Annotated in this window: 36 protein-coding genes and 1 riboswitch (1 of these 37 running past the window's edge); of the genes, 25 read left to right on the top strand and 11 right to left on the bottom strand. The window is 60.5% G+C overall.

The genetic code is table 11. From position 1 onward, the window contains the following. The 11 genes from J2T55_RS08760 to purF form a co-directional block, all read left to right on the top strand. Nucleotides 1-165, top strand: partial view of a FimV/HubP family polar landmark protein gene (locus J2T55_RS08760; RefSeq protein WP_259055704.1) — the 3' portion only. 3,690 nt of this gene lie to the left of the window's left edge; only the last 165 of its 3,855 coding nucleotides appear in the window; the start codon falls outside the window, past its left edge; it ends in the stop codon at nt 163-165. Between the two features lie 108 nt (nt 166-273). Then, nucleotides 274-1,056, top strand: a complete 783-nt coding sequence (gene truA, locus J2T55_RS08765; RefSeq protein WP_259055706.1) for a tRNA pseudouridine(38-40) synthase TruA — start codon at nt 274-276, stop codon at nt 1,054-1,056. A 50-nt stretch (nt 1,057-1,106) separates the two neighbouring features. Further along, entirely contained in the window at nt 1,107-1,745 is a 639-nt protein-coding gene (locus tag J2T55_RS08770; RefSeq protein ID WP_259055708.1) for a phosphoribosylanthranilate isomerase, read from the top strand. After that, on the top strand, nt 1,735-2,964 hold the full coding sequence (trpB, locus tag J2T55_RS08775) for a tryptophan synthase subunit beta (protein ID WP_259055710.1): 1,230 nt from the start codon (nt 1,735-1,737) through the stop codon (nt 2,962-2,964). The genes J2T55_RS08770 and trpB overlap by 11 nt, the downstream gene beginning before the upstream one ends. A gap of 13 nt (nt 2,965-2,977) precedes the next feature. After that, nucleotides 2,978-3,184 (top strand): hypothetical protein, encoded by a 207-nt coding sequence (locus J2T55_RS08780; protein ID WP_259055711.1) that lies wholly within the window; start codon nt 2,978-2,980, stop codon nt 3,182-3,184. Between the two features lie 119 nt (nt 3,185-3,303). Next, complete coding sequence (gene trpA / locus J2T55_RS08785; RefSeq protein WP_259055713.1) at nt 3,304-4,110, top strand: tryptophan synthase subunit alpha; 807 nt, start codon at nt 3,304-3,306, stop codon at nt 4,108-4,110. A gap of 39 nt (nt 4,111-4,149) precedes the next feature. Then, nucleotides 4,150-5,013, top strand: coding sequence for an acetyl-CoA carboxylase, carboxyltransferase subunit beta (gene accD / locus J2T55_RS08790; RefSeq protein ID WP_259055715.1), 864 nt, complete (start codon nt 4,150-4,152; stop codon nt 5,011-5,013). 28 nt (nt 5,014-5,041) lie between these two features. After that, the gene (gene folC / locus J2T55_RS08795; protein WP_259055717.1) at nt 5,042-6,349 is read left to right on the top strand and encodes a bifunctional tetrahydrofolate synthase/dihydrofolate synthase; all 1,308 of its coding nucleotides are present in this window, start codon (nt 5,042-5,044) and stop codon (nt 6,347-6,349) included. 2 nt (nt 6,350-6,351) lie between these two features. Then, the gene (locus J2T55_RS08800; RefSeq protein WP_259055718.1) at nt 6,352-7,047 is read left to right on the top strand and encodes an SPOR domain-containing protein; all 696 of its coding nucleotides are present in this window, start codon (nt 6,352-6,354) and stop codon (nt 7,045-7,047) included. 28 nt (nt 7,048-7,075) lie between these two features. Beyond that, nucleotides 7,076-7,609 carry a CvpA family protein gene (locus J2T55_RS08805; protein WP_259055719.1) on the top strand — a complete coding sequence of 178 codons (534 nt, stop codon included), beginning with the start codon at nt 7,076-7,078 and terminating at the stop codon, nt 7,607-7,609. Nucleotides 7,610-7,621: 12 nt separating this feature from the next. Further along, a complete protein-coding gene (purF, locus tag J2T55_RS08810) occupies nt 7,622-9,133 on the top strand; it encodes an amidophosphoribosyltransferase (RefSeq protein WP_259055721.1) in 1,512 nt (503 codons plus the stop codon). A gap of 46 nt (nt 9,134-9,179) precedes the next feature. Here purF and J2T55_RS08815 read toward each other — a convergent pair whose 3' ends face one another. Further along, the gene (locus J2T55_RS08815; RefSeq protein ID WP_259055722.1) at nt 9,180-9,917 is read right to left on the bottom strand and encodes a DUF4197 domain-containing protein; all 738 of its coding nucleotides are present in this window, start codon (nt 9,915-9,917) and stop codon (nt 9,180-9,182) included. A gap of 163 nt (nt 9,918-10,080) precedes the next feature. Then, nucleotides 10,081-10,377 (bottom strand): hypothetical protein, encoded by a 297-nt coding sequence (locus tag J2T55_RS08820; RefSeq protein WP_259055723.1) that lies wholly within the window; start codon nt 10,375-10,377, stop codon nt 10,081-10,083. A gap of 215 nt (nt 10,378-10,592) precedes the next feature. Further along, nucleotides 10,593-10,670, top strand: a riboswitch (SAM riboswitch). Between the two features lie 135 nt (nt 10,671-10,805). Between J2T55_RS08820 and J2T55_RS08825 the strand changes: the two genes are divergently transcribed. The 7 genes from J2T55_RS08825 (at nt 10,806) to J2T55_RS08855 (ending at nt 20,463) form a co-directional block, all read left to right on the top strand. Beyond that, nucleotides 10,806-11,990 carry an O-succinylhomoserine sulfhydrylase gene (locus tag J2T55_RS08825; RefSeq protein WP_259055724.1) on the top strand — a complete coding sequence of 395 codons (1,185 nt, stop codon included), beginning with the start codon at nt 10,806-10,808 and terminating at the stop codon, nt 11,988-11,990. Between the two features lie 213 nt (nt 11,991-12,203). Beyond that, nucleotides 12,204-13,385, top strand: a complete 1,182-nt coding sequence (locus tag J2T55_RS08830; protein WP_259055725.1) for an aminotransferase class V-fold PLP-dependent enzyme — start codon at nt 12,204-12,206, stop codon at nt 13,383-13,385. 83 nt (nt 13,386-13,468) lie between these two features. Further along, nucleotides 13,469-14,413, top strand: coding sequence for an HpcH/HpaI aldolase/citrate lyase family protein (locus J2T55_RS08835; protein WP_259055726.1), 945 nt, complete (start codon nt 13,469-13,471; stop codon nt 14,411-14,413). Nucleotides 14,414-14,496: 83 nt separating this feature from the next. Then, nucleotides 14,497-15,672, top strand: a complete 1,176-nt coding sequence (locus tag J2T55_RS08840) for a malate--CoA ligase subunit beta (protein ID WP_259055727.1) — start codon at nt 14,497-14,499, stop codon at nt 15,670-15,672. Between the two features lie 18 nt (nt 15,673-15,690). Then, nucleotides 15,691-16,578 (top strand): succinate--CoA ligase subunit alpha, encoded by an 888-nt coding sequence (sucD, locus tag J2T55_RS08845; protein ID WP_259055729.1) that lies wholly within the window; start codon nt 15,691-15,693, stop codon nt 16,576-16,578. Between the two features lie 139 nt (nt 16,579-16,717). Further along, on the top strand, nt 16,718-17,689 hold the full coding sequence (locus J2T55_RS08850) for a 2-hydroxyacid dehydrogenase (protein ID WP_259055730.1): 972 nt from the start codon (nt 16,718-16,720) through the stop codon (nt 17,687-17,689). Next, nucleotides 17,686-20,463 (top strand): phosphoenolpyruvate carboxylase, encoded by a 2,778-nt coding sequence (locus J2T55_RS08855; protein WP_259055731.1) that lies wholly within the window; start codon nt 17,686-17,688, stop codon nt 20,461-20,463. Before J2T55_RS08850 ends, J2T55_RS08855 begins: the two co-directional genes overlap by 4 nt. Nucleotides 20,464-20,719: 256 nt before the next feature. Here the strand turns inward: J2T55_RS08855 and J2T55_RS08860 are convergent, their stop codons facing one another. Next, the gene (locus J2T55_RS08860) at nt 20,720-22,390 is read right to left on the bottom strand and encodes a formate--tetrahydrofolate ligase (protein WP_259055732.1); all 1,671 of its coding nucleotides are present in this window, start codon (nt 22,388-22,390) and stop codon (nt 20,720-20,722) included. Nucleotides 22,391-22,648: 258 nt separating this feature from the next. After that, nucleotides 22,649-23,524, bottom strand: a complete 876-nt coding sequence (locus J2T55_RS08865) for a DMT family transporter (RefSeq protein WP_259055733.1) — start codon at nt 23,522-23,524, stop codon at nt 22,649-22,651. 256 nt (nt 23,525-23,780) lie between these two features. Here J2T55_RS08865 and J2T55_RS08870 point away from each other — a divergent pair, with 256 nt between their 5' ends. The 7 genes from J2T55_RS08870 (at nt 23,781) to J2T55_RS08900 (ending at nt 30,290) form a co-directional block, all read left to right on the top strand. Continuing rightward, nucleotides 23,781-25,439 (top strand): CTP synthase, encoded by a 1,659-nt coding sequence (locus tag J2T55_RS08870; RefSeq protein ID WP_259055734.1) that lies wholly within the window; start codon nt 23,781-23,783, stop codon nt 25,437-25,439. Next, nucleotides 25,426-26,247 carry a 3-deoxy-8-phosphooctulonate synthase gene (gene kdsA, locus J2T55_RS08875; RefSeq protein ID WP_259055736.1) on the top strand — a complete coding sequence of 274 codons (822 nt, stop codon included), beginning with the start codon at nt 25,426-25,428 and terminating at the stop codon, nt 26,245-26,247. The genes J2T55_RS08870 and kdsA overlap by 14 nt, the downstream gene beginning before the upstream one ends. Nucleotides 26,248-26,300: 53 nt before the next feature. Beyond that, nucleotides 26,301-27,590, top strand: coding sequence for a phosphopyruvate hydratase (gene eno, locus J2T55_RS08880; RefSeq protein ID WP_259055737.1), 1,290 nt, complete (start codon nt 26,301-26,303; stop codon nt 27,588-27,590). 58 nt (nt 27,591-27,648) lie between these two features. Further along, a complete protein-coding gene (gene ftsB, locus J2T55_RS08885) occupies nt 27,649-27,948 on the top strand; it encodes a cell division protein FtsB (protein WP_259055738.1) in 300 nt (99 codons plus the stop codon). A gap of 4 nt (nt 27,949-27,952) precedes the next feature. Next, complete coding sequence (ispD, locus tag J2T55_RS08890; protein WP_259055739.1) at nt 27,953-28,705, top strand: 2-C-methyl-D-erythritol 4-phosphate cytidylyltransferase; 753 nt, start codon at nt 27,953-27,955, stop codon at nt 28,703-28,705. A gap of 4 nt (nt 28,706-28,709) precedes the next feature. Further along, nucleotides 28,710-29,177 carry a 2-C-methyl-D-erythritol 2,4-cyclodiphosphate synthase gene (gene ispF / locus J2T55_RS08895; RefSeq protein WP_259055740.1) on the top strand — a complete coding sequence of 156 codons (468 nt, stop codon included), beginning with the start codon at nt 28,710-28,712 and terminating at the stop codon, nt 29,175-29,177. A gap of 213 nt (nt 29,178-29,390) precedes the next feature. Then, on the top strand, nt 29,391-30,290 hold the full coding sequence (locus tag J2T55_RS08900) for a crotonase/enoyl-CoA hydratase family protein (RefSeq protein WP_259055741.1): 900 nt from the start codon (nt 29,391-29,393) through the stop codon (nt 30,288-30,290). An 8-nt stretch (nt 30,291-30,298) separates the two neighbouring features. Here J2T55_RS08900 and J2T55_RS08905 read toward each other — a convergent pair whose 3' ends face one another. The 7 genes from J2T55_RS08905 to J2T55_RS08935 all read right to left on the bottom strand — a co-directional run bounded on the left by J2T55_RS08905 (nt 30,299) and on the right by J2T55_RS08935 (nt 40,481). Continuing rightward, complete coding sequence (locus J2T55_RS08905; protein ID WP_259055742.1) at nt 30,299-32,797, bottom strand: response regulator; 2,499 nt, start codon at nt 32,795-32,797, stop codon at nt 30,299-30,301. 18 nt (nt 32,798-32,815) lie between these two features. After that, nucleotides 32,816-33,931 carry a response regulator gene (locus J2T55_RS08910; protein ID WP_259055743.1) on the bottom strand — a complete coding sequence of 372 codons (1,116 nt, stop codon included), beginning with the start codon at nt 33,929-33,931 and terminating at the stop codon, nt 32,816-32,818. Nucleotides 33,932-34,126: 195 nt separating this feature from the next. Continuing rightward, complete coding sequence (locus J2T55_RS08915) at nt 34,127-34,675, bottom strand: Smr/MutS family protein (protein WP_259055744.1); 549 nt, start codon at nt 34,673-34,675, stop codon at nt 34,127-34,129. A 60-nt stretch (nt 34,676-34,735) separates the two neighbouring features. Then, nucleotides 34,736-38,608: a phosphoribosylformylglycinamidine synthase gene (gene purL / locus J2T55_RS08920; RefSeq protein WP_259055748.1), complete on the bottom strand. Its 3,873-nt coding sequence runs from the start codon at nt 38,606-38,608 to the stop codon at nt 34,736-34,738. A 38-nt stretch (nt 38,609-38,646) separates the two neighbouring features. After that, entirely contained in the window at nt 38,647-39,444 is a 798-nt protein-coding gene (locus J2T55_RS08925; protein WP_259055745.1) for a secretin N-terminal domain-containing protein, read from the bottom strand. A gap of 29 nt (nt 39,445-39,473) precedes the next feature. Then, nucleotides 39,474-39,986, bottom strand: coding sequence for a DUF7931 domain-containing protein (locus tag J2T55_RS08930; protein ID WP_259055746.1), 513 nt, complete (start codon nt 39,984-39,986; stop codon nt 39,474-39,476). A 66-nt stretch (nt 39,987-40,052) separates the two neighbouring features. Next, nucleotides 40,053-40,481 carry a GNAT family N-acetyltransferase gene (locus J2T55_RS08935; protein WP_259055747.1) on the bottom strand — a complete coding sequence of 143 codons (429 nt, stop codon included), beginning with the start codon at nt 40,479-40,481 and terminating at the stop codon, nt 40,053-40,055. Between the last annotated feature and the right edge of the window lie 278 nt (nt 40,482-40,759).

The following is a 40,759-nucleotide window of genomic DNA, read 5'->3' on the forward strand; positions in this document are numbered from 1 at the left end:
GACGAGCAGAGTCTTGAAGACGAACTGACCACCAAACTGGACCTGGCCAAGGCCTACGTCGAACTTGGTGATGCCGACAGCGCCCGCAGCATTCTCGAGGAAGTGATGCAGGATGGTAATGACAACCAGAAGCGTCAGGCCGGAGATCTGCTGCAGCAATTGTAAGACCGGCTGTTCGGGCCGGTGATGTATCCCGCCATTCGAGGTTATTGTGAACCGCTTTCGAACCGGCTGCCGACTTTGGGTCGGCAGCGGTCGATCTGAGTTACGGCCATGCGTATCGCGCTCGGTGTCGAATACTGTGGCAGCCGTTTCAACGGCTGGCAGCGCCTGCGTCGCGGCCGCAGCGTGCAGGCCTGCGTGGAACACGCGATTTCCCGGGTCGCCAATCATGAGGTCACGGTGGGTTGCGCCGGCCGCACCGACAGCGGGGTGCACGCGCGCTACCAGGTCGTGCACTTCGACAGCACCGCCGAGCGCGAGCCGCGCGGCTGGGTGATGGGCTGCAACGTGCACCTGCCGGAGGATGTCGCGGTGCTCTGGGCGCAGCCTGTCGAGGATCGATTTCATGCCCGCTTTTCGGCCATCGGCCGGACTTACCGCTACTACATTCTCAATCGCACGGCACGGCCGGGTGTGTTCGCGGGCCTGTTGACCTGGGAGTGCCGGCCACTGGACGCCGGTCGTATGCACACGGCTGCGCAGGCACTGGTCGGCAGCCATGATTTCAGCGGCTACCGGGCGCTGGGCTGCCAGTCGAAATCGGCGGTGCGCGACCTGCGCCGTATCGAGGTCAGCCGCCAGGGTGAACTTGTCACGATCGAGGTCGAGGCGAACGCTTTCCTGCATCACATGGTGCGCAATATCGCCGGCGTGCTGATAAGCGTCGGCAACGGTAAGGCGCGGCCGGAATGGGTCGGTGAGATCCTCGCCGGTCGTGATCGTACCCAGGGTGGCGTTACCGCACCGGCCGCCGGCCTGTACCTGGTCGCCATCGATTACCCGGACTGGGTCAGTCTGCCGCCGCCACGACGGGCGGCCGCGCCGTGGGACTGAACCGGGTACGGTGTTAATATCGCCCCTCGATTGTCGCAGGCCAGAACAGCATGAACCCGAGTGGCGCCCGTACGCGCGTTAAAATCTGCGGTATTACCCGGCCCGAGGACGCTGTCGCTGCCGCGGCCGCCGGCGCCGATGCCATCGGCCTGGTGTTCTATCCAGCCAGCCCGCGGGCGGTGAGCATTGAACAGGCGGCCGCGATCTGCGCGGCATTGCCGCCGTTCGTCAGTCGCGTGGCGTTGTTCGCGAACGCGGCGTCGGCGGAAATCCGTACGGTCCTGGAACAGTTGCCCATCGATCTGCTGCAGTTTCATGGTGAGGAAACGGCGGCCGAGTGCGACCGTTACGGTCACGCCTACATCAAGGTCGCCCGGGTACAGCCAGGCTTTGATCTGGATCTGTTCAACTGCCGTTACCCGGGTGCCTGTGGCATACTGGCAGATACATACCAGAGTGGCGTGCAGGGCGGCACCGGCGCCACATTTGACTGGTCGCTGTTACCGCAGCAACGGCGCAAGCCGTTGATTCTGGCCGGTGGCCTGAATGCGGCCAATGTCGCCGCCGCCATTCGCCAGGTCAGGCCCTATGGCGTCGATGTCAGCGGTGGCGTCGAAGCCGACAAGGGCATCAAGGATGCCGCCCGCATTACCGAATTCATTCATGAGGTAGACAACGTTGAGCGCTAACCCGACAGCAGTCGCCAATACCGGCGCCCCGGTCTTACCGGACGCGCTCGGCCATTTCGGCATCTATGGCGGCCGGTTCGTGTCCGAAACCCTGATGGGGCCGCTGGAGGAATTGCAGCAGGCCTACGAACGGTATCTCAAGGATCCGGATTTCCACGCCGAGCTCGATTACGAACTCAAGCATTTCGTCGGCCGGCCATCGCCGCTGTATCACGCCAAGCGCTGGTCGGAGAAACTCGGTGGCGCGCAGATCTATCTCAAGCGCGAGGATCTGAACCATACCGGTGCGCACAAGGTGAACAACACGGTCGGCCAGGCGCTGCTGGCCTATCGCATGGGCAAGAAGCGTGTCATCGCCGAGACCGGTGCCGGCCAGCACGGTGTCGCCAGCGCCACGATTGCCGCGCGCTACGGCATGGAATGCGTGGTTTACATGGGATCGGAAGACGTCAAGCGCCAGTCGATCAACGTCTATCGCATGCGCCTGCTCGGCGCCGAGGTGGTGCCGGTCGAGGCCGGCTCGAAAACGCTGAAGGATGCGCTCAACGAGGCCATGCGCGACTGGGTCACGAACGTCGACACGACTTTCTACATCATCGGCACGGTTGCCGGGCCGCATCCGTATCCGGCTATGGTGCGCGACTTCCAGGCGGTGATCGGCCGCGAAACGCGCGAGCAGAGTCTCGAACAGTTCGGTCGCCTGCCGGATGTTCTGGTCGCCTGTGTCGGCGGCGGTTCGAATGCGATCGGCATGTTCCATCCGTTCCTGCAGGATGAGGGGGTGCGGATAATCGGTGTCGAGGCCGGCGGCGAAGGCGTGGCCAGCGGCCATCATGCGGCGCCGCTGGCGGCCGGCCGGCCAGGCGTGTTGCACGGCAACCGCACCTACCTGATGGAAGACGAAAACGGCCAGATCATCGATACCCATTCGATCTCCGCCGGGCTCGACTATCCCGGCGTCGGTCCGGAACATGCCTGGCTCAAGGACAGCGGTCGCGCCGAGTATGTCACCGCCGACGACGACGAAGCGCTGGCGGCTTTTCATACATTGACCCGTACCGAGGGCATCATGCCGGCGCTGGAAACGGCGCACGCGCTGGCCCACGCCGCCAAGCTGGCGCCGACCATGGACCGCGACCAGGTCATCGTCGTCAACCTGTCGGGGCGCGGAGACAAGGACATCCATACGGTCGCCGCGCGTGAGGGTATCCGCTTCTGAAGCGGCCCGTATCATGAATAATCGCGAAACATTCCTGTCGCTGATTTTCGACAACGAACTCGAGCGCGTCGAGGTTGCGGAGATGCTGTGCGTTGACCGCGACCAGGTTGATCGCTGGCTGGCGGCGGTGGGATCCCGCAACCATGAAGACATTCCCGATATGGCCGTGGAGCTGCTGCGCCTCAAACTCAAGCTGGCCGGGGCGTCGTCCGGCGACTGAGCGACTGTGACACGGCGTTACGGGCGGCCGCCGCGGCGTGGTAAAATCCCTGTTCAGACCCGAGACCCAAGCCTGTCCCGACGCATTGTCCCGACGAACCGTTCTGGAAGATTCTATACATGAGCCGGATTCAAACCCGCTTCGCACAACTGCACGCCGATAACCGGCGGGCGCTGATCCCGTTCATCACGGCCGGTGATCCGAACCCGGAGGTGACCGTGGCGCTGATGCACGCGCTGGTCGCCGGCGGCGCCGACGTCATCGAACTGGGCGTGCCGTTTTCCGACCCGATGGCGGACGGCCCGGTGATTCAACGCGCCAGCGAGCGCGCGCTGAAACACGGCGTCACGCTGGGTAATGTTCTCGACATGGTGGCGGAGTTTCGCCGTGACAACAGCGAGACGCCGGTGATCCTGATGGGCTACCTGAACCCGATCGAGGTGATGGGTTACGAGCGTTTTGCCATGGCTGGCCGCAGCGCCGGTGTCGATGGCGCCCTGATCGTCGATATGCCGCCGGAGGAGGCCGGCGATTTCGCCGAGTTGCTGCGCGCGCATGACATGGACCAGGTGTTTCTGCTGGCGCCGACCACCAGCGATGTTCGCATCAAGCGCATCTGCTCGACTGCCAGCGGTTTCATTTACTATGTCTCGCTCAAGGGCGTGACCGGCAGCGACCAGCTGGACCTCGAGGATGTCGCCGCGCATGTGGCGCAGATACGCGCCTGCACGCAATTGCCGGTGGGCGTCGGGTTTGGTATCAAGGACGCGGACATGGCCGCCCGGGTGGCCGCGTTCAGCGACGCCGTGGTTGTCGGCAGCGCGCTGGTCGAGCGCATCGCCGCCTGCGGCGATGAACCGGAGCGTATGACCGCCACGGCGAGCGCGTTCATGCAGGATCTGCGCACGGCCATGGACGCCGCCTGACGGCAGGGCACTAAGGATTTTAATGCATCTGGAGAAGCCATGAGCTGGATCAAGAAACTGCTGCCCTCGCGCATCAAGACCAACGGGACGAGCCGGCGTAGCGTGCCGGAAGGCCTGTGGACCAAATGCGTGACCTGCAATGCCGTGCTGTATCGCGCCGAGCTGGAACGCAACCTGGAAGTCTGTCCGAAGTGCTCGCAGCATATGCGCATCAATGCGCGCGCACGGCTGGACGCGTTTCTCGATGCTGAACCGCGTAGCGAGATCGGTGCGAACGTACACCCGGTGGATCGCCTGCGTTTCCGCGATCAGAAGAAGTACCGCGATCGCCTGGCGCAGAGCCAGCGCACCACCGGCGAGGACGATGCCCTGGTCGCCATGGCCGGCCAGCTCAAAGGCGTGGCGTTGACCGCGGTGGCGTTCGAATTCAACTTCATGGGCGGTTCCATGGGATCGGTGGTTGGCGAGCGCTTTGTGCGCGCGGCTGAGTACAGCGTCGACCAGGAGATTCCACTGGTCTGTTTCAGTGCCAGTGGCGGCGCGCGCATGCAGGAAGCGATCATTTCGCTGATGCAGATGGCCAAGACCAGCGCCGCGATTGCCAACCTGAACCGGCGCGGCATTCCGTTCATCTCGGTGCTGACCGACCCGACCATGGGCGGCGTCTCGGCAAGCCTTGCCAGCCTCGGGGATGTCATTATTGCCGAACCCAATGCCCTAATCGGTTTTGCCGGTCCGCGCGTTATCGAGCAGACGGTGCGTGAAACGTTGCCGGAAGGTTTCCAGCGCAGTGAGTTCCTGCTCGAGCATGGCGCTATCGACATGATCATGGACCGCCGTGAAATGCGCGATCGTATTGCCTCCATGCTCGCGATCATGGGTCACCGGCGGTTGGCGGGTTAACCGGGCCTTTACCAGGGAGGCAGCCAGAATGTCAGCCGGAGTTTCCGCCAGTGCCAGCAGCAGCCTGCGCTTCAATACGCTGGATGAATGGCTGAAGTGGCAGGAGTCGTTGCATGCCACCGAGATTGAACTTGGTCTGGAACGCTGCCGCCAGGTGGCCGACCGGCTCGGTCTGCTGAAACCGCCGTACACGGTGGTCAGTGTTGCCGGTACCAATGGCAAGGGATCCAGCGTCGGCATGCTCGACAGCATTCTGCGCAAGTCCGGCTATCGGGTCGGCTGTTACACGTCGCCGCACCTGATCCGCTATAACGAACGCATTCACATCGACGGCGAGGAAGCCAGCGATACCGCATTATGCCGTGCGTTTGAACGCATCAATGACGCGCGCGGCGATATTTCCCTGACCTACTTCGAATTCGGCACGCTGGCGGCGCTGGAGCTGTGCCGGGAAGCCGGGGTCGACATCGCCGTACTGGAAGTCGGTCTGGGCGGGCGGCTTGATGCGGTGAACGTGCTCGATGCCGACTGCGCACTGGTTACCGCCATCGATCTCGATCACCAGAATTACCTCGGCGATACGCGCGAATTGATCGCCGTCGAGAAGGCCGGTATCTATCGCCCGGGTCGTCCGGCGGTGTGTTCCGACCCGCAGCCGCCCACCACCCTGCATGATTACGCCCACCGGATCGGTGCGCAACTGTCGGTTTACGGTCAGGACTTTTACTGCGAACGCCATGACGACAATTGGGACTGGCATAGCGGTGTCGACAGCTGGATCGGACTGCCTTACCCGGATCCGTTCAACAGTTGCCAGATACAGAACGCGACGGGTGTGCTCATGGTCCTGCATCACCTGCGCGCACGTTTCCCGGTACAGCCCGAGGCCGTGCGCCAGGGTCTGGTCGGGTTCCGTCTGAATGGCCGTTTCCAGGTTCTGCCGGGTGAATTTCAGTACGTGCTCGATGTCGCCCATAATGCCCACGCGGCACGCATGCTGCTGGATAACCTCAGGCAGCTGCCCTGTACTGGCCGGACCCATGTAATTATCGGTATGCTTAGAGACAAGGATCGCAGCGGTGTCTTCAAGGTGCTTAACGAGGTTGCTGACAGTTGGCATACGATCAGTCTGACCAACAGCCGCGGCACCGCTGCCGAGGTTCTGACACGGGAACTGGAGAGCCTGGACACCGGCAAGCCGATCAGCAGCCACGATGACATGGCGGCGGCACTGGCGGCGGTACGCGCACAGGCGGCAGCCGCTGATCGCGTGTTGATAACCGGTTCCTTCCTGACCGTCGGTGCGGCTTTGCGGTTACTGGAGGCAAAAGGTTGAGTATGGATCGGGGACTCAAGGAACGACTGGTAGGCGCCGCGGTACTGGTGGCGTTGGCCGTGATTTTCATCCCCATGCTGCTGGACGATGCACCACCCGGGCCGGGGCCGATCAGTGAAAGCAATATTCCGCCGCAGCCGGAAGAAACCGGTGAGCTGGAGTCGCGCATCAAGCCGCTCGAGTCTGAGGCGGTAACCGTCGAACCGCCGCCGCCGCAGGCCGAAGACATTGTCACCGAACCGGCCGGGCCGACCACGGATGCCGAGCCGGAACCGTCCGTCCCCTTGCCGGACGATGAATCCGACGCTGAAGCAGCGGCCGCTGAACCGGCAGACGAACCGGCCGGGGAAACGCCGGCCAGCGAACCTGAATCCGATTCCGGTGCCGATGCCGTGTCAGCCGAAGAATCTGCAGACAGCGACGGCCCGTCGCAATCGGCCGGGCAGGCGAGTGCCGACAGGCCGGAGGGCTGGGTGGTCCAGCTGGGCAGTTTCTCGCGCCAGAGCAACGCCGAGCAGCTGAACGAGAAGCTGAAAAAGGCCGGCTATGACGCGTTTGTTGAGCCGGTCCGACAGTCCGGCCAGCAGGTTTATCGCGTCCGTGTCGGCCCCGAGGTGCAGCGCAGCGAGGCGGAAAAAGTACGCGATGCAATCAGCGATGAATTCGATCTCAAGGGCATTGTTGTCAGTTACCCCTAACCTGGCGCCGTTGGCGGGTTTGCGCTAGATGGTGCCGCACTGGGCGGATATCGTCATCCTCGCCGTGATCGGCGTGTCGGCGCTGGTCAGCGTATTCCGCGGCTTCCTCCGCGAAGTGCTGTCGCTGCTGGCCTGGGTACTGGCATTCTGGATGGCGTTGACGTTTACGCCGCTGGTCGCGCCGTGGTTCGAGGGTCTGGTGGAGGTACCGTCGATCCGCTTTATTCTCGCTTTTGCCGCACTGTTCGTCATGACCCTGTTGGGCGTGTCACTGATCGGTTACTTAATTGTTAAACTCATGGGCAAGACCGGGTTGACCGGCACCGATCGCATGCTCGGCCTGCTGTTCGGTATTGCCCGTGGCGGGGTGATTGTCCTTCTGCTGGTTCTGCTGGCCGGCCTGACCCGGGTGCCGCAGGATCCCTGGTGGCAGCAGGCCCGCCTGCTGGCGCATTTCCAGCAGGCCGCGATCTGGACCCGGGGCCATTTACCGGCGTCGGTGGCCGAACATATCAGTTATGATCGCCCTTCTGCGGATCAGACCGCTGCGGGCAAACTCTAAAGGTATGACCTAATGTGTGGAATCATCGGCATCGTGGGCAAGGGCCCGGTTAATCAGCTCATCTATGATGGCCTGACGATGCTGCAGCATCGCGGCCAGGATGCCGCCGGCATGGTGACCTGGGAGGATGGTCGCCTGCATCTGCGCAAGAATAACGGCATGGTGCGCGATGTCTTTCACACCCGGCACATGCTGCAGCTGCGCGGCAACGTCGGTATCGGTCACGTCCGCTATCCGACCGCGGGCTGCTCCTCGGCCGCCGAGGCGCAGCCGTTCTACGTCAATTCCCCCTACGGCATCTGCCTGGCGCACAATGGCAACCTCACCAACAGCGAGACCCTGAAGCGCGATCTGTTTATCGAAGACTTGCGCCACCTGAATACCGAGTCGGATTCCGAAGTGTTGCTGAACGTGTTCGCGCACGAGCTGCAGCAGATGCGCAAGCTGCGACTCGAGGTCGATGACATTTTCAATGCCGTCAGCGGTTTGCATCGGCGCTGCCGCGGCGGTTATGCCGCTATTGCCATAATCAATGGTTCCGGCATTCTCGCGTTCCGCGATCCGCATGGCATCCGCCCGGTAGTATTTGGTCAGCGCCAGACTGAGCAGGGTACCGAGTACATGATCGCCTCGGAAAGCGTGGCTCTGGACGTGCTCGGTTTCCAGCTGATTCGCGATCTGGAACCCGGTGAAGCGGTGTTCATCAGCATGGACGGCGAACTGCATACCCGGCAGTGTGCCGACAACCCGCGTTACGCGCCGTGCATTTTTGAGCATGTCTACCTGGCGCGTCCGGATTCGATCATCGACGGCATTTCCGTTTACAAGGCGCGATTGCGCATGGGCGAGAAGCTTGCCCGCCGCATTCTGCGCGAACGGCCGAATCACGACATTGACGTCGTCATTCCGATACCCGATACCAGCCGTACTGCGGCGTTGCCGCTGGCCTATGAGCTGGGTGTCAAGTATCGCGAGGGCTTCGTCAAGAATCGCTATATCCCGCGCACCTTCATCATGCCCGGCCAGGCGGTACGCAAGAAATCCGTACGCCAGAAACTCAATGCCATCGAGCTTGAGTTCAAGGACAAGAACGTATTGCTGGTAGATGATTCCATCGTGCGCGGTACTACCTCGCGGGAAATCGTGCAAATGGCACGCGAGGCCGGGGCGAAGAACGTTTACGTTGCTTCGGCGGCGCCGCCGGTGCGTTACCCGAACGTCTACGGCATCGACATGCCGGCGGCGGATGAATTCATCGCCCACGGCCGCAGCGTCGACGAGATCTGCAAGGAAATCGGTGCCGACTGGCTGGTTTACCAGGACATGGATGATCTGATCCAGGCGGCCAGCAAGGGCAACCCGATAATCGAGGCGTTTGATACGTCCTGTTTTACCGGCGAGTACGTCACCGGTGATGTCAGTCAGGATTATCTCGACCAGATATCCTGTGCCCGCAGCGATGATGCCAAAAACCAGCGCGAAGCTGGTGAGGATAACCTGCGCGATCTGACCAACAGCGCCTGAGAGTTATCAGGCAGGCTGTCTTGCTGGATTCGCTTGTCGGGATAGCTCAGCGCGCAAAGACCTTCTGTAACAGCTCGGTCGTGCGCTTGGCCGGATTGGCACGGATGGCAGCCTCTTCCACCGCCAGGTAGTCGAAGATGGCACCAATCGCGTGATCGACGACATGTTGTGACAGGTTTGCCTTGATGTCCGGCACGAACGGCAGCTGCTGATAGTCGTTCATGACTTGATCGTAGGTCTGTATCGCACCGACTTCGGCCAGGCTGTTGTTGATCATCGGGGTAAACTCGCGCTCCAGGGGCGTCGACATTTGCTCCTGAAAATAGCGGGTAGCGGCGTCTTCCGGACCGTTGTAAATAGCACGGGCGTCGTCCAGCGTCATGTTCCGGATGGCGTCGACGAACATGGTCCGCGCCTTGGGCGCGGCCGCCTCGGCAGCGCGGTTCATGCGCAGTTCCAGATCATCGATCTGCTCGGCCAGGCCGACCCGCGCCAGTGCGTCGCGGACCTGTTTCAGGTTGTCAGGCAGCGGGATGTGCGCTTTCGGGTCTTCATAGTAGCCATTCGTCTGGCCCAGCTGACTGACGACATTGTCGCTGCCGACCCGCAGGGCTTCACGCAGGCCCGCGGCGATATCGGCATTGCTGAGTGCGCCGGTCGTGGCCGCGTCATCACTGCCGAAGCCCTCTAGCATTTGTTTGCCCTTGTCCCACCAGTTGCCATCGGCTTGTGCGATCATGGGGGTCAGCATGAACAGCAACAGCCACGTTAAGGTTCGGGTCATGGTATGGCTCCAGCCAGGATTGGATACCCATACTAGCGGGCCAGGCGGCTAAAAAAAAACGGGGTATCCACTGGATACCCCGTTCAGGCTTGCCCTCACTATGGCAGTCGAGGTGACCGCTGCTGCCATACCCCCTTTTCTTATTATTGTTTGTGGCTGTAATTCAGTTGACCAGCGCGTCTCCGACCGGTCGGGTGCGAGAACCACGAACCATGCTGAGCATGGAAATGGCCTCATGCAGGCTGCTTTCAAACAGCCGCACAGTCGCCGGATCGGCCTCGAGATCGCCCTGGAGTTGACGGCACAGGCAGGCGGGATCGAGTTCGCCGTAGTGTTCCTTGAACGTGGCAACATACAGCGCCAGCAGACGCAGGCTGTCCGCCAGTGCTTCGCGATCGCTGCCATCCAGCAGTCGCTGTAACTGGCTTTCGGCGGTCTGGATGTGCTTCAGTTCGGTCATGCGTTATCTCTGTTGTGACGCCTGCAGGAATACAGAGCAAGGCTTATGCCACTATTTTTTTATTTTTAAAAACAGCGTGTTGGGATTTTTGCCGTGGTTCGGGCCGGGCGCGCGGTCGCCAGAATGTCGGCAAATGACGACAAAAACCGGCCGGCCGCCGCTGGCCGGAGTGGTGAGTTGACTTGCGCGTGCGCTTTCACTAATCTGGCTGAACAATCAGAACAAGCGCCGATTTGATAATCAGCTTGCGGGCGCTCAAAAAATACTGCTAAAGAGGTCGACCTGCTTTAGCGATAGCTGACGCGGGTTTTTTTATGCCCTCCTTTCGTCGCTGTAACCACGAATGGCGAAAACCGCTATCAGTTATCCGTATCAGGCGGCTCTGAAACGGCGCGAGCTGCAACCGATTACGTACAGGAAAGGCCGTTATGTCAGATTTTGATGAGTTTTCTCCGACCACCCGGGCGGTACGCGCCGGGCAGATACGCAGTCCTGAGGCGGAACACAGTGAATTGATCTACGCCACCTCGAGCTTTGTGTTCGACAGTGCCGCCGAGGCGGCGGCGCGTTTTGCCGGTGAATCGCCCGGTAATATCTATTCGCGTTTCACCAACCCGACCGTACGCATGTTCGAACAGCGTCTCGCGGCAATGGAAGGCGGCGAGCGCTGTGTCGGCACTTCGTCTGGTATGAGCGCCATCCTGAGCACCTGCATGGGGCTGCTGGAGGCTGGCGATCATATTGTTTCCTCGCGCGCGATCTTCGGTACCACCGTTAACCTGTTCAACAAGATCCTGAGCAAGTTCGGTCTCGCGACCAGCTTCGTGCCGTTGACCGACTACGACGCCTGGGAGGCGGCCATCCGGCCCGAGACGAAAATGCTGTTCCTGGAAACGCCGTCGAATCCGCTGACCGAAATCGCCGATATCGAACGCCTGGCCGACATTGCCCATCGGCATGACTGTCTGCTCGTGGTCGACAACTGTTTCTGTACGCCGATCCTGCAGCAACCATTCAAGTATGGTGCCGACATCGTGATCCATTCCGCGACCAAGTATCTCGACGGTCAGGGTCGTTGTGTCGGTGGTGCTGTCATCGGACCGCAGGAGATGATGGAAGAACACGTGTTCGGCTTTCTGCGCACGGCCGGGCCGACTATGAGTCCGTTCAACGCCTGGGTTTTTCTGAAAGGCCTGGAAACGCTGGGCGTACGCATGCGCGCGCATTCGGACAGCGCCAATCAACTGGCGCACTGGCTGGCCGAACAATCCGGCGTTGAAAAAGTGTATTACCCGGGGCTGAAATCCCACGCCCAGCATGATCTGGCCAGCCGCCAGCAGAGCGGTTTCGGTGGTATCGTCAGTTTCGAGGTCAGCGGCGGTCGCGAGCGGGCCTGGCAGCTGATCGACAGGCTGCGGTTGTTCTCGATCACCGCCAATCTCGGTGATACCAAGAGCACGGTGACGCACCCGGCCACGACCACGCACTCCCGACTGAGCGACGCTGAACGCGCCGCGGCCGGTATCGGCGATGGCCTCGTGCGGCTGTCGGCGGGGCTTGAGGATGTCGGTGATCTGCAGGCGGATCTCGCCGCGGCACTGGCTGCGCGTTGATTTTGTGCACCTGCAGCAGTGCCCGGCTCAGGTTTTTCCATTTCCAAGGCTTGTGCTAGCATGACGCGTTCTCGCGCCGGGGACTAGGGATGCGGACGCCGGTATGGGTGCGGAAGAACGCAAGAACATCACTGAATTTTTATTTTTTTACCATTAAATCAATTAATTGGCCGATAGAGGCTGTAGACAATAAGGCAACGAAGGAGAGTCACGATGCCCGGACGTAATTTCCTGTTCATCCCCGGTCCGTCCAATGTGCCGGAACGAATCATGAACGCCATGCATGTTTCCCAGGAGGACATGCGTGCCACCGATTTCCCCGAATTCACCCTGCCACTGTTCGAGGACCTGAAAAAGGTCTTCAAGACCGAGACCGGTCGCGTGTTCGTGTTTCCGGCATCCGGTACCGGCGGCTGGGAAGCCGCGATCAGCAATACGCTGTCGCCCGGCGACAAGGTGCTGATGTCCGGTTTCGGCCACTTCAGCAACCTCTGGATCGACATGTGCCAGCGCCATGGTCTCGACGTGCAGGCGCTCGATGTCGAGTGGGGCAAGGGTGTGCCGGCAGAACAGTATGCCGAGATCCTCAAGGCCGACAAGAATCATGAAATCAAGGGTGTGTTTGCCACCCAGAACGAAACCGCCACCGGCGTGGCCAGTGACATCAAGGCGGTGCGCAAGGCGCTGGACGACGCTAATCATCCGGCGCTGTTGTATGTCGACGGTGTCAGCTCGATCGCCAGCATGGATTTCCGCATGGACGAGTGGGGCGTCGACCTAGCCGTCAGCGGATCGCAGAAAGGCTTCATGCTGCCCACCGGGCTCGGCATCGTCGCCGCCAGCCAGAAGGCGCTGGACAAGATGTCGTCGGCCAAGCTGCCACGCACCTTCTTCTCGTTCGAGGACATGATGAAGGTCAACGACAACGGCTTCTTCCCGTACACGCCGCCGACCACGCTGCTGCGCGGTCTGCGCGAGTCGCTGAACATGCTGTTCGAGGAAGGTCTGGACAACGTCTTCGCGCGCCACAAGCGTATGGGTACTGCCGTGCGCAAGGCGGTAGAGGCCTGGGGCCTGCAGCTGGTGGCCCAGGGACCGGAGTGGTATTCCGACACGGTCACCGCAATTTACGTGCCGGAAGGCAATGACGGCAACGAAATGGCCCGTCACGCCTATCGCCATTACAACCTGTCGCTCAGTGTGAGTGTCGGCAAGATCGCCGGTCAGGCCTTCCGTATTGGCCATTTGGGTGATATGAATGAACTCATGCTGCTGACGCCGATTACCGGCGCCGAGATGGCCATGAAGGATATGGGTTATGACATCGAACTGGGCAGTGGTGTCGCTGCCGCCCAGGAGTATCTGCGCAGTACCAAAAAGCAGATCAAGAACTAAGTCATGACCCCGAAAAATAACGATATCGTGGGCGCCGGTTTCGGTGCCCGCGCTTATGCCCGAACTTTGAAGAAGGAGGCTGCATGAGCTTCACGCAATATGAGCCGGCAAGACAACGGCTGCAACGCAGTGAACTCGCCGTGCCTGGTACCAATACCGGTATGTTCGAGAAGGCCCTGAAGTGCGACGCTGACTATGTGTTCCTCGACTGTGAGGACGCGGTCGCGCCGGACGACAAGGCACAGGCGCGCAAGAACATTATCGAGGCCCTGAACGACCTGGACTGGAAGGGCCACAACAAGACTGTATCGGTGCGTATCAATGGACTTGATACACATTACATGTACCGCGACGTCGTCGATATCTGCGAACAGGCCGGTAACAAGCTCGATACCATTATGATTCCGAAGGTGGGTACCGCGGCCGACGTCTATACCGTCGACTGCATGGTCACCCAGATCGAGCAAGCCAAGAAACTGGATCACAAAATTGGCCTGGAGGCCCTGATCGAGACCACGCTCGGTATGGCGAATGTCGAATCGATTGCTCAGTCGAGCAAGCGTTTCGAGGCGCTGCACTTCGGCGTGGCCGACTACGCCGCCAGCTGCCGCGCGCGCACTGTGGTGATCGGCGGTCTGAACCCGGATTACCCGGGCGATCAGTGGCATGCTGGACTGCATCGCATGCTGGTTGCCTGCCGGGCATTCGGCCTGCGCGCCATTGACGGGCCGTTCGGCGACTTCAATGATCCGGATGGTTACAAGGACGCGGCGCGCCGCGCCGCGGCCATGGGCTATGAAGGCAAGTGGGCGATCCATCCGAGCCAGATCGAGCTGGCCAATGAGATCATGTCGCCACCGGACAAGGTGGTCGAGGATGCTCGCGCGACGCTGGAAGCGCTGGAAGAAGCTGCCAAGGCTGGCAAGGGGGCCGCGTCACTGAACGGTCGTCTGATCGATGCCGCTTCGGCGCGCATGGCCGAGAACGTGGTCAAACAGGCCGACGCCATCGCTGCGAAAGGCCAATAAAATACTAAAGCATATGCCCGGCTTGCTGTATGGCGGGTCCGGGCATGCTGCATAAATAAAATTCCTGGTTGGAGGATACAGTCATGGAGATCCATGAGTATCAAGCGAAAGAACTGCTGAATGATTTCGGTGTATTGACGCCCTCGGGAGGGCTGGCCTACAGCCCTGAACAGGCGGTATACCGCGCCAAGGAAATTGGCGGCGACAAATGGGTGGTCAAGGCGCAGATTCATTCCGGTGCCCGCGGCAAGGCCGGCGGTATCAAGGTCTGCTCGAATGATGACGAAATCTGGAACGCTGCCGACGAACTGCTCGGCAAGAAACTGATCACGCACCAGACCGGCCCGCAGGGCAAGGTCGTGCATCGTCTCTACGTCGAGGCCGGCACCGATATCCAGCGCGAAATTTATCTGGGCATTGTGCTCGATCGCGCCGAGGAACGGGTGGCGGTTGTCGCCTCCGGTGAAGGCGGCATGGAGATCGAGGAAATCGCCCGGGAAAAACCGGAATCCATCATCCGCGTTTCAGTGGAACCGGCGGTCGGCATGCAGCCGTACCAGGCGCGTCAGATCGCCTTCAAGCTGGGCCTGGAAAAGGGCCAGATCAGCCAGATGGTCACCACCATCCTCGGCTGCTACCGGGCCATGCGCGATCTCGACGGTACCATGGTCGAGATCAATCCGCTGGTACTTACGGGTGACGGCCGCGTGCTGGCACTGGACGCGAAGATGTCGTTCGATGACAACGCGCTGTTCCGGCGCCCCAATATTGCCGAATTGCGTGACAAGTCGCAGGAAGACCCGCGCGAAATGCGTGCTTCCGACCGCGGCCTGAGCTACGTCGGCCTGGACGGCAATATCGGCTGCATTATCAACGGTGCAGGACTTGCCATGGCGTCGCTGGACATGATCAAGCATGCCGGCGGCGAACCGGCCAACTTCCTCGATATCGGCGGCGGCGCCTCGCCCGAGCGCGTGGCCAAGGCCTTCAACCTGGTGCTGGAGGATGAAAAGGTCGAGACCATGCTGGTCAACATCTTTGCCGGTATTAACCGTTGTGACTGGGTCGCCGAAGGTGTGGTCCAGGCGGTCAAGAGCATTGATCTGAAAATTCCGCTGGTGGTGCGCCTGTCAGGCACCAACGTCGAGAAGGGCAAGCAGATTCTCGCCGACAGCGGGCTCGACATCATCATGGCCGATACGCTGCGCGAGGCCGCCAACAAGGCGGTGGATGCGTGGAAAAAGCACACCGGCAAATAAGATTAAGAGGATCAGATCATGGCAATTCTTATCGACCAGAACACGAAAGTCATCGTGCAGGGATTTACCGGCCAGATCGGTACTTTCCATGCCGAGGACATGATGAAGTACGGCACCAATATTGTCGGTGGTGTCACCCCGGGCAAGGGCGGTACCACACATCTCGGCAAGCCGGTATTTAACACGGTGGAAGACGCTGTCGAGGCGACCGGCGCCGAGGCCAGCATCTGCTTTGTGCCGCCACCGTTTGCGGCCGACTCGCTGATGGAAGCCGCCGACGCCCGCCTGAAATATTGCGTGGCTATTCCCGATGGTATCCCGTCGCATGACATGATTCGCGTGAAGCGCTACATGAAGCGTTTCCGCAAGGAAGAAAAGATGATCCTGACCGGCCCGAACTGTGCCGGCACGATCAGTCCCGGCAAGGCCATGCTTGGTATCATGCCCGGCCATATCTACAAGGAAGGCAACGTCGGTGTCGTCGGTCGTTCCGGTACGCTGGGTTACGAAGCCGCCGACCAGATGCGCGATCTTGGAATCGGCGTCTCCACCAGTGTCGGTATCGGTGGTGACCCCATCAACGGCAGTTCTTTCCGCGACATGTTCGAATTGTTCGAGCAGGACGACGAGACCGATGTTGTACTCATGATTGGTGAAATCGGCGGCCCCCAGGAAGCCGAGGCGGCCAAGTTTGCCAAGGAAAACATGAAAAAGCCGATCATCGGTTACATTGCCGGTCTGACCGCGCCCAAGGGCCGTCGCATGGGCCATGCCGGGGCCATCATTTCCGCCTTTGGCGAGAGCGCTGCCGAGAAGGTGGAGATCCTGGAAGAGTGCGGTGTCACGGTGTCACCCAGCCCGTCGGATATCGGCGATACGGTCGCCAAGGTGCTGGCCAAGCTGTAGGCCGAACACACGGCAGTGGATGAGTGTCGATCACTCGCCCTGAACGGGGCGGGTTGATCGGGCAAACTTCATGTTCCACCAACGGCCGTACGCGTGACGGCTGCGTGGTTTTGTACAGTCAATATTAGGAAAGATCCCTATGAGCAAACCCAAGGTTATTGTGACCCGCAAGTGGCCCGAGGAAGCGGAAGCCAAGTTGCAGGAACATTTCGATGTCGTTCTCAACAAGGACGACAAGCCCATGTCCGCCGACGAGCTGCAGGATGCGCTCAGGAATGCCGATGCCTTGTGCCCGACCGTAACCGACAAGGTCACCGCCGAGGTGCTCAGTGCGGATCCGCTACGCGCCAAGATTATCAGCAATTTTGGTGTCGGTTTTAACAATATCGATACCAATGCCGCCCGTGAGCGCGGCCTGATAGTAACCAACACGCCCGAGGTTCTGACTGACTGTACTGCCGATATCGCCATGACGCTGCTACTGATGGCCGCCCGCCGCGCCGGTGAGGGCGAGCGTCATGTGCGCAATAAGGAGTGGACCGGTTGGCGGCCGACGCACATGTTGTCAACCAAGGTAACCGGCAAGACGCTCGGACTCATTGGTTTTGGTCGCATTGCACAGGCAATGGCGCACAAGGCACATTTCGGCTTTGGTATGAAGATCATCTTCCATGATCCATTCCCGCCGTCGAAGGAAGTGATCAACCGCTTTGGTGCCACACAGTGCGACAGCCCGGAAGCTGTCCTGGAACAGGCCGATTTTGTGTCGCTGCATTGCCCGGGTGGCGAGAAAACCCGTCACCTGCTCAATGCCGAGCGCCTGAAGAAGATGCAGTCGCACGCCATACTGGTGAATTCGGCCCGCGGTGATGTCATCGACGAACAGGCTCTGGTTAAGGCGCTCAAGGACGGTACGATTGCAGCGGCCGGTCTCGATGTGTTCGAGAACGAGCCGCAGGTCACCGAGGATCTACTGACGATGGAAAATGCCGTTATTCTGCCGCATCTGGGTAGTGCGACCACCGAAACCCGGGTAGCAATGGGTCTGCGCGTGTTTGGCAATCTCAAGGCCCACTTCGATGGTAAAGTCATACCGGATCGTGTCGTGTGAACGAGACCAACCTCCATTTCATACCGGAAGAGACGGTTCCGGCTGACGATCAGCTGGATGCCGCTGCCGCTGCCTATGCCAAGCAGATCGTCGATTTGCTGGATGAACAGATGCGCGCGGTCATCGATTTTCGGGCGCCGGAAATCATGCCGTACTTTGTCGGTGAGCAGCCGGTGCCGGATGATCAGCGCGAAATTCTGGTCAACAGTCTGCAGGCCTGGGGAATATGGTTCCAGCTGCTGAATGTGGCCGAGGAAAACACCGCCATGCGCCGGCGTCGCCAGACCGAAAAGGTGCGCGGCCCGGACAAGGTGCCCGGGACTTTCAGTAATGTGCTGGCGATTGCCAAGGAAAATAACGCCACGGCCGAGGAAATCCAGGCCCTGCTGGACAGGGCGCATATCCGGCCAACATTGACGGCGCATCCGACCGAGGCCAAGCGCGTTACGGTGCTGGAGATTCACCGACGTATCTACCTGCTTCTGTTTGAACTGGAAGGTACTCGCTGGACGCCGCGCGAACGCCAACGCATGCTGGAGCTGGTGCGTAACGAGATCGATCTGCTCTGGCTGACCGGCGAACTGCGGCTGGAAAAACCCACCGTAGGACTGGAGGTGGCATGGGGACTGCACTTCTTCGAACAGTCCCTGTTCGAGCGCATTCCGGAATTAATGGAAAAGCTGGAGTGGGCACTCAAGCAGCACTATCCGGATCATGAATTCAATCTGCCGCCGTTTTTCCAGTTCGGTTCCTGGATCGGTGGCGATCGTGACGGCAATCCTTACGTCACCAATGACGTCACGCGCCAGACGCTGCTGAAGAATCGGCACATGGTGCTGCATCACTATCGCCAGCGGTTCATCAGTCTGCTGCACAAGCTCAGCGTGTCGGAAAACTTTACGCCCATTTCGGATGAGTTTCGTCATGCCCTGGAAGAGAAACTGGTCGCCAGCGGCCAGGGTGAGCATATTACCCAGCGCAACCCGGGCGAGGTATTCCGCCAGTTCATGACCTGCGTCATGATGCGCATGCAGGCGACGATCGATCGTGCCGATGGCAATGACAGCATTCCCGAGACTGCGACCTATACCGACAGTGACGATCTGATCCATGACCTGGACGTACTCGAACGGGGGCTGATTGATGCCAGCTGTGGCCATCTGGCCAAATCGCTGGTCAGACCGGTACGCCAGGAGGTCGAGGCCTTCCGCTTCCGCACGGTGCGTCTTGACCTGCGCGAGAACACCACGGTTACCAATGGCACGCTGGCAGCCATCTGGCGTGAGCTGAACGGCAAGCCGGCCGATGCCGAAGCGCCGGCCACCGATTCCCAGGAATGGCTGGACTGGATCCGGGAACGCCTGGCCGAGCCGCTGGACGAATTGCCGGAATTCAAGACACTGGATGAAAAATCTGAATCGACGCTGGGGCTGTTCCGACTGATCCGCGATATTCGCGAGCAGCTGGACCGCGAGGCGTTTGGTAACTTCGTTCTCAGCATGACCCAGAATGTCAGCGATATTCTCGGTATCTATCTGCTGGCCAAGTATGCCGGTCTGTACAATGACCGTGAGGGTGTCGAAAGCTGTGTACTACCCATCGTGCCGCTATTCGAGACCATCGACGACCTGCAGCGGGCCCCCGAGATGATGAAGGAGTTGCTGTCCTATCAGGTACTGCGGCGCTCGGTGAAGAACCAGGGCAAAGTACAGGAAGTGATGATCGGCTATTCCGATTCCAACAAGGACGGCGGTTTCTTGACCTCCAACTGGGAGTTGAGCAAGGCGCAGGCGCGCCTGACCCAGGTCGGTGAGGAAGCCGGTATTCCGATTTCCTTCTTCCATGGTCGTGGCGGTTCCGTGAGTCGTGGCGGTGCGCCGACCGGCTACGCCATCGCCGCACAGCCGCCCGGATCGGTACAGGGACGCATGCGCATTACCGAACAGGGTGAGGTGGTGTCATCCAAGTATGCCAACCAGGGCACCGCCGAGTACCAGATGGAACTGCTTGCTACCAGCGTGTTCGAGCACACGATCAAGTCGCCGGAAGAAGGCAAGAAACAGCGGCCGGAATTCGATGAGGCACTGGAAGCCCTGTCCGGGCTTGCCTATACCGCCTATCGTGGCCTTGCCGAGCAGGAGGGTCTGGTGGACTACTACCAGGCAGCCAGCCCGGTGGAAGAACTTGCGTTGATGAACATCGGTTCGCGGCCGGCACGCCGTTTCGGGGCAAAATCGTTAAACGATTTGCGTGCCATCCCGTGGGTGTTTGCCTGGACGCAGAATCGTCATATCGTTACCGGCTGGTACGGTGTCGGCACCGCCCTGGAAAGCTTTTTCGAGGTGCGTGGCAGCGAAGGCGAGGAACTGCTCAAGCGCATGTTCGAGGAATCAAGCCTGTTCCGTCTGATCATCGATGAGGTGGAAAAGACACTGTCGCTGGTCGATATGGAAGTCAGCCGTGCTTATGCCGACCTGGTACCGGACGCGGAAGTTCGCGAGCGCATCTTCGGCATGATTGAGCAGGAATACAACAAGACCTGCGAGATGGTCATGCGCATCACCGATGAAACGCAGCTGGCAACGCGTTTCAAGAAGTTCAGCCGTCGTCTTGGCCGGCGCAACCCGATTCTCAACCGGGTCGGTCAGTCACAGGTGCAACTGGTCGAACGTTTCCGCGCCCGTGCCGACGACAATGATCAGAAACTCGACGATCTCGTGCCGTTGCTGCTGTCGATAAACTGCGTTTCGGCAGGACTCGGCTGGACAGGCTGAGGGGCTGCGCCCATAGGCGCAAGCGCGTATCTCGTTATTCGTGAAGCGTATCTCGGGCCTGAAATTTCGGCTTGACAGGCTGGCCTTGCCAGCCAAGTTGTCGTTGACAAACGACAAACGACAAACGACAAACGACAAACGACAAACGACAAACGACAAACGACAAACGACAAACGACAAACGACAAACGACAAACGACAAACGAGATAAAAAAAACCCGGCTTGCGCCGGGTTTTTTTATCTCTGACTGCGGATCTCAGAACAGGCCTTCTATATTGCCCTTGTCATCGACGTCGATCTTCTCGGCCGACGGCACCTTGGGCAGGCCCGGCATGGTCATCATGTTGCCGCAGATGGCGACAATGAAACCGGCACCGGCAGACAACCGTACTTCGCTGATTTCCACCGTGTGACCGCTGGGCGCGCCACGTAACGTTGGATCCGTCGAGAACGACATCTGCGTCTTGGCAATACATACCGGCAGCTTGCCGTAGTCCTTGTCCAGTTCCTTGAGTTGCGCCATCACCTTGGGTGGCGCGGTTACCTCACTGGCCCCATAGATCTTGGTGGCGACTGCCTCGATCTTGTCGAACAGCGGCTGGTCATCCTCATAGACATAGGTATGTTTGCCCGGCTTGTTGTCGACCACGTCGACCACGGCCTTGGCGAGATCCTCGGCGCCCTTGCCACCATCGGCCCAGTGCTTGGAGACGACACACTTACCACCCAGTGCCTCGACCTTCTCGCTCAACAGCTTCACCTCGGCCTCGGTGTCATGGGTGAAGTGATTGACGCAGACGACGCACGGCAGGCCGTAGTGCTTGGTGATATTATTGAGGTGCCGCTCGAGGTTAACCATGCCTTTTTCCAGCGCCTCGAGATTTTCGTTGTTGAGGTCTTCCTTGGCCACGCCGCCGTGGAACTTGAGTGCCCGGATGGTGGCTACCAGAACGACGGCGGACGGGTTGAGGCCGGCCTTGCGGCACTTGATATCGATGAACTTCTCGGCGCCGAGGTCGGCACCGAAACCGGCCTCGGTAATGGTGTAATCGGCCAGCTTCAGGGCAGTCTGTGTAGCACTGACGCTGTTGCAGCCATGCGCGATGTTGGCGAACGGACCGCCGTGGACGAACGCCAGGTTGTTTTCCAGCGTCTGTACCAGGTTCGGCTTGATGGCATCCTTGAGCAGCGCGGCCATGGCACCGTGGGCGTTGAGCTGGCGGGCCAGAACCGGCTTCTGCTCGCCGGTGTAGCCAATCACGATCGAACCCAGGCGTTCCTTCAGATCCTTGAGCGAGGTGGCCAGACAGAAAATGGCCATCACCTCGGAAGCGACGGTGATGTCGTAGCCATCTTGGCGCGGGTAACCGTTGGCGGTACCGCCCATGGCAATGACGATGTCGCGCAGGGCACGGTCGTTCATGTCGACGACGCGCTTCCAGGTAATGCGGCGAATATCGATGCCGAGGCTGTTGCCATGGTTGATGTGATTGTCGACCATGGCCGACAGCAGGTTATGCGCAGCACCGATGGCATGGAAATCGCCGGTGAAATGCAGATTGATGTCTTCCATCGGTACGACCTGGGCATGGCCACCGCCGGCGGCACCGCCCTTGACGCCGAAGCACGGGCCCAGGGAAGGCTCGCGCAAACAGATGAGGGTCTTCTTGCCGAGGCGATTCATGGCATCGCCGAGGCCCACCGTGGTGGTGGTCTTGCCCTCGCCGGCCGGGGTCGGACTAATGGCGGTCACCAGGATCAACTTGCCGTCTTTCTGTTTGCTCAGGCTGTCGATGTAGTCCAGTGACATTTTGGCCTTGTAATGGCCATAGGGTTCGAGGTGTTCGGCCGCGATCCCGTAGTGATCCTTGGCCAGCTCGATGATGGGCTTTTTCTTCGCTTTTTGTGCGATTTCTATGTCGGACATGCCGTGCTCTCCTTCAGCTGTTGCGCGGTGCTGTCTTACTTTTATTGTAACTTACGGATTGATAATCAGTTTCTACATCCCCTGCCGCGCGGCGGACATGCCGGGCGGCAGTGAGCGCTGCGCATCATCGGGGTCGGCGCCGCCGGTCCCCGCCGGGAAGACGGCTATTCTACCGTGAAGCCGGTCATTTTCTAAGGCCGATCTGGAAAAAGCCGGCCGCGATTTTTTCAGCCCGGCCGTGAAGCATTTTCATGCCAGTCAGGCGTTGCCGACGGGCGACGGCTGGCGACCACGCAGGGTCATGATACCAGCGATGATGATGAGTGCCGCCCCGGCAAAACTCATCGGGTCAGGGATCTCGCCCCAGAGCAGCCAGCCGAAGCCGGCGGCGAAGATCACGCTGGCATAGGTGTAGGGTCCGACCTGGGCGGCCGGTACCAGGCTGTAGCTCTTGGTAAGCAGCAACTGCGCCAGGGTCGCACCGATGCCGGCCAGCACCATGGCGATGAATACCGGCGCCGATGGCGTCTGCCAGTGGTAGATCATGGGGACCGCCGAGGCCAGCGTGGCGAAAAAGCTGAAATAGAACACGATACGCCGGGTCGGTTCGGTGGCCGAGAGGTTGCGGATGCCGACCATGGCCAGGGCGGTGAGCACGCCGGCACCGACGCCCGCAATGGCCGCCGGTGACCAGACGCCGCTGCCGGGCTTGACGATCAGGCCGACGCCGACAAAGCCGATGACGATCGCCGTCATGACCCGGGCGCTGGCGCGCTCGCCCAGCCATAACAGCGCGAACAGGGCGATGAACAGCGGCGAGCTGTAATTGAGAATGACCGCTTCGGCCAGGTGCAGATTGGCCAGCGCGTAAAAGAAGCAGTACATGGCGGTCAGGCCGCTGGCCACCCGGAACAGGTGCGCGCCCAGCCGCCGTGTTTTCAGCGCCTGGACACCGCCGCCATTGCCGACCAGCCAGGGCAGCAGCGCCAGCAGACCGAACAGGTTGCGCAGGAACACGACCACTGCCGTCGGCAGCTCGGCGGAGGCGTAGCGCACGGCCACGCCCATGCCGGCGAACAGCAGCGAGGCGAGCAGCGTGTAGCCGGCAGCGCGCAGGAGGGTGTGGTTTTCCATGAACAGTCTGGGTCGGGCGGGTTCAGCCCATGATATCCGGGTCCGCAAAGGGCCAGGCATTATACGGCAGCGCGGCAGCGGGCCAAAGTGTCCCGCTGCCGCCAGGGTGGCCAGGCATAGAGATGGCGACACTATTCTGGTAGCATCCTGTTCCGTCTATGAAGTCAGCCTGCGTCCTCATCAGCCCAGCTACGGACCGCCTGAAGCCGGCCCGCGGGGACGCTCCCCTCCAGTTTCGTAACCCGGTGCCCAACCCGTGAATACGCGTTTTATTTTTACAACCGGCGGCGTCGTATCGTCGCTCGGCAAGGGTATTGCGAGCGCCTCGCTGGGCGCGCTGCTGGAAGCGCGCGGCCTGAAGGTGACGCTGCTCAAACTCGATCCCTATATCAATGTCGATCCGGGCACCATGAGCCCGTTCCAGCACGGCGAAGTCTTCGTCACCGAGGACGGCGCCGAAACGGATCTCGACCTGGGTCATTACGAGCGCTTCGTGCGCACCCGGATGACCCAGAGCAACAATTTCACAACCGGCCGTATCTATCTGAATGTGATACAGAAAGAGCGCCGGGGTGATTATCTCGGCGGTACGGTGCAGGTGATTCCGCACATCACCGACGAGATCAAGCGCTGCGTTATCGAGGGCGCCGGTGATGCCGACATCGCGATGGTCGAGATTGGCGGTACGGTCGGTGATATCGAGGGCCAGCCGTTCCTGGAAGCCATCCGCCAGATGCGGGTGGAGTTTGGTGCCCAGCGGGTGATGTTCATTCATCTGACCCTGGTGCCCTACATCGGCACGGTCGGCGAGATCAAGACCAAGCCGACCCAGCACTCGGTCAAGGAACTGCGTTCCATCGGTATCCAGCCGGATGTCCTGTTGTGTCGCACCGACCGGCCGTTGCCCGACAACGAGCGCCGCAAGATGGCGCTGTTCACCAATGTCGAGGAGTCAGCCATTATCTCGGCGCTGGACGTCGACAACATCTACAAGATCCCGCGCCTGTATTTTGAACAGGGCCTGGACGAGATCGTGGTGAAGAAATTTGCCCTGGATGTTCCCACCGCTGATCTGAGCGAATGGGATGCGGTGGTCGAGGCCATGAGCAATCCTCGTGGCGAGGTCAACATCGCCATGGTCGGCAAGTACATTGAGCTTGCCGACTCCTACAAGTCACTGTCCGAGGCACTGAGTCATGCCGGCATTCACACGCGCATGCGAACCTGTATTCATTATGTGGATTCCGAGGATATCGAGCGCGACGGCATCGATTGCCTGAAAGACATGGATGCCATTCTGGTGCCGGGCGGTTTTGGTAACCGGGGTATCGACGGCAAGATTGAGGCCGTACGTTATGCCCGTGAAAACGGTGTGCCCTATCTCGGGTTGTGCCTCGGCATGCAGGTAGCGGTGATTGAATTCGCCCGCAATGTCGCCGGTCTGGCCGGCGCCAACAGTACCGAATTCGATCGCGATACGCCGCACCCGGTAATCGCCCTGATCACAGAATGGCTGGACTCGGCCGGCCGCATCGAACACCGCGACGACAGCTCCGACCTCGGCGGTACCATGCGGCTCGGTGGCCAGACCTGCCGGTTACTGCCGGAGTCACGCGTTCGTGATCTGTATGGTGTCGACGAGGTGATTGAACGCCACCGGCACCGTTACGAATTCAACAATGTTTATCGCCGCCAACTGGAAGAGGCAGGCCTGCGGGTTGCCGGTACCTCGATCGACGAACGGCTGGTCGAGATCATCGAGATCGATCATCATCCCTGGTTCGTCGCCTGCCAGTTCCATCCCGAATTTACCTCGACACCGCGCGACGGCCATCCACTGTTCGCCGGTTTCGTGCAGGCAGCCGCCGATTATCATCTGCAGCAGCAAAAGGAAGTTACCGATGCGCTTGTGTGATTTCGAGGCCGGCAACGACAAGCCGCTGTTCGTCATCGCCGGTCCGTGCGTGATCGAGAGCGAGCAGCTGGCACTGGATACCGCCGGACAGCTGCGTGAAATGACCGCGGCACTGGGTATCCCGTTCATCTACAAGTCGTCGTACGACAAGGCCAACCGCACCTCGATGGAGAGTTTCCGCGGTCCGGGCATTGATGAAGGACTGCGGATACTCGAAAAGGTGAAGCAGGACATCGGCGTGCCAGTACTGACCGACGTGCATGAGGATACGCCCATGGACGAGGTGGCCGCAGTGGCGGACGTGCTGCAGACGCCGGCATTTCTCTGCCGGCAGACTAACTTCATCCAGCGGGTTGCGCGTGCCGGCAAGCCGGTCAATATCAAGAAAGGTCAGTTCCTGGCGCCGTGGGACATGCAGAACGTGGTCGACAAGGCCCGGGCTGTCGGTAACGATCAGATCATGGTTTGTGAGCGTGGTGCCAGCTTCGGCTACAATTACCTGGTTTCGGACATGCGGGCACTGGTAATCATGCAGGATACCGGTTGCCCGGTGGTATTCGATGCCACCCATTCGGTACAGATGCCCGGTGGCCAGGGTGGTCGTTCCGGTGGCCAGCGCGAATTCGTGCCGGCATTGGCGCGGGCAGCCGTTGCCGTCGGTGTTGCCGGTGTGTTCATGGAAACGCACCCGGATCCGGACAAGGCACTCAGCGACGGTCCGAATGCCTGGCCGCTGGGGCAGATGCGTGCTCTGCTGGAAACGCTGCGGGAGCTGGATCAGTGCAGCAAGCGTAGCCAGCTCAGCTGACAAAGTAATTCATTATTAATACATCAAGAACGATAAAAAGCGTGGGGTAACAGGTGTCCCGAATCAAAACCATTAACGCGCGCGAGATTCTGGATTCGCGCGGCAATCCGACCATTCAGGCTGAAGTCGTCACGGACAATGGCACCCAGGGTAGTGCCATGGTGCCATCCGGTGCCTCGACCGGCGTCCGTGAGGCGCTGGAACTGCGTGACGGCGACAAGCAGCGCTATCTGGGCAAGGGCGTGCTGAAGGCGGTCGACAACATAAACAGCCGGATCGCGCCGGCACTGGCCGGTCATGACATTACCGATCAGGCCGGTGTCGATCAGATCATGCGTGACCTGGACGGTACGGCCAATAAATCCAGCCTGGGCGCCAATGCGCTGCTGGGCGTGTCGATGGCAGTTGCCCATGCCGCCGCCGCCGCGGAAAACCTGCCACTGTACGCCTATCTCGGCGGCGAGGGCTCGTTCCGCATGCCGGTACCCATGATGAACATCATCAACGGCGGTGCTCACGCCAACAACAGCGTCGATCTGCAGGAGTTCATGATCCTGCCGGTGGGGGCGGCCAGTCTGCGCGAGTCAGTACGCTATGGTGCCGAGGTCTTCCATGCACTTAAGGCAGTGCTTGGTGATCGCGGCATGAGTACGACGGTAGGCGATGAAGGTGGCTTTGCACCGAATCTGCCGTCGAACGAAGCGGCCATTGAACTCATTCTTGAGGCCATTGAAAAAGCCGGCTACCGCCCCGGCGAGGACATCCTGCTGGGGCTGGATGTCGCCAGTTCCGAATTTTTCAAGGCCGGTCAATATCAGCTCGAATCGGAAAACAAGTCGCTCAATGCCGCCGAGTTTATTGACTATCTCAGTCCATGGTTCGACAAGTATCCCATCATCACCATGGAAGATGGCATGGCCGAGGATGACTGGGAGGGCTGGCGTCAGCTTACCGACAAACTGGGCAAGGACGTGCAGCTGGTCGGCGACGACCTGTTCGTTACCAATACCGAGTTGCTGGAGCGCGGCATCCGCGAGAATATCGGCAATTCGATTCTCATCAAGGTCAACCAGATCGGTACCCTGAGCGAGACCCTGGCGGCAATCGATATGGCGAAAAAGGCCGGCTACACCGCGGTCATATCGCATCGCTCGGGCGAGACCGAAGATACGACGATCGCCGATCTGGCAGTGGCCACCTCGGCCGGCCAGATCAAGACCGGCTCGCTGTCGCGCTCGGATCGGGTAGCCAAGTACAACCGCCTTATGCAGATCGAGGATGAACTCGGCGGTCGGGCCAGTTACCCGGGCATGGATGCGTTCTATAATCTGGGCAGAGGCTGAACACGCCCGTGCGCACTCAGTCAGGGGCTGACGGACTGAACTGCCGAAGAGGGAAGCGATGAAGGGACTGACACTGCTGTTACTGTTGCTGCTTTGCTTTCTGCAATATCAATTGTGGATCGGTAATGGCAGTCTCACCGAGGTCAATCATCTGCAGCAGACGCGGGCTGAATTGCGCGAGCAGAATCAGCGTCTGAGCGAACGCAATGAATCGCTGGCGGCCGAAGTCATGGACCTCAAGCACGGCAAGGAAGCGCTGGAAGAGCGTGCCCGTAGCGAACTGGGCATGATTCGCGCGAACGAGACGTTCTACCAGATCGTCGATCGCGAGAATCTCTCCAGTATTGACGGGGATTGAACGCATGGCCGCGCGCAGATGCTGGGCCGTCGTACCTGCGGCGGGAATCGGCAGTCGCATGGCGGCCGGTATGCCCAAGCAATATCTCGAAGTCTGCGGCCGTTCGGTACTTGAACACACCCTGCAGCGGTTTTGTGACCATCCGGCCATTCAGGCTGTTGCGGTCGCCATCGCCAGCGATGACCATCGCTGGGCACATCTCGGCATTTCCCAGCATCGCAAGGTCCGCCGGGCCGAAGGCGGCGCCGAGCGCATGCATTCCGTTCTGAATGGACTGACGCGGCTGGAAACCGAGGCGCAGCCGGATGACTGGGTTCTGGTACACGATGCGGCCCGACCTTGCATTCGCAGCGCTGATATATCCCGGCTCCTGAGCCAGCTTGAGCAACATTCGGTTGGTGGTCTGCTCGGCTGGCCGGTTCGCGATACCATGAAACGTGCCAACGACATGGATGAGGTTACGGCGACGATCGATCGCAGCCAGCTCTGGCATGCACTGACACCGCAGATGTTTCGCCTGCAGGCATTGAAACATGCCCTGCACCAGGCCATTGCCGAGGATGCCGTCGTCACCGACGAAGCCCAGGCCATGGAACGCCTAGGTTTGCAGCCGAAATTTATCAAGGGAGCGCCGGACAACATCAAGATCACGCTGAATACCGATCTGGCGCTGGCGGAAATCTATCTGCGTGCTCAGGCACAAGCGTCAGATGATGTCGCACATCACGCGGCCGGGCGTTGTTCCGGGGAGAACTGAAGTCATGCGTATCGGCCACGGTTATGATGCCCACGCATTGGTTAGTGACCGCCCACTGATCCTTGGCGGTGTAACCATTCCCCATGACAAGGGGCTGGCGGCCCATTCCGACGGCGACGCGGTCATTCACGCGCTCTGCGACGCCCTGCTCGGTGCTGCGGCACTGGGCGATATCGGTCAGCATTTTCCGGACACCAGTGCGGACTATGAAAATGTCGATAGCCGCATTCTGCTGCGCCATGTGGCCGGTCTGCTGGCGGACAGGGGCTATCGCCTGTGTAATGCCGATGTCACGATCCTCGCGCAGGCGCCCAAAATGGCGCCCCATATTGAGTCGATGCGCACTAATCTGGCCACCGACCTGGCGACCGAGCCCGATAACCTGAATATCAAGGCCTCAACGACCGAGGGTATGGGCTTTATCGGCCGCCGTGAGGGGATCGTGGTCTATGCGGTCGCCCTGATCGCCTGAAAAAACGCCATCCCGCCTATTCCGCGTCTGCCGCCCGGGCGGCCAGACGCCCCCGTTTGTCCGATTTTTGCCGGTTTTCTGCGGCCAGCCAAGACTTCCTGGACTAGACTTATTGATGGATAGTCCCCGCCATTGGGAATGAATCCCTCTGTGAGCAAGTAACTACCTCATGTCGTCAGCTAACCCGGACTACAAGTCCAGGAGGATAAAGTAATGGAAGCCATAAACACGCATCATATTCTGGAACAATTCAAGCAAATCAAACTTCGCATGGATGCCTCGCAAGGTGTTCTCTGGATGTACATGCAACCCGAAGGCCGGCCCTGTTTCTCGGTCGATCTGGTCAAGGAAATCATTGCCTCGCATAACACCCTGCAGCGTAACCGGGGCTACTATCCGCATGCCGATGATTTCGTCAAAGTCGATTATCAGGTCATGACCTCGCCCGATGGCATGCCTTACAACCTTGGCGGAGATCTGGAACTGTTTCTGCATTGTTTACGCAAGCGCGACCGGCAACGGCTGACCGACTATGCCAAGCTGTGCATTGATGGTCTTTACCCGACCAGCTGCAATTTCCAGGGTACGGTAACGACCATTGCATTGGTGAAAGGTCAGGCTCTGGGTGGTGGATTCGAGTCGGCCCTGTCCAGCAGCATCATCATTGCCGAACGTGATGCCCGGATGGGACTGCCGGAAGTACTGTTCAACCTGTTTCCGGGCATGGGCGCCTATCAGCTCCTCGCCCGGCGTTTACCTCAGGCCCAGGTCGAGCGCATGATCATGAGCGGCCGTCTATACGAGGCAGAAGAGCTCTACGAGATGGGCGTGGTCGACATATTGGCAGAGCCGGGTGCCGGTGAGGCGGCAGTTCACGAGTACGTGCAGCGCAACCAGCGGCGTCGTAATACACAGTTGTCAATGCAGAGAGTGCGTCAGCTCAGTCAGCCGCTCAGTTACCATGAACTGATGCGCGTTTGCCATCTGTGGGTGGATGCCGCATTACAGTTGACAGCGCGGGATCTAAAGGTCATGGAACGGCTGGTCAGTGCCCAGTACCGTATGGTCTCTGGTGGCACCGAAAGTCAGGCGCCACTACAGGCCATTGCCTGAAACGACTGTCAGATAGCAGCATAGGCCTGGCGATCCCGGTAGGAGAGCAGTCCCTCCCGGGTCGCCTCAAGGGCCTCACCAATCAGTTGTAGCTGTTCCCGCCCATGCGACCGCAGGTGTTCGTCACTCATGCGGTTGACCTCACTGCATACCCGTCCCAGTTGATGCGCACCGATACTGCGGGCACTACCGGTAATGGTATGAGCCAGATCACGAACCTGGCTGAAATCCTCTGCAGACAAGGCCGCATCCAGATTGTTCAGCGATTCGGAATTATCCTGCAGGAAACCATCGATCAGGTCGCGAATAAATTCAGGATCCTTGGCAATCTCGGCGAGACTGTCAAGAATATGCTCATCAACAGCCGGGGTGGACAGTTCCGTCGTTATCGCGCTCTTTTCTGATACCTGTTCATCAGCCGCGTTGTCATTGCCATACAAGCTGATATGGTCGAGCAGACGTTCGGCTTCTATGGGCTTGCTGAGATAGGCATCGATACCAGCATCCTTGCAGGCTTGAACCGCTTCGGATGTCGCGTTGGCCGTCAGCATGATGATCGGTATTGGTTGATCGGCATAACTGAAGCGGATGATCTTGGCTGCCTCGATACCGCCCATCACCGGCATATGCATATCCATGATGACGAGGTCGTAGCGCTGCTGTTCGAGTGCATCCAGTACGGCCTCGCCATTCTCGGTCAAGGTTACTTTATGACCTGCATGTTCAAGCATCTTGGCAATGACTTTCTGATTGGTCGGATTGTCCTCACCGACCAGAATGTTCTTGCCCTTCTGTCTGGATTCGTCACTGCTGGCATGATAGTGATCCAGTAAATTGGCAATTCGCGAGTTATAGAGGTCATTGGCAGTGGCAGCATGAATTACGTTGAACAGGATGCGCTTGTCGAGCGGATAGCCGATGGCGCAGAAATAGCCGCTGCTCAGCAGTGTTTTTTCCATGGCCTGATGAACAGCCTGTTCGCGAATCAGTACCAGCCGGGGGACACTGGAGTAGTCACGTATGCGTCCGGCCAGGGCATTGGCGTCGTTACCTGTAACCGAGGCATCGATCAACAATACATCAACATGGTCGAGATTGATGGCACCATTGGCCATTTTGTCCATGAGTTTGTCGGCATCCGGCAGATTGATCGAGCGTATACCCCAGTCGGCCAGCATGGAATTCAGCTGCTGCAGACGTTCGCCCTCGGGCAACAAAGATATAATCCGGTGATAGCCGGAGAGGCTGTCGTGCGTGTCATCCTGCTCACTGACCTGTTGCTCAATACGAAACCAGAATGTCGATCCTTTCCCCGATTGACTTTCCACGCCCAGCGTGCCATCCATGAGATCAACCAATTGCTTGGATATGGAAATACCCAAGCCAGTGCCGCCGAATTTTCGCGTGATCGAATCGTCAGCCTGGGAAAAACTCTCGAAAATCCGTGCCTGCGCATCTTCGGATATGCCAATACCCGTATCGGTGACCTTGAATAGCAGACCAACATTGGCGGGGTTGCTGCCGATGGAATGATACGACTCGACAACTACCTGGATTTGCCCTCGCTCGGTAAACTTGATGGCATTGGAGAGCAGATTCATGAGTACCTGGCGTAGATGGTGTACATCCCCCTGTAGCCGGTAGGGTAGCTCTGGTGCAATATGCGTCTGCAATTGCAGACCCTTATCTTCGGCCTGGCGCTGAAACATGCGTAATGTGCTGTTGATCAGTACATGCAGATCATAGTCATTCGTTTCCAGGTTAATCTTGCCAGCCTCGATCTTGGACAGATCCAGTATGTCATTGACCAGGCTGAGAAGGGTATGTGCAGAACCGTGTATGGTGTCGGCATAATCCTTTTGTTCATCATCCAGCGAGGTCGTCATCAGCAGATCGCTCATGCCGATGATGCCATTCAGTGGCGTTCTGATTTCATGGCTCATGTTGGCCAGGAACTTGGACTTCGCCTCGTTCGCAACGTTGGCGGACTTGACGGCGGTATTCAGACGCCGGATCAGGACGCCGACGTACATCGGAATAACGAGCAATGCCGCCAGCAGACCGATGGCCAGAACCCGATGCTCGATCCAGTAATCCGATACGAACATGACCACCAGAAATCCGATGACGCTGGCGACGGCAGAGAGATAGAGATAATGCGCGCCGTAGCGAAAGCCATTACCCAGTGTGACCCAGAGATAGACACCGAATATGGGCGCGGCGGACGCCATCGTCGACATGAAAAATGTGGTCGCTCCGAGATCAAGCACCATGCCTGTCAGGCGTCGGGCAACCGAAGTCTGCGTCGACAGGTAACACAACGCAAACAGGATAATAGCCGCAAGGCTTACAAAAACGATGCCACCCAGAATGAGTTGCTCTTTGCCGGCGGGCAGGTTAAGCGACAGGTAGGTGAAGACGATCGCGAGAATGATCAGCCTGATGGAGCATTGTTCAAGCTCGGTATCGGAACGCGGGTGCGAATGCTTAAGCAGCTTGGCGAGCATGTTCTGGGGCTGTCCGGACTAGTAATTGCCGGAAAATTCGGCGACGGACGGGATCGACAGGTTTTCAAATTCGTCACAGCAGTCAGCAATGGCCGAGTAATTTTCCACGAATGCATCGACACAAGCCGGGTCCAGGTGCGCGCCACGCGCGATCTTGATAAATGAATAGGCATCATCGCGCGGCCAGGCATCCTTGTAACTGCGTTTGCTGATGAGTGCGTCGAAGACGTCGGCTACCGCGGCTATGCGGGCCACCAGGGGTATATCCTCGCCCTTGAGGCCGTTGGGGTAGCCATGGCCGTCATATTTTTCATGGTGGTTCAGCGCAATAATGGCGCCCATCTGCAGATAGGGCGAGGGACTGTCCTTGAGAATCTCATAGCCGATGGTGGTATGGTTTTTCATGACCTCGAATTCTTCAGTGGTCAAACGGTCCGGCTTTTTCAGGATCGCATCGGGAATGCCGATCTTGCCGATATCGTGCATCGGTGCCGCGAACTCAAGAATGCGACATTCATCCTCGGGCAGACCCAGTGCCCGCGCGATGATGACCGAGAACTGGCCCATGCGCAGCAGGCGCCGGCCGCTGATGTTCTCGCGGAACTCGCCGGCCCGCGCGAGCCGGTACAGCGTTTCCTTTTCGCGGGTATGGATGGCCTCGGTGGCCAGGTGGACCTGGCTCTCCAGTGAACTGGCGCGGTTGCGGATGATCAGCTGCTGCTTGTTCATCGCCAGAAGATTGCGACAGCGCACCTTGCATTCGTAATGGTCCACCGGCTTGCGCAAAAAGTCCGTTGCGCCAGCATCGAGCGCCTTGTATAGCGTTGTCCGGTCGTCGTAAATGGTGATGATTACGATCGGGATGTCGTGACAGTTCGGCAGGCTGCGCAGCTGGCGGGTGAACTCGATACCATCCATGTGTGGCATCTTGACGTCGGCCAGCACCAGGTTGGGCGGTTGTTGCCGGGCCAGTTCCAGCGCTGTCTCGGCGTTATCGAAGGAGCGTACCTCAATATTGCTGGCGATGCTTTTGGTAATCGTCTCCAGGATCAAGCGGCTTGTCATCTGATCGTCGACGATCATGACGGTTGCATTGAGGCTGTTTTGCGCTGATTGGCTGGTGGTTCGTGACAATGGATGCATCCCTAGGCCGGAGCCTGATTGTTATTGGCTGTATGTGCTTCGGCGGGCAGTCATCGTCCCTGGGCCGGCTGGTTTTGTGAAATCGTGTTGTTTTTTGTCCCGGTAGCCAGACTGCCGCGCTAGACCCTCATAAATCTAATAATAGCGTATTTGGCCGGATCGGGAAGTAAGTGGGCCGAAATGGAGTCATTTCCGCTGGCGTAACAACACATAAATGGCACCGGTACCCCCATCAACCGGCCGTGCCGAGCAGAAAGCGAGCACATCATCGCAGAGCCGCAGCCAGTGATTAACATGGATCTTGAGCACGGGCCGGCCATCCGGTGAACCGCGGCCCTTGCCATGAATGATGCGTATGCAACGGCGATTGTAATGACGGCAGGCAGCCAGGAATTCGTTGAGTTCGCGCCGCGCCAGCTCCGTGGTCAGGCCGTGCAGATCCAGTTCGGCCTCAACGATGAACTGGCCGCGGCGCAGGCGTTTGAAGACCTGTGTCTGAATCCCCGGACGCTTGTATGAAAGTTCCTCGCCGGTTTCCACATCGGCCATGGTCATGTCGCCGCTGGCCATTTCCTCCAGGACCTCGGCTTCCGCCCGACGGGTCTGGTAGGGCTGCGGTTGGGGTCGCGGTGTATCCGAGCGAATGCGGGCCGGTGACTGTACCGGCTCAACGGCACCCACGGCACTGCGAAACAGTTCGCTGTCTTCCGGACTGATATCGTCGGGATCGGCCATTACGGGAAATCCGCCTACGAGTCGGTTACACGGCGAGTGTAAAACAGATGCCCGGAACTGTCAGTGCCGGGCCTGGTCCAGCCAGAAACGCGCGTTGCGGAACAGCTGCAGCCACGGTCCGTCCGCGGTCGTCCAGTCCGCCGGCAACCACGAGTACTGCTGGCGCAGGAACATGCGTTCCGGGTGTGGCATCAGGATCGTCACGCGGCCGTCGTCGCTGGTGAAGCCGGTGACGCCGTCAGTGGAACCGTTCGGATTGGCTGGATAGCGATTGGCCGGCTTGCCGTGACTGTCGATGTAGCGCAGTGCCGGGATCGCCTGATCAGCCGCGCCCGGGTCGGCAAAACTGACCCGGCCCTCGCCGTGGGCGACGGCGATCGGCAGGCGTGCCCCCTGCATACCGGCCAGCAGCACCGACGGCGAGTCCAGCACCTCGACCAGTGCCAGGCGGGCCTCGAACTGCTCCGACCGGTTGCGCAGGAAATCCGGCCAGTGCGCCGCGCCCGGGATCAGATCGCGCAGCTGCGAAAACATCTGGCAGCCGTTGCAGACGCCGAGCGCGAACTTGTCACTGCGCTCGAAAAACGCGGCAAACTGGTCGCGCAGCCGGTTGTTGAACCGGATCGACTTGGCCCAGCCGCCGCCGGCGCCAAGCACGTCGCCGTAGGAAAAACCGCCGCAGGCGGCCAGGCCGGCATAGTCGCCGAGGTCGGCACGGCCGGTGAGCAGATCGGTCATCGGCACGTCGAAAGCGTCGAAGCCGGCGCGCTCGAACGCCGCCGCCATCTCGACCTGGCCGTTGACGCCCTGGTCGCGCAGGATCGCCACCCGCGGCCGCGCACCGCCGGGCAGGGGCGCGGCCAGCCGTTCGGCGAACGGCGCTTCACAGCGCAGGCCCGGATCGCGCCAGTCCTGCAGCTGGGCGTACTCCTCGCGCGCGCATTCGGGGTTATCGCGCAGTGACTGCATGTGATAGCTGGTGGCCGACCAGTGCGCCTGCAGCGCTGGCAGCGAGCCCGTGAATATCGTCCGGCCGTTCCGGCGGATGGTCAGGTCATGACCATCCGCTGGCGCACCGATAGCGTGGACGTGGCCGGCCAGTGACGTTTGCTCGAAGTGTTCGAGCACGGCGTCCCGGTCGGCCGTGCGCACCTGGATGACCGCACCCAGCTCCTCGTTGAACAGCGCGGCGGCGGCGTTGTCGCCCAGTGCAACGACGTCGATGTCGAGGCCGCGATGCGCGGCGAAAGCCATTTCGCACAACGTCGTAAACAGGCCGCCGTCACTGCGATCGTGATAGGCGAGCAGCAGGCCGTTGTCGTTGAACAGCTGGATGGCGCGGAACAGTTCAACGAGGTCTTCGGGCCGCTCGCAGTCGGGACTGTCGCCGCCCGTCTGTTCGTAAACCTGGGCCAGCGACGAACCGCCGAGCCGTTGGCGGCCGCGGCCGAGGTCGATCAGCAACAGCGATGTCGGTTCATCCAGGGTCTGTAACTCTGGTGTCAGCGACTGGCGCACGTTGGCCACCGGTGCAAAGGCGGTGACGATCAGCGACAGCGGGGCGACGGCGCGCCGCTCGGCGCCGTCCTGCTGCCACACGGTCTGCATCGACAACGAATCCTTGCCGACTGGAATGGCGATGCCGAGGTCGCGGCAAAACCCGGATACCGCGCGGGCGGTGTCGTAGAGCGCGGCGTCCTCGCCCGGCGCGCCGCAGGCCGCCATCCAGTTGGCCGACAAGGCGATGTCGTCGAGCCGTAGTACGCGTGCCGCACAGATATTGGTGATTGCCTCGGCAACCGCCATGCGCCCGGATGCCGGTGCATCGAGTAATGCCAGTGGCGTGCGCTCGCCCACCGCCATGACCTCGCCGGTCAGCGTGTCGTAGCCGGCCGCGGTCACGGCGCAGTCGGCCACCGGCACCTGCCACGGGCCGACCATCTGGTCGCGCACCACCAGACCGGAAACCGTGCGATCGCCAATGGTGATCAAAAAGCGCTTGTCGGCAACCGTCGGCAGGTTCAGTACCCGCTCGGCGGCCACGTCGATGGCAATGTCGGCGGCGGTGAATTCTGTAGCCGGCACGGCTTCGTGTTCGGCCGTGCGCTGCATGCGCGGCAGATCGCCGAGCAGGAAAGGCATCGGCAGATCGATCGGATCGTTGTCGAAGTATTCGTCGTGAACGCGCAGGTGGCCGGCGTCGGTGGCCGTGCCGAGAATGGCGAACGGTGCGCGTTCGCGCGCGCAGATTTGCCGGAAGCATTCCTCGCTGCCGGGCTGCAGCGCCAGCACGTAGCGCTCCTGCGACTCGTTGCACCAGATCTGCAGCGGCGACATGCCCGGTTCGGCGTTCGGTACCCGGCGGAGCTCGATTTCGGCGCCGCGGCCGCTACCGTCGGCGAGTTCCGGCAGCGCGTTCGACAGGCCGCCGGCGCCGACGTCGTGGATACTGACGATCGGGTTGTCGGCACCCAGCGCCCAGCAGCGATCGATCGCCTCCTGGCAGCGGCGCTGCATTTCCGGGTTGTCGCGCTGCACCGAGGCGAAGTCGAGCTCGGCGTCGCCGGCACCGCTGGCGATGGACGACGCCGCGCCGCCGCCGAGGCCGATCAGCATGGCCGGGCCGCCGAGCACGACCAGGCTGGCGCCGGCCGGGATGTCCTGCTTGTGCACGTGTTCGTCGCGGATCATGCCGTAGCCGCCGGCGATCATGATCGGCTTGTGGTAGCCGCGCAGGCGGCCGTGGCGATCGGACATTTCGAACGTGCGGAAGTAGCCGCCGAGCGCTGGCCGGCCGAATTCGTTGTTGAACGACGCGGCGCCGATCGGCCCGTCGGTCATGATGGCCAGCGCCGGGGCGAGCCGCTGTGGCCGACCATGGTCGGTTTCCCACGGCTGCAGGTGATCGGGAATGCGCAGGTTGGCGACCGAGAAGCCGCTCATGCCGGCCTTCGGCCTGGCGCCGCGGCCGGTGGCGGCCTCGTCCCGGATCTCGCCGCCGGCGCCGGTGGCGGCGCCGGCGTAGGGCGCGATCGCGGTCGGGTGGTTGTGCGTTTCCACCTTCATCAGCAGATGTACCGGTTCCTCGCAGTAGCGGTACTGATTGCTGCCGTCGGGAAAGAAGCGGCTGGCATCGAAGCCGCGGCTGACCGCAGCGTTGTCGGAATACGCCGACAGCACGCGGCCGGGGTGGGTGTCGTGCGTCTGGCGAATGAAATCGAACAACGACGTATCGTGTGCTTCGCCGTCGATGGTCCAGGCGGCCTTGAATATCTTGTGCCGGCAGTGTTCCGAGTTCACCTGCGCGAACATCATCAGTTCGACGTCGCTGGGGTTGCGCCCGAGCCGGGTATAGCCTTCCGCCAGGTAGTCGATTTCTTCCCCGGCCAGCGCCAGTCCAAGGCGCTCGTTGGCGGCGTTCAGGGCGGCAACGGCGTCGTCACCCAGATCGATGGTCGTCACCGGCGCCGGTTCGCCGTGGCTGAACAGGCCGGTCAGTGCATCGCGCCGGTCCAGCGCCACCTCGGTCATGCGATCGTGCAGCAGCGGCTTGATCGCGTGCCGGGCGTCCGCGTCCGGCGCCGGCTCGCCGTGCAGGCTCCAGGCGATGGCGCGCTCGATGCGCAGCACCTTGTCGAGATCGCAGTGATGCAGGATGTCGGTGGCCTTGCTCGACCACGGCGACTGCGTGCCGAAACGCGGCGCGGTGACGATCTCGATGGCGGTCGTCGCATCAGCGTCAGCCGCTTCACCGTAATGCAGCAGCGCATCCAGACGCCGGCGTTCGTCGTCATCGAGTGGCTCGGCAAGCTGCACGCAGTGCAGAAAGCGCGCGCTGATGCGCGTGACGCCCGGTGCAACGGCATTGATGTCGGCAAGCAGTTTAGCGAGGCGGAAATCGGACCGGGCCCGGCCGCCGTCAAGAATTTCGATCATGGTGCTGGAAAGGTCAGGCCTGGTTGCGGGTTTGTTCATTGTCTTTTCTGGGATTCATCAACCGCGTCGACACGGATCTGGATGCGGGACTGGCTGGAACGCTGGCGCTCATCACGGCTCAGCAGGCGATCGTCGTCACGTTCACTCTCGGTATCGACGCCGCCGATCGTCAGCCATTCGCCCAGCCGGCCGCTGACGACGGTCTGCACATCCTGCAACCGGATGCTGGCGCCGCCGCGTTCGCGCTGGATGCGTTCCACGCGCGGCGCAACCTCCAGCGTGACTTGGTCGCCCTGCAGCCGTGGCAGTACGTAAAAGCCGGAACTGACATTCTCGTACTGCTGACTGTCGCGGACGACGACGCTGCCGGGCGTGACATACACGTCACGGCGCGGAAACGGGTACAACTGACCCGACTGGATATGGGCCGGGTAACCGGCTGTCGCCCGCACGCGGTAGCTGCCGCGATCATGATCGCGCGATTGCCGATCGTCGAGTTCGTACCGCAGCCGGCCGCCGTCGTTATCGTAACGACCGCTGATCCCCTCTTCGCGGCGGCGGCTATCGCTGCTGCTGTCCTGCCTGACCGTGATCATCAGCTGCCGCGGTGCGTTGTCGAGCCGGGCGAGTACGGCCTTGATGCTGCGTATGTTGTCCGGCGACGCCTTGATGATCAGTTGATTGTTCATGCCGCTGATGCTGCCGCCCGGTTCCACCAGCGGTTCGAGTACCGGCAATACGTCGCCGACCAGCTGGTGTTCGAGTTCGATGACCTCGAGCTTGCGATCGTCGGCCAGCGCCGGTGTTGCCAGCAGCGCACAGAAAACAGCCATGATCAAAAAGCCCAGCGATCGCCGGCCGATCATAGCGACAACCGACGCAAATAGACGCTGCTGGAGGCGTGTGCCCACATGTCCTCAAAGGTGTTCAGCAATGCCTGTGCCCGGCGCCGGGCGCTGAAGTTGGCACCGGCCTCGTAACGATTGCCCAGCGGCCGGTGAATGTAGCCGCAGCGATCGGCGACCAGCAACGCCTCGCCGTAGTCGTCATGCTGGCGTGCTGCCTGGCGCAGCTCGATGAAGCTGCTCAGATCGCCGGCCAGCTGCAAAAGCTGGTGGCCGCGCCGGGCGATCGCCTGCGCCTCGAAAACCAGCACGCGCACCTGGCAACGCCGGTTGTCGAGGATCATGCGCTTGACCGCCGCGATGAAATCGGGCTGGTCGTAGACGGACGGATCGAGCTGCCGGCTGGCGATGTCGAGGCTGCGCCGCGCCTGTCTGACCATGGCCTGGCTGGCGAGCTGGTTGTGCTCACGGCTGTCCAGCTCCAGTTCGGAGTCGGTCTGGCCGAGACTGTACTGATCAAATTGATACATGGCGGGCACCGCAGGGGACAGGCGGGAATGATAATGGACGCCCCCGGTGCATACAATCTGTGGCTGTCAGTTGCGCCGTTCCATGACGCGGTGACGGATGCCGGCCTCCATGAACTCGGCACCGACGGGCTCGAAACCGAAGCGCCGGTAGAAATCCAGCGCCCGCAACTGGCCGTGCAGGAATACGCGCTCGATCCCGGCCGTTTCAGCAGCGGCCAGCAGGGCCGTCAGCAGGCGTCCGCCCAGGCCGCGACCACGCGCCTCCGGCAGGACCGCCATGCGGCCGATTTGACCGCTGGTCAGCAGCCGGCCGGTGCCGCAGGGCGGGTCGCCGTCAATCCGGCCGAGTACGTGGATGGCGCGGTCATCGAGCCCGTCCCATTCCAGTGTCTCCGGCACGCGCTGCTCCTCGACGAACACGCGGTAACGGATGTCGCAGATGCTGGCCTGTTCGGTAAGCCAGTCGGCACGCCAGACGTCGATGCTGTGGTTCATGGGGTTATTGGTGACTGGTTATTGGTGATTAGTGATTGGAAACTGGTAATTGGCGAAGCCCGCCTTCGTGGAAGCGAATTGAAATCTGCAAACCATCTGGCGCATGTGTCGCCGATTTTAATCGGCTCCCCCAAAGATTGGTTTTATGATCGTGGGAGCGGTGACCCCGCTGCGAAGATTTCTGGAGCCTGTAAATCAAATTGTGTAACTGCCCATTGGTGCTAGTGTACAAGAGGAGCCCATCAATGGCAGAGACAATGGATCAGGACAAACTGAAG

This window comes from Methylohalomonas lacus (assembly GCF_024808875.1).
Lineage (GTDB): Bacteria > Pseudomonadota > Gammaproteobacteria > Methylohalomonadales > Methylohalomonadaceae > Methylohalomonas > Methylohalomonas lacus.

What these genes read in the sequence shown, in the direction of transcription:
- J2T55_RS08935 (WP_259055747.1), bottom strand. Translation starts at nt 40,481, where the DNA reads ATGAACCACAGCATCGACGTCTGGCGTGCCGACTGGCTTACCGAACAG.
- J2T55_RS08860 (WP_259055732.1), bottom strand. Translation starts at nt 22,390, where the DNA reads ATGTCCGACATAGAAATCGCACAAAAAGCGAAGAAAAAGCCCATCATC.
- J2T55_RS08800 (WP_259055718.1), top strand. Translation starts at nt 6,352, where the DNA reads ATGGATCGGGGACTCAAGGAACGACTGGTAGGCGCCGCGGTACTGGTG.
- J2T55_RS08815 (WP_259055722.1), bottom strand. Translation starts at nt 9,917, where the DNA reads ATGACCCGAACCTTAACGTGGCTGTTGCTGTTCATGCTGACCCCCATG.
- ispD (WP_259055739.1), top strand. Translation starts at nt 27,953, where the DNA reads ATGGCCGCGCGCAGATGCTGGGCCGTCGTACCTGCGGCGGGAATCGGC.
- J2T55_RS08925 (WP_259055745.1), bottom strand. Translation starts at nt 39,444, where the DNA reads ATGGCTGTTTTCTGTGCGCTGCTGGCAACACCGGCGCTGGCCGACGAT.
- folC (WP_259055717.1), top strand. Translation starts at nt 5,042, where the DNA reads ATGTCAGCCGGAGTTTCCGCCAGTGCCAGCAGCAGCCTGCGCTTCAAT.
- trpA (WP_259055713.1), top strand. Translation starts at nt 3,304, where the DNA reads ATGAGCCGGATTCAAACCCGCTTCGCACAACTGCACGCCGATAACCGG.
- J2T55_RS08930 (WP_259055746.1), bottom strand. Translation starts at nt 39,986, where the DNA reads ATGTATCAATTTGATCAGTACAGTCTCGGCCAGACCGACTCCGAACTG.
- purF (WP_259055721.1), top strand. Translation starts at nt 7,622, where the DNA reads ATGTGTGGAATCATCGGCATCGTGGGCAAGGGCCCGGTTAATCAGCTC.
- kdsA (WP_259055736.1), top strand. Translation starts at nt 25,426, where the DNA reads ATGCGCTTGTGTGATTTCGAGGCCGGCAACGACAAGCCGCTGTTCGTC.
- J2T55_RS08850 (WP_259055730.1), top strand. Translation starts at nt 16,718, where the DNA reads ATGAGCAAACCCAAGGTTATTGTGACCCGCAAGTGGCCCGAGGAAGCG.
- J2T55_RS08865 (WP_259055733.1), bottom strand. Translation starts at nt 23,524, where the DNA reads ATGGAAAACCACACCCTCCTGCGCGCTGCCGGCTACACGCTGCTCGCC.
- J2T55_RS08770 (WP_259055708.1), top strand. Translation starts at nt 1,107, where the DNA reads ATGAACCCGAGTGGCGCCCGTACGCGCGTTAAAATCTGCGGTATTACC.
- J2T55_RS08820 (WP_259055723.1), bottom strand. Translation starts at nt 10,377, where the DNA reads ATGACCGAACTGAAGCACATCCAGACCGCCGAAAGCCAGTTACAGCGA.
- J2T55_RS08825 (WP_259055724.1), top strand. Translation starts at nt 10,806, where the DNA reads ATGTCAGATTTTGATGAGTTTTCTCCGACCACCCGGGCGGTACGCGCC.
- truA (WP_259055706.1), top strand. Translation starts at nt 274, where the DNA reads ATGCGTATCGCGCTCGGTGTCGAATACTGTGGCAGCCGTTTCAACGGC.
- ispF (WP_259055740.1), top strand. Translation starts at nt 28,710, where the DNA reads ATGCGTATCGGCCACGGTTATGATGCCCACGCATTGGTTAGTGACCGC.
- J2T55_RS08900 (WP_259055741.1), top strand. Translation starts at nt 29,391, where the DNA reads ATGGAAGCCATAAACACGCATCATATTCTGGAACAATTCAAGCAAATC.
- J2T55_RS08915 (WP_259055744.1), bottom strand. Translation starts at nt 34,675, where the DNA reads ATGGCCGATCCCGACGATATCAGTCCGGAAGACAGCGAACTGTTTCGC.
- J2T55_RS08805 (WP_259055719.1), top strand. Translation starts at nt 7,076, where the DNA reads ATGGTGCCGCACTGGGCGGATATCGTCATCCTCGCCGTGATCGGCGTG.
- J2T55_RS08780 (WP_259055711.1), top strand. Translation starts at nt 2,978, where the DNA reads ATGAATAATCGCGAAACATTCCTGTCGCTGATTTTCGACAACGAACTC.
- J2T55_RS08830 (WP_259055725.1), top strand. Translation starts at nt 12,204, where the DNA reads ATGCCCGGACGTAATTTCCTGTTCATCCCCGGTCCGTCCAATGTGCCG.
- J2T55_RS08840 (WP_259055727.1), top strand. Translation starts at nt 14,497, where the DNA reads ATGGAGATCCATGAGTATCAAGCGAAAGAACTGCTGAATGATTTCGGT.
- J2T55_RS08835 (WP_259055726.1), top strand. Translation starts at nt 13,469, where the DNA reads ATGAGCTTCACGCAATATGAGCCGGCAAGACAACGGCTGCAACGCAGT.
- sucD (WP_259055729.1), top strand. Translation starts at nt 15,691, where the DNA reads ATGGCAATTCTTATCGACCAGAACACGAAAGTCATCGTGCAGGGATTT.
- accD (WP_259055715.1), top strand. Translation starts at nt 4,150, where the DNA reads ATGAGCTGGATCAAGAAACTGCTGCCCTCGCGCATCAAGACCAACGGG.
- J2T55_RS08905 (WP_259055742.1), bottom strand. Translation starts at nt 32,797, where the DNA reads ATGCTCGCCAAGCTGCTTAAGCATTCGCACCCGCGTTCCGATACCGAG.
- ftsB (WP_259055738.1), top strand. Translation starts at nt 27,649, where the DNA reads ATGAAGGGACTGACACTGCTGTTACTGTTGCTGCTTTGCTTTCTGCAA.